Genomic DNA, 57,671 nt, shown 5'->3' on the forward strand with positions numbered 1-57,671 from the left:
GCACTAAGGCCGCTGCCTCTCGCTTGAACTCTGCGGAAAATGTACGTCGTTGCTTGCTCATCAGACACCTCTTTCACGGCGAGGATTCTCACCTAAATCGGTGTCCGGAATCAGTAGACCACTACACCCATCAATAGGCTTATTGACAGCGCGATGCCGACGTCGGCTCCGGAAGAGCGTGAGCAGGTACGAGAGCGACTGCTGAAACCGTTGTTTCCCCGAACCAGCAACTCGATGTACGGGGGGGATTGGGAGGAAAAATGGGCTGAGGAGCAGCGAATCTGCTCTGCTCGATACTTTAAGCGCTATTTCGTTTATGGAGTACCCGAAGGAGATATAGCTGATAGTCATCTGGCTGCTTTGACAGAGGCTCTCGTCGCAGCTGATCCAGATGAGCAGCGTAGTCTTCTGAGTGTGTACTCCAAGCGGGCTATGCCTCAGTTGATCCAAGCGTTGCGAAATCGTGTGGATTCTTTGAATGAGGCCTTTGCTTTGCCGATCGCAATCGCCCTGGCAAGAAATGGCGATCTTCTACCGTGTGAACGAGGGCCTTACGTCTTAGGTGGGACGATGATGCAGGCTGGAATACTGATATCCCAGCTTATGAGGCGTATTCCGATGCCAGAGAGACAAGCTGCTGTTGAAACAGTTGTCCAGGCAGCGTCGCCTTTAAAAATGGGGAGTGAATGTGTTCGCTGGCTTACGCATTCGTCTGATAGACATGAACAACATCGAGTCCTTCCAAGCGAAGCAAACGAGATTATCTACAGATTGTTTGCCGACCGTATTTGTGAGGCGAACGCTGCTAAGCCGATATTTGAGCAGGCTGGAGGCGATGCACCTCACCTCTATTGGTACTGGCAAAAAGGGCGAAGCAAGGAAGAGATAGAGGCAAGTCTGCGGTTGCTATTTGATGCTGAGCCTGCACGTATGGATGATTTTTTGGGAACCTACATTGGTGAGGGATGGGAGGTAGAAAGTGGTCTACCTGTACGAGCAGATCTTCGGCGCGAAACCTATGAAGCTATATCTCTGTTGATTTCACCAAACTACATCTCCGCCAATCTGCGTTCACGCTATGGAGTCGAGCTGGATGATCCGCAGTACCATCAAGAGGGTACTCCCGCGCGAATAACTGCTCACCAGTTTGTATTCATTCACCAACGTGCTTTAGCAGAACAGCAACCCCAGCCTGACATGGAACCGGGGTCAGAGGCCCCATCAGAAACGAATGAAAGGGACTTTTAACGAGGGGGCTAGGCCCGCTTTGGCTGGTCTCCACCTGTTACCACTGGCTCGAACCGGCCAGAAGCGGCTAGTCTGCCGTCTACACTAGTTTTGCCCCGATTCCTTTGCTGTTCCTATGGTTTCACCTCGCAGTGCGTCGAAGTTAAAAGTGGTACTTGTCGAGTCGACGCTTAAAGGCTTCCTTCGACCCCTCCATGATGTCCAGCACCGCAGTGGCTGTATCAGTTCTGTCTAAACCACCCGAAGCGAGTCTCACGCCTAATCCTCGATCCACCTCCAAGGCATACACTAGGTCGGTGTCGGCATTTACGGGTAGGTTGGCGTTGTGCGTGGCCAGTATCAGCTGACGCTGGTTCTTGACTTTGCGTAATAAAGGTACGAGTTCGTGGTATATGAATTTGGAGTCCAACTCATCCTCAGGCTGGTCGATGACAATCGGCCCATCTCCTTTGGCCAGCAGTAGGTTCAAAACGGCTGTGTTGCGCTGTCCCTCCGACAGGGCCTTGCTCTGCACGCTACCAACCAATGTCCTATCGGCCCGGTACAACTCAATATCTACACGCTCCTCTACACGTGTGAGTCGAGCGTTTCGCCAAGCGTCCCTTTGGGATATGACGTAGGGTTTCAGCTCATCTCTATATTCCAGCAGGGATAGCGGAAGGCCTCGCCGCTCAGCTAGCACTTCACTAATGTGATGCCAGGGTGAGTCTGCCACCTGCGTGTACCCAGAGAAGTTCTCAAACAGCTGCTTGCCGATGTGTTCCCAGGCTCTTCCTAAGCGGCTACGACCGTCGGGCGCCATTCCGTTCCATGCCTGGATGAAGCCCGCCGCATCTGCCATTTTCTGAATGATTAGGCGTATTGAGCCTTGTGCCCTGTCATTGATCTCAAGGGCTGCTTGATGGCGAACATTAAATTGCTGCTCCCATAGAGCGTTCATTTCCTCCATCGCGGTGTTCAAACGATCGCGCAGTGGGGAAAGGTCTCCTAGGCGCTCTTCCTTCTGCTGTAGCAATTGCATTTTGGCTTGTCGGGCTCTATCGATCTCCTGAAGTCTTGCCACATCTTGGGGCTGAAGACCTCGTTCGCTACACGCAAGAAGAAACGAATCCTTTGTACCCTCCAGCTCCTGTGAGATTCGCTCCCAACCGTCACCATGCTGAAAGAGTTTGGTTGCTTCTTGCTGGAGCTGAGCAGCTAGTTCAGCTGCCTTAGCCCGATATAGCTCTCTTACCTTGCCTGCTTCCTGAGTGAACCCATTGAACCACTCTGACCTAGGCCAGACTTCAACCTGGCCGCTGTTGAGTGCGCCTTGAGAAGACAGATCGTCGGCTAGTAGGGAGAAGCGCCGGATGTCCTCATTGATCTGCGTTTGGACCTGTTCAAAGTAACGCCGGGCTGCTTCTGCATACTGGTACTGTTGCGCCTCTGCTTGAACTTCACTCCGGGCCTGCCACTGCCGATTTAACTCCTGGAGCTCTTGTTTGAGGACGTTGATCTCGTTGGTCAAAGCATCAATTTGATCGACGCCAGCAAAAAGTTGATGGATCTCCGCACGAAGCGTATTTTCCTGCCCCTTCAGACCCTGAAGCTCAGCTGAACAAGCCTCGTCGATCATTGCGAGTAAGCTGTCGCCCCCATCCACGTCGGTGAGTTCACTGAGCTGCTGTTGGCTATAGAACTGCACCGGAAGTTGCCGAAGAAAGACTTCGAGATCGTGGGCTTCTCCTTGGAGCAGTGCGTGACCTTCCTGCAGTTTGAGCGAGATGACATCTAGCTGCCCAGGAATACTTTCCCAACCGACCTGGACCTCCGAGTTTTCGGTAAAGGTTGCCCTTACGCGGTCGAATTTCGCCTTAATAGAGGCCGAGAAAGTACCTCCTTTGTCACGTCCAAATGCGAACCGAAGAAGCTCAAGAACTGTGGATTTTCCTGTACCCCGCCCGCCGATAAGGGTGTTGAGATTCGGAGAGAAAAAGATCTCTTGGTCAGATAGAAACCTGAAGCCACGGCATTTCAGGAAAACGATTCTGGGGTGTTTCTGCTGATCCGAGGGGCGGTCCGGTTGGAGTCTAAGCCGCGACTTTCCATCAAGAAAGGACTGACGCAGTGAGTTGATCGAGGGTTTGGATGATTTAACCCACGTATGGCGATAGCCCAAGGCATTCGCTAGAGGAATACCATCCGCGTCTACCTTCAGCGATTTTGCATCCGATGACTGGACGTACGCTGGCTGCCGCCCAGCTCGCGACCAGTTTCTATCTCTTCCTTCCAAGATAGAGTTGTATCTTGGGGGCATTGGGTAAGTGGTTACCTCAACGGCCAGTAGCCCAGGCAGTTTGTAGTCATCCATATTGCGGCCGACTGCAAGTAAACCATCCTCTTGGTCAGAGTGTGCTGCAATCACGATGCCGCCGTGATCTTTCTGAACGACATCAAGCAAAGTCTTGAGACTTACGGGTTCGTCTCCGCGGCGTAGGGCATTAGGCATTCCGCCCCTGAATCGCTGATTCTCGGCCAGCCCTAACTTGATCAGGATCATATTGACGCGTCGCAGGTGGCTCACCTTCGTCGCGGGCTCAAACAAGCACAACACGTGGTAGCCAAGGTCTACCTCAAAACCGGGGAAAATGGAGAGTGGCGGTCGATCAAGCTCTCTGGCAACGGTTTTGTTCTGCTCAACAAGATGCGTGAGGAACCAATCTCTAGGTTCGATCTTTTCCGAGAAATTGTGATCGGTGATCCCTATGGCCTCAAGCTCTAGCTCATGGCATCGCTGCAGAAAGCGTTTGGCTTTTCTTTGGATATCACTTTCATCGGGCTCGCCATTCTGTATAGGCCGGCGTGGGTTCTGCAGGCGCAGATTGTCGTCACTCCAGTGCCTATTGTCCTCAGGTGTCTGGACCTGAAAATCCATTTTGAACCAGCGCATGCCTTGATATCCGCCCACCTATACCTCCTTGCTTTGTAGAGTCGTAATTTTGCTCTTGAGCAACCAATCCGAATGCTTCCTGTAGTTGTATGGAATTTATTCCGATATCAAAGTGACTCTACACTTTCTTCGGATCAGCTTAATAGCGCCTGCTTTAGCTCCATCGACGACGCCTGATGCCCTAGCTGCTGCAGTGCTGATTGCGGGCCTGTTATTCGCGCCGACTGTGGTTGTGGCGATGACCTTGATCGAGCGTCTGCTTCCCGAGCAACAACTTGCAGAATGAATGACCTGGCTACTGGCTGTGCTGAATGTCGGTGTGGCCTTGGGTGATGCAGTGTCCGGTCAGATTGTTGGGCAGCAGGGCGCGCAAGCAGGTTTTTGTCTAGCGCTCGCGGCAGGAGCCGACGTCCTTCTAGTCGCGTTACATGTATGGCTACGCTGCGTGTCCAGGCCGCTCATTGAGTTGTTCTCGATCCCGTAAACGCGCTCAGGCCTCAAAGCGGAGTGTCGGTAAGCGTCCAATCTTGGCCCAGGCTGCGTAAAAACACTTCTTCTAAAAAGCAGGAGCTCGAAATGTCTTAATTTCCAACTTACTACGCGAAATCTGGTTTCTGCTAGCGAGTAGAGCGTTCTTGGATCTCACGTAGAAACGCGGATGCTAAGGAAGGTACGTGCGTTCTTACACAGCCTGGGCCAAAAGCGGCCCGTCGTGACCGGCAGTAATCAGCCAAAAACGGTCAGTGAACCAATAAATCTGTCCCTTTTTCCTGCTTTGTTGTAGCAGGCGACCAAATCGGAGGTGGCGACCTCGTTAAGGTCGGCGAAAGAGTTGATTACAGTATTGGCGATGATCACAGCTCTCATGGCAATTCTCCTTTTCTAGCGAGCCGGAAGACCGGTCAATACCGAAAAAACCTTGCCCGGCCCATTGAGTACCGACAACACAGCTAATAGGCCCTTATGGTGGCCTGCCCTTAGCGCTACGCGACCGATAGAATGCTACCGACGGAACGAGCCTGACTGAGGGACACATGAATATCCGCTCAATTGACATGATGCTGATCGAAGACCTATTCGATATGGGGAACGGGTACGTCCTCGATTTTTCAGACCGTACGATGGCGCTGTTTTTCGCGGAAGAGTTGGACATTGACATCGATGATCCAACTTATGCACGTAACGGCACCTCGAAGGCAAAGCGCTTGCGCTGCTTTCTCCAAACCGTGGATCAGGCAACAGTCGTTAAAACCCTAAACGCTCTTTGGGAATACCGAGAAGCGCGGCGACAGCGCTCATCGAAAGCCGAAACCGTCCAAAATGCTCATGGGCGATTTCTCTCCCTCATCAATAAGCTTGAGGAAAAACAACAAACGACAGTCCAGCAAGGGCAGACGGCGGCGCCAGCTTTCGGCCGTGCAAAAATAGCGCTACTCAGAGACGAGCTAGTTGCATTGTCGAATATGGCGGCACAAGCCAGGGGTTATGCGTTCGAGAGGTTTCTGAAGCACCTTTTTGACTTACACGGCTTAGCCGCACGCGAGCCGTTCCGGCTCCGAGGTGAACAGATAGATGGAAGCTTCCAATTTGGGCACGAGACCTATGTCGTTGAAGCTAAATGGCAAAACGAACCTACGGGCGTTGCTGATTTGCACGTATTTCACGGAAAAATTGAGCAGAAAGCCGCATGGACGCGCGGTCTATTTGTAAGCAACAGCGGGTTCACGGACGATGGCTTAGTGGCTTTTGGTAGGGGTAAGCGGGTTATCTGCATGGATGGGTACGATCTATATGAGGCGATAAGTCGTGCAATCCCTCTTAACCACGTTCTGGAGCAGAAAATAAGGAGAGCGGCCGAAACCGGCTCACCCTTCATACGTGTACGTGACTTATTTCCATGACAGCCTCGTCTAGCACAGTTCGTCTTGCGCGGTGCCGACCGTGTGGCGTTGGGCGATGCCCTGTCTCAGGTAGCTCGGCAAGGACTAGAGCTTCTTAATTACTATCTAAGCATTGAACCGATGCGCAGAGAGCCACCCAGCCGGTAACGATGACGCTCCGGCGTTTCTCATTGTTGGCGGGAAAAAGGGGACAGATTATTTATTGGGCTGAGTGACTGCTTTTGGCCGATTGCAGCCGGTGAAGACAGGCATCTATCGGCCAAGAGCGGCCACTTGTGTGCATCGGCTGTCGACGCACACAAGATGTGGGTTAAATCCGCAAGAACAGCATTAGAGCGTCCCTTCAACTGAGCGCGGCAGTTGGCGGCGCAATAGCTTGCAACTCTACCTCTCCCATTTTGTAAGGTATCCACTTGGCATCAGGACGACCGCCATGCTGCTGATAGAACGCTTCGGCTCGGTGGTTCCCAACCAGCACGTCCCACTTCAATCGCGCCGCGCCTTTGATCAAGGCCCAAGCCGCCACCCGGCGAAGCAGCGCTGCGCCGTACCCGTTACTTCGGTATTCGTCCGCCACGAACAACTCCTTGAGCACCACGGTCGGCCGCAGATCGTAGGTAAAATCGATGGTCAGCCCAACGGCATACCCGGCGATCCCTTTCTGCCCCTGGGCGACGAAGATCTGGCACTCAGGCTGATCACCGAAAGCACGCGCCATTAGCGTTTCCTCGTCCACCCTGAACTCATTGAGGTACCCCTCGAACGCCGCCAGCGCCCGCATCTGCTCGATCAAGCCGGGCACATCCTCGGGCCGCGCGAGCCGAACGCTGCACTCTGTACTCAACATGCGCAGGACACGCCATTATCCAGGGCCGACACATCTTCGCCGACCAACCCAAACCCTTCATCAACCCAGCCGGTAACCCCACCGATCATTTCCTTCACTGGGTAACCCAGCTCCGCTAAGCGAACCGCTGCCCGGTGTACGCCGTTGCAGTGAGGGCCCGCACAATAGACAACGAACAAGGTCTGACGGCCGTAATCGGCCATCCGCGCCGCCGTGATGGCGCGGCTCGGAATATTGATCGCTCCGGGCACATGCCCTTTTGCGAATGCCTCATTACTTCTTACATCCACCAGCACATAGTCGATATTGCCCAACTGTTGGCTGTGGTGAACGTCCGAACAATCGGTCTCGAACGCCAGGCGCCGGCTAAAGTGCAGCAGGGCTTCGGAAGAGCTGGCGGCAGTAAATTCGCTGATCAGGCTGGACATGGGCATCGCACCTCGGTTGAAAGTGCGCCGATTGTAGAAAGCCAGCCACCACCGCTACAGTGGCGCATTCGACAGTGACCGGTAGTTTTCCGCCAATGTTAAATTCCCCGGGATTAGTTGCCGTGCTGGCCTATGACGGGCTGTGCACGTTCGAGTTCAGCATCGCTCTCGAGGTGTTCGGCTTGCCGCGCCCCGAGTTTGATTTCCCCTGGTACAGCCATCGCATCGTCGCCGTGGACCCGTCTCCGATGCGCGCTTCAGGCGGTATGCAGGTGGTGGCTGACTTTGGCCTGGACGCGCTCATTGATGCCCATACCATCATCGTCCCGGGTTGGCGCAGCCGTAACGAACGCCCACCTCAGGGCCTACTGGATGCCTTGTGCGCCGCCCACCAGCGTGGGGCCCGCTTGCTCTCGATCTGTTCAGGGGTATTTGTGCTCGCAGCCACGGGCCTCCTGGACGGCAAGCGCGCCACAACCCACTGGCGGTATACGGATGAACTGGCGGCACGCTACCCCGGCATCGACGTAGATCCCGACGTGCTTTACGTGGATAACGGCCAACTGATTACTTCGGCGGGTAGTGCTGCTGGTATCGACGCCTGCTTGCACCTGGTGAGTCGCGACTTTGGCATGCATGTCGCTAACACTGTTGCCAGGCGCTTGGTGATGGCGCCCCAGCGTGCCGGTGGGCAAATGCAGTTCATCCCCGCACCCGTTGCACGCAAACCGCGAGATGACCTAGCGGCGGTACTGGAGTGGGCGATTCGGCATCTAGATAGCCAGCTTTCCGTAAAACAACTGGCGGCTAAGGCACTGATGAGCGAACGGACTTTTCTGCGACGATTTAGCGAAGCGACTGGCATGGCGCCGAAAGCCTGGCTGCTACAGGTGAGGATGAATCTGGCGCGCGACCTACTGGAAAGCAGCCAGTTGAGCCATGAGGAGATCGCCGGGTGTTGTGGGTTCGCATCGGCGGAGAGTTTCCGTGCGGCCTTTCGCAAAACCGTGGGTCTGGCCCCCATGTCCTACCGGGGGCAGTTTGGCCGGCACTGACTTTTTCATTCGCATTCATACCGCTCCGACATCTAACGGACAGGCACTTCGAGCGCTCACATGAATGGCGACTCTTGGCCGGTATCCGTCGAAGTAACTAGCGATGTTTAAACGTAGTTCATCCACAGTGACCATCGCATTGTTTCCTCGGGAAGTATCTGCTTTTCCAGACTGTATATCCTGCCGCGCCAAAGGAAGGACAAAATCTCGAGTGAGCGGTGCTAAGTCTATATCGCAAGGTTCCAGCACCGAGATCCACAGTGCTATATCAATCTCTGCGGCGGGAATTACTCGATACTCTGGCCGCGGCACTAAACGGTACAGTGCGCAATCTACGCTGTAGCCCGGCTCATTTGCTGCAGGGGCCTCATAGTTGCCCATTGACAATAAGTCGTTCGGATCGGTGACTAGACCCAGCTCCTCGTATAGCTCACGCACCAGGGCGTCCACTGGCTGCTCGCCACTGTCTATCTTCCCACCGGGCTGCATAAAAGCTGACGTACCCCGTTTGCGCACTACGAGCATCTGCTGTTTATCATCAATGATGACTGCTGCTATACGGATGATCCGTGTCAACGTGCAACTCCTACTGTCTAGAAAGACTATTAGCTTGCTCCGAAGCAGTTTCGAAGGCAATTGAAGCGATATCGGATACCGCATCTGCCTTACCTGATAATCAATGATCGCTTCTGGCCGCGAGGCGCTCGTCGCGACTAGTAGCAACTGGCCGGTTTCAGCCGGTCTTAGCACTCAAGGGCGAATAAGTGCGAGCCTAATTCCTAACGCAATAAAAACACCTCCCACAACACGATCCATTAACTTTTGAAGCGATCTGTTGCCCGTAATACTGCCGACAGCACTTCCAGCCAGTATTGCGAAGGCCACATCGGTTAAAAACGCGACTAGCGCATAAGTCAAACCCAACACTAAAAGAGAAACAGTATGATGCTCTCCTCCCGGCGTGACAAATTGCGGGAAGAATGAGACAAAAAATAAAAGGACTTTTGGATTCATTAAGGTAGTAACAAATCCTTTGGACAAAAGATCATATGGCGATGCATCTTTTTTTACATCGGCATCATTGCCCGTTTCCGACCGCGCCCTACCAAATGTTCCTAAGATTAAACTCCCACCTAGATAGATAAGGTAAAGTGCGCCGATGTACTTGACTAGGGTGAACATCAATGGTGAAGCAGCAATAAGCGCGGTCAGCCCCACGACGCTAGCCAAAGCATGAGAGAAACTTCCTAATGCAACGCCAGCAGCTGAAATGACTCCCGCGCGCCGAGCATTTGCAATACTTTGACCGACAACATAAGCCATGTCCGGGCCAGGGGTAACGGATAGCAGAAAAACAGAAAGTATAAAAAGAGAAAGGTTGTTAATGTCAAACATGAAAGCTCCTGAGTTAGAGCACGCTACAGCGTAAAGGTAATAGAGTAATCACCTAGGAAAATGCCTACGTAATTTTACACCCGCGAGCCTTATACATCGGCAATAACCTAATCCGCTTACTGTGCGCCCGCCTTCAAGCTGCCACTCGAAACCGGCACCGTATCGAGAATCCGCAGGTACATGCGCACCGTTGTGCCTTTGCCGGGGGACGTATCGATTTGGACGCCGCCGCCCGCGCCAGCGGCGAAGTCCTGGACTTGGGCCAGCCCCAAGCCCGTGCCTGCGCCCAGCGACTTTGTCGTGAAGAAAGGATCCAGCGCTTTTCGGGCGATTTGCTTACCCATGCCGGGCCCGCCGTCGGCGACACTGAGGACCAGGTACTTTCCCTCTGCCAACCTATCGTTGGAGACCTGCTCCACATGGGTCGAGACCCGGACCCATCCTACGTTCTGCATGGCCTGGCGCGCATTGCTCAATAGATTGAGAACCGCTGCCTGTAGCTGTACGTCGTCGCAATACACGCAAGCGCGGGCGTTTTGGACATCCAGGGACAGGTCGATATCGTCGCCCACGCTGCGTAGCAGTAGGTCGTGCCAGGTATGCAGCTTAGTGCAGACATCGATACCGAGCGGATCGGGATGATCGGATCGCAACCCCTGCATCAACTGATTCACCAACTGCCTGCCCTGCTCTACCGCTTTCAAGCCGGTATCGCTAAGGCGTTCCACGTCCGCCGGGCGGCGCGCCCGTAGCTGGATCATCTGCAAGCTCGCACTCAGGACTTGCAGCAGGTTGTTGAAGTCGTGGGACAGCTTTGCGGTGAGCATTCCTAGTGATGCGACGCGCTGCGCCTGCTTGAGCGATGACTCGGCCTCGAGGCTACGGTCGATCGCCTCACTAAGCGCTTGCTCCAAATCGATCGAGCGCTGCTCTCGTTCACGCTCCAAAAGCCGCAACTGCAACAGCGAGGCCGTCTGCCGCGCCAGGGCGAGCAATGCCGATTGTTGGTTTTCCGTCAGAGTACGTCGTTGGGTATCGATGACGCAGACGGTCCCGAGGCAATGACCTGTATCGGTGAGAATCGGCGCGCCTGCGTAGAAGCGGATGAAGGGTGGCCCCAGCACCAGTGGGCTTTCATGAAAACGCGGATCTTGCGTTGCGTCCTCAACGATCATCACCTTGGCCGGTTCGAGCACGGCATGAGCGCAAAACGCAAAATCGCGATGGGTCTCGCGAACGTCCAGCCCAATGCATGCCTTGAACCATTGCCGATCGTGATCCACCAGCGAAACCAGCGCAATTGGCACATCACATATGGATCTGGCGAGCAGCACGACGTCTTCGAAATTCGCCTCTGGCTCGGAATCGAGTACATCCAGATGCTCTAGAGACGAAACACGCTCTTCCTCGTTATCAGGAAAAGGTGCGGGACGGTGAACCATAGGTAATTTCTCAAGGAACGCGCTGATCGAATACAGGCGTGTAATCGGCGGCCGTACGATAGCAAAAGGAACGACGCAGTCGCTCCCGTATTTACATCGTCAGGCTGAAGCGAGACATGATGACTTGGTCACCCAACAGGTAAATCCGTTCGGCGACGCGACGATAAATATCGCAACTGCGCTCAACGTTGTCCCCACCCTACCCCATTGCGGATTGCTAACGATGTTGCCCGCGCGCTACACCGCAACAGATGCACAGCAAACGGCAGCGAAGAACGATCACAGCGGGCCATCCGTTGGTGACAGAAACCTCAGTACTTCATCCAACAACAGCGCGGGAACTTCCTCTGCGATGTAATGCCCCGACAGCAAGGCTTTTCCTTGAACATTCGTGGCGACCTTCTTCCATTCGGCAAGAGGATCGAAACAACGGCCTACGGCGCCTTGCTCTCCCCATAGCGCAAGCACGGGCATCTCTAACTTCTTCCCGGTGTGCAAGTCCGCCCTGTCGTGTTCCAGATCGATGCTGCCACTTGCCCTGTAATCTTCACACAGGCCGTGAGCGGCACCTGGCAACGACAGGCATCGTCGGTATTCGGCGAACGCCTCATCGGTGAAAGGCGCCATACCTGCGCTGCGAGCACCCATGACACTGCGTAGGTAGAGTTCGGGGTCCGCTTCGATGAGTGTCTCCGGAAAAGGTGCCGGTCGAATCAGAAAGAACCAGTGCCAGTAGGCGCGAGCGAAAGCTTCGCTGGTCTGCGCATACATCGCGAGGGTCGGCGCGATATCCAGCGTAATCAAACGTTTCACCGCATCGGGATGATCCATCGCCATACGATGAGCGACGCGGGCGCCCCGATCATGGGCCAGCACGTCGAACGTCTGGAAACCCAACTCGCGCATAAGCCCTATGCCGTCGAGCGCCATCTGACGTTTCGAGTACGCCAGATGCTCCGCGTCGCCCGGCGGTTTTTCGCTGTCGCCGTAGCCACGAAGGTCAGCGGCGACGACGGTGAAATGTTTCGCTAATGGCTCGGCGACTTTGTGCCACATGACATGGGTTTGAGGATGGCCGTGCAGCAACAGCAAAGCGCGACCGCGGCCACCCTTGCGGTAATTAACGCTCACTTCACCCACTTGGCATCGGCCCGACTCGAACGAGGCAAACATCGTCTAGCGCTCCTTATGGTTGTTGTCGCCAGTCCAGAGAAGGCCGTTTTGCCTACAAAGCAACAGCGTGGCGGCTCGTTTCACTACGGGTGTGCAAACCCATGCGGTGGCTCAAGCTGGAGACAGGTGGCGACGTCAATCTGCTAAAGACTGTACCAGTGTAGAAAATCCGCGGGGATCAAGCGAAAGGCCGGCATTAAGCCGGCCCTGTAGAGACAAGAAAGACGTTGGCAGCGTCAGAAGAAATAACGGACGGATGCACCCAACGTGGTAGACGGCTGCGGCACGATGACTAAGCCGGCGTTGGTGCCATAAGCCACTTCGGTACCGTACTTGTGCGGCTGGAACGTTCCGTAGAGGCTGAACTGGTAGTCGCTGTAGTCGTAAGTAGCGCGCAGGTCATATCGAGTATAGGCAGGCATTTCCTTCTTTTCGGTGCCTACGTAGTAGGGAATGCCAGAGAGATGGTAGGCATCAGCGTTAAGCGTCAATTGCCCTGCCATGAAGGAATCCCGGTATTGAACGCCGGCCTTGTACGTGTGCTCGGGTACGACCAATCGATCACCGGTACCAGGGCGTGGGTTATCGATCACCGCATCGATAATCCGGCCATAGCTTGCATAGGTACTGACGGTAGAGGTGGCTTGATAGTTGACGCTGGTCTCGACGCCACGACGCGTCGTGTCGCTCACTTGCTCATACACGCCGGGCGCGGTGGACAACGTCTCGCTGTCATTCTGGATGTAGTAGAACTCGGTGGTGTTGGAGAACGCGTCGGTTGGGCGCACCGTAAAGCCAATGTCGTAGGACGTGACCTTACTAGGGCGAACATTACCGTTGACGCGACCACCGCTGTCGCTAGGCACCAACGCACTGCCACTGCCGGCACTGATGTATTCCGCGGCGGGCGAACGGAAGCCTTGCGCAGCGTTGGTGAAGATTTCCAATTGCTCGATCGGCGTCCATACCAAACCAAGCTTTGGCGTGGTAACGGACTTCTGATAGCCCGTGGAGGCATCACGGAATTTGCGGTTCTCGATGTCGTAGTCGAAGCGGTCATAGCGGATGCCAGCCAATAGTTTCAACGAATCGACGGGTTTGTACTGACCTTGGGCGAAAGCTCCGTAGGTGATCAAGTCTTGATCGAAGTCGAAATAGAAGCGCGGCGTCGGCTCGAAGTTTTGATATTGCTGGCGATACGCGATGCCATCGTCGCGGCGCACTTCCGCACCCACCATCAACGACGCCGTGTCTTCATAGACGAAGTTGTAGGCCATGCGTCCGCCGTAAATATCGCGGTCGTCCCTGCCAAAGTTGTGCGTGTCCGCGCCATTGGAAATGGCTCGCGTACGTTTGAAGTTTTCGTAGTACGCCGTGTAGTACAGGCCCTCTTCGCCTTCGGCTGGCGCCCGGTTGATCACGTAGGTATTACGGTTGGCATCGCCGAAGCCATAAAGGTTATCGGTATCGCGACGGCTGATCGTGCCTGCTCGCAGTGCCGGCAGATTTAAATAGCCATCGTTCTTGAAGTCAGAATCGTAGTGATTGAAGCGTAGGGAATACTTGGCATCGCCGAAGACCTTGGAAACTTTCCAGAAGAAGTTGTCGCGATTGGTCTCGGCGGCTTTACGGTAACCGTTCGTTCTGTAGATGTCGGCAACGAACAACGACTCGTAACCATCGTGCTCACCGCCCAGCACCAGATTGCCACGGCGACCATCGTAGCTAGCGATATCCAGCCCGATACTCGAGGCGACGTCACCACCATCCAAGGTCTCGATATTCACCGAGCCGGCGCGGTTCTGATCACCATACAGCGCCGACACCGGGCCTTTGATGACATCGACGCGCTTGATCATCTGCGGCGTCATCCATTCCATGAATACCGGACCGTGACCGGCACCACCCTGGCTGGAAGGAATGTTCTGCGGTACGCCATCGACGTACACCGCAACGTCCGCTCCATGGGTGCCGTTGGTGGCGAAGCCGCGCATGCGAAAGCCGTTGCCTGTGTCGCCCTGATCGATGTTGTTGGCGACGACGCCCGGCACTCGGCGGTAGATGTTGGAGATGTCACGGTCGACGTTGAGCGTACGAATGTCCTCGTCCGTGATCGTCGACACTGCTGCTGGCAAGCTTTCCGGCGCGTTGCTGACCTTGCTGCGTGTCAGCGGTTCGATCCGACCTGTGCTCGCATTCTGGCCCTCGCCGACGACCTGGATCGCACCTAATTCGGTAGTGCCAGCACTTGAGGCCTCCAGCTCCGCGGCAGAAACAGGCACGAAGGAAAAGACACCGCTAGTCAACGCAGCGCTCGTGAAAGCTAAAACTCTGCCTCGCCGTGCAGATTCGTACATAAACCGACCCCATGAATGCGTGTTATAACGTAACGCCTTATACATGAAACATTATTTCATAGCCATAGACTATTAAAGACCAAGGTTCGTTAGAGAAGCCTTCTTGCAGCCCCCTTTTTTGAAGCGCGGCTTTGTTTCACAACACGTCACGACATCAGGATCATCTATGAAACACGCACTTCCTTTGCTCGCGGCAATGAGCATCTTCAGTACCCAAGCGGCACTGGCCCATGGCATCTGGACGGAACAACGTTACGGCCATCTCGAGGTCGTCTACGGGCACGGCGCGGAAGACGAAGCCTATGCACCGGAGAAGGTAAAAGGCGTCTGGGCCTACGATCACAGCGGCCACCTCATACCTGTTACGGTTGAGCGCTTGGAAGACCATGCTCGCTTGAAACCTATTGCCCATCCGGCAGTGTTAACCGTTTCGTATGACAACGGCATCTGGAGCAAAAACAAGGACGGTAAGTCTTTCAACGCTCCGAGGTCAGAGGTGCCAGGGGCGGTAAGCTCCAGCCGGAGCTACAAGTACAGCCTGGCCATTCTTGAACCGCACGCGCACATTCCAGAGCACCTAAAGCTGGCCATGGTCATTCGTCCTCTTAAGGACCCGATGGAGGTTGGCGTAGGCAATCCGCTACCTGTAGAAGTCACCATCGATGGCAAACCCGCAGCGAACATCGCGCTGCTCGATGACTATCGCGGTACGGCAGACGCCAGTAGTGTCAAAACGGACGCCCAAGGCCGCGCCGATATCGTCATCCGCAACTCGGGACTCAACATCATTGCTGCCCAGGCCAGAGTACCTGCAGCCGGCGAAGAAGGAATCACGGAGCGCAGTCTGTTCACCTCATTGACGTTCGCAGGTGAGGCTCATCACCATTGAGTGAATGCACCCCGCTAAACATGCCCTTTGGGTAATCAAAGGGCACTGAAGCTTTTGGAGTAAAGGAGCCGACGTGGTTTTGATCGGGCGGTGCGTCGGCTGCATTCAGCCCATCGCTAGGGCTAAAAGCCGCCTGTCAAAGCAAGGCGCCCCGTGCAGTCAGGTGGTGCCGTGAGTTTGCGCCGCGCGTTCCCCAGGAATGACCGATCGCAGTCATTCATCTCATTGCGTTCTCTGTCATCATCGCGTTTTGGGTTGGCAGATGCGGGTAGTCGTCATGAAGTGGGCAGAGCACAGCAGAAAGCGCATGCACCGACAGGCAAATGCAGTCGGAAACCTATTGGTTGAAGGTTTTCATTATTTGGGGTTGTTCGCCATCGGAGCCGCTACCGCGTGGGCATCCGTGATGGCTTTCTGGGACATGGTGCAAGCTCGCCATGCCAGCGTCGACGACATCTTGCTTCTGTTCATTTACTTGGAACTGGGGGCGATGGTCGGCATTTACTTCAAGACCAATCACCTTCCGATTCGGTTCTTGTTGTACATCGCCATCACGGCATTGACGCGGTATTTGATCGGTGACGTTTCGCACCACAAGGCGCCGGACATTGGCCTGCTGTACCTATGCGGCGGTATTTTCTTCCTGGCGCTATCAGTCGTAGCGGTTCGTTTCGCTTCGTATCGCTTTCCGTCAAGCAAAGCGATTGATGCCTCAGGCGAGGCAGTTGGAGATAGCTACTCGGAAAAATAGATTGCAGTAGCCTTCTTTTTTTAATGGCTATTAACGTCCACCGCCCTTTATGTAGACCTAAAGGCTCCGAAGCACTTCTGCGGTACCACATCGCCCCACGTGCATCGAGTTAACTGCACACTCGATCAGAACAACAGCAGTGGTCCTTTGCGGGATAACGCATAGCCCAATTATTGAAGCCTTGGCCGGCGGCGCCAATTTGCCGGATCCAACAGCATCAGCCAGGCGTTGAGGCGGCTATTGCATTCGGCGAGCGACAGCTATTTGCGACAACCACAACCAAGAGCAGCTACCCTCGCATAGGGGACTTCCGCCTTAGGTACAACGCCTTGCGCACGTTGAAACACCCATCCTCTACCCTGCCTGAGCCAACAAAATAACGAGGCATCTCATGCAACGCGAAGCGCTTAAAGAATTGTTTGACCAACAAGCCTCCGGCTACGACAAGCAATGGGCGGGAATGGCGCCCATTCGCGAAACGCTGCACCTGCTTCTTCGCTCGAACTTTGCCTATCTACCCGACGACGCTCGGATACTTTGCGTAGGCGCGGGTACGGGCGCCGAACTCGCGTACCTTGCGGGATGCTTTCCCGAATGGAGGTTCACTGCTGTTGACCCTTCCGGAGCAATGCTCGATGTCTGTCGGCAGAAAGCGGAGCACGGTGGCTTTTTGTCTCGTTGCGACTTTCACGAGGGCTACCTCGGCACACTGTCTATCGAATCCCACTACGACGCGGCTACGTGCTTTCTGGTCTCTCAATTTTTGCTTGAAGCGCACGCGCGCATCGAGTTCTTTCAAGAGATAGCCCGAGCGCTGAAACCGGGCGGACTGCTGGCAAATGCCGATCTCGCGGCTGACACCTCCTGTCGCTCCTACGATGCGTTACTGCGTAGCTGGATGACATTGATGTCTGCAGCCGGCGTGGCGCCAGATGCGCTGGAACGTGCGCGAGCGGCGTACGCTAAGGACGTATCGATCCTTCCTTCACATCAGGTATCGGACCTGATCGAGTCAGCCGGCTTCGACAGACCGGTGCAATTCTTCCAAGCCGGATTGATGAGCGGATGGGTCTGTACGCGTCAATCAGATCCTTACTGAGAGAGAAGCATAGTCGTCTTTCGCAGCCGCCAGATGCTAAGAAGGCTCGCTCCAAAGTCTCTTGTAGACGGGCGCAATCCACGACTTGCGAATGGTATCCATGTGGCGATACCTGCCTTCGGCATCCGTCCTGCAACCTCGCGTTGTGATAAGTGCCGCGCGCGACTAATATCGCGAACACTTCTCATTAGCCGTCACGCTGGGCGGGGTCTTTCATGCCTTCCACGCACGCTCTCGATCAGTCGGTACACCGCTTGTACGCCCGGCATTCTCCATGGCTGTTGAGCTTCCTGCGTCGGCGACTTAGTAACCGGATAGATGCGCCTGACCTGCTTCACGATACCTTCGTGCGCGTATTGGCCCGCCCTCGCCTTTCCACCGATGAGGGCGGGGAACGGTCTTACCTGGCGACGCTCGCGCGCGGGCTTTGTATTGATCGCTGGCGGCGTGAAGCGCTGGAGACGGCTTATCTCGCGGCGTTGGCTAACCAGCCGATCATAGGGCAGCCTTCACCCGAGCAGACCGCGATGGTGCTAGAAACGTTGGTCGAGGTCGATGCCATGCTCGCTGGTCTCCCCCCAAACGTGCGCGAGGCGTTTCTGTTGGCTCAGCTCGATGGCCTGCCCTACCGCGAGATTGGCGAGCGCCTCGGTGTGAGCGAACGCATGGTGAAGAGATATATGGCTCAGGCCTTCGTGCACTGTGCGGTGCTCGAAGCGGAGCTCGACGGACTGCTGGTGGAGTGAACGATGGAATCACGCGCGAGCAGAATCCAGCACACGAGCTTGCAACAGGCCGCCCACTGGTACGTAACGCTGCAGGACGTGGATTGCCCCGCGGTGCTGCAAGAACAGTGGCGAGATTGGTTCGAGCAACATAGCGAGCATCGGGCGGCCTGGCACTATGTGGAGCGTGTTGGCGAACATTTCGCGCCGTTGCGTGATCAGGCGCCCCAGGCGGGCGGAGCCCTTCGGCAGACGCGCGCGAAAGGGATGTCCCGTCGGCAAGCGACCAAGACGCTCATGTGGCTGGGCGTTGGCTCCCTGGTTGGCCTAAGCGGCTGGCGAGCATCGACGCTCACGGGTTGGACAGCCGACCTAGCCACCGGGACGGGCGAGAATCGTAAGGTGCGCCTGGAGGATGGCAGCGAACTCTGGCTTGGTGCCCGCACGGCGGTCGACACCGGATTCGATACGCGCACGCGTCGACTTGACCTGCGTTTCGGTGAGCTGCTTTTGCAAACGGCGGAGCGCGATACCCGCCCGTTCATCGTTCGTACCGAGTGCGGTGAATTGGAAGTTGCCTCGGGCACCGCTCGCCTGGGTATTCGCCAACAGGAAAGCCACACGCGGCTCGATGTCTATCAGGGCGCGGTAAACGTCTGCACGACACACAACGACCGGCGCCAGCAGGTGCTTGCCGACCAGGGCATCGACTTTACGCCGTCGATCATCCATTCGCCGACGGCGGCGCAAGCGGCAGGAGAATCCTGGACCCGAGGCGTGCTGGCCGCTGAAGCCATGCCGTTGTCCGAGCTCGTCGACACGCTGAGTCGGTATCGCCATGGGCACCTTGGCTATGCACCAACGGTGGCCAAGCTGTCGGTCATGGGTACATTCCCGCTAGGCGATACCGACCAGGCGCTGCACTTGCTGGAAGCCGCCCTACCTGTGCGTGTTCGGCGGCTCACGCATTGGTGGGTCAACGTCGAAGCGGCATGAGTTTTAAATAATTCTTGGGTGGCGGGTTCCCTTTTTCGCGAGTTGTTCGGTTCACCTTGCAGCACTCACTGCCTTACAGGGATACCCATGCAGTCGTCTCGCTCTTTTGCTATTCGCGCCGCCCTTTCCGCGCCGTTATCGCTCTTCGTGCTGGCCCCGCTGGCCATCTTGCCCCTGGCCGCCCACGCGGTGGAAGCAAGCAGCGAGCAGGCATTCGATATTTCAGCGGGGCCACTGAGCCGCGTGCTCAATCAGTTCAGTAGTCAGGCAGGCATCTACCTGGTGGGTAGCAACGCCCTGGCGCAAGACCGGCAGAGCCCAGGCCTGCAAGGTCGCCACACCATTCAACAAGGGTTGCACCAATTGTTGCGCGGAACCGGACTGCAAGCCGTTCCACAAGGCGGCACAGGTTACGTACTGCAGCCTGTTTCGACCGGTGACGCGGTACAGCTTCAACCGACGTCGGTGCTGGGCGCCGGAATGCAGAGCGCCAACGGGCAGTCGGACAGCGGCTACCGCGCGGTCAATTCAGCGACCGCCAGCAAAACCAGTACCGCGTTGGCCGAGACGCCGCGTTCAGTGTCGGTCGTCACGCGGCGCCGCATGGACGACCAGAAATCGCAGACGCTAACCGAGGTTCTGGGCTACGTACCCGGCATCTTCGCGCCGCCATTTGCCGCCGGTGACGGCGCGGCCGGCGACCTGTTCTTCATTCGCGGCTTCAACGCGACCGACTACGGCTATGGCTTATTGCGCGACGGTCTTCGAGTCCAGGGCAACCGTTACGACACCACCAGTGAGCCATACGGACTCGAACGCGTGGAAGTTTTCCGAGGCCCCACGTCCATCCTGTATGGCGAGAACGCACCCGGCGGTGTGGTGAACCTCGTCAGCAAGCGTCCGACCGCAGATGCCCGCGGCCAACTTCAGCTGAGCTACGGCACCCACGAACGTCGCCAGCTGGGCGTGGACGTGTCTGGCCCATTGAACGAAAGCGGCAGCGTGTTGGGACGCATGGTCGTGCTCGGCCGCAAATCCGATACGCAGGTGGATCACCAACCGGACGACCGCCTGTACCTCGCCCCGTCATTGACGCTCAACATCGATGATGCCAATACACTCACCCTGCTGGGGACGTATCAGCGGGATCGCACACTCATGGAATTGGGGTATCCCGCGGCGGGCACGCTGCTGAACAACCCCAATGGCAAGATCGACAAGAGCACGCTGCTCGGCAATCCGGACTGGGACGACTTCGAGCGAGAAACCTGGACGCTCGGCTATGAGTTCACGCATCGCTTCAACGAAGCCTGGCAATATCGCCAGAACTCCCGCTACATGCAGTCTCGTATCGACCGCCAGGAAATCTGGCCGGGCAACCTCGACAACGGCGGCTTCGGCACCATCCTGAACAACACGGCCTACGACCGCGAGAACAAATCCATCGCCTACGCACTGGACAATCAGGTCGAAGGCAATTTCACGCTGCGCGAGGTGGAGAACACGCTGCTTTTTGGCGCCAGCCTTGATCGCACCTCGTTCAATCAAGACTGGGATGCGGGTTTTGGCGGCACCATCAATGTGTTCGATCCGGTCTATACCGGGCCCCCCGTAACCTCAACGACCGTCCAAAACGCCTTGCTCGAGCAAACACTCTACGGCGTCTATACCCAGCTCCAGAGCCGCGTTGATAACTGGGTGCTTTTGCTAGGCGGTCGTTACGATCGAGTCAACAGCACCTACCGCAACAAGGCAGGCACACTCAACGCCTCCGCCGATCTCGATTACTGGGACGGCCAATTCACCTGGCAGGCCGGGCTGATGTATCAGTTCGAAAATGGGGTATCGCCGTATGTGAGCTACTCGACGGCCTACAACCCGACCCAGCAGGTCTCCAGTTCCAATGGACCGCTCGATCCAACGACCAGCGAACAATACGAAGCCGGCGTGAAGTACGAACCCAAGGGCTGGAATACCGCCATCAGCGCCTCGGTCTACGACCTCCGCAAGAAAGACGACTCTCTATATGACAGTGTCGTCGGCGACTACCGCAACGTTGGACGCAGCCGCGCCAAAGGCGTGGAGCTGGAAGTCAGCAGCGACCTCACTGACAACGTGAACGTGACAGCGGCGTACACCTACACGGATTCACGCATCACCAAAGATGCACCGGGTTCGTTGCTGGAAGATCATCAGATCACCGGCGTACCGCGCAACCAGGCGTCCGTCTGGGCGAATTACCGTTTCCTCGACGGGGGACTGAAAGGCTTGCGTATCGGGGGTGGTGTGCGCCATTTCGACAGCACGTTCGCGTACACCAGCCCTGCGCTCTACGGAACGCTCGACACGGGTGATGTCACCCTTGTCGATGCCGCAGTGGGCTATTCCATCGACGAGCAATGGTCAGCAGAACTCAATGCGCGCAACCTGCTGGATAAGGAATACGTCGCCGGCTGCAACAATGCAGGCCGCTGCTATTGGGGCGAAGAAAGAACCCTGCTGGCGACTTTGACCTACAACTGGTGATCGGGCGCTCGAGCCGGGCCGTTGCGAATCGGGGACCGTGTCGAGCCTGATCCACCCTCACCCTATGCCTTACACATGCAGTAGCACGTGCAAGGCATAGGCGCCGGCGTTACGAATCAATCACTGAACGTTCACGTCCAAAAACTCGCGGATGACGGGCAGGATTTCCGCTGCGTGCGTTTCCAATGCGAAATGGCCGGTGTCGTAGAAACGAATGTCCGCATTGGGAATATCCCGCTTCCACGCTTCGGCCCCTGCCGGCAAAAAGAACGGGTCGTTCTTGCCCCACACCGCCAACAGCGGCGGCTGGTACTCGCGAAAGAACGCCTGAAAGTCGGGATAGAGGGCCACGTTGTTGGCGTAGTCCAGGACCAGGTCGAGCTGAATATCGGCATTGCCTGGCCGTGAAACCTGCAGTCCTTCCAACGTGTAACCGTCGGGGGATACCGAACGCTCATCCGCCACGCCCTCCAGGTATTGCCACTTGATTGAGGCGGGCGTCGGGAAGTCCTGCAATGCATCGCGATTCTGCTGGGTCGGCTCATGCCAGTAAGTTCGTATCGGCGCCCAACCGTCGCCCAGCCCTTCCTCATAAGCGTTTCCGTTCTGGGAAATGATCGCGGTCACCCGCTCGGGGTGCGCAAGCGCCAGACGCCAGGCCACGGGCGCACCGTAGTCGTGGACGACCAGCGCATAGTGATCGAGGTTGAGCTGCTCGGTGAACTGCTCGATGGTCTCCGCCAGCGCTGCGAAGGTGTACGCGTACTTGTCTCTCGCGGGCGCTTCGGTAAACCCGAACGCCGGAAGGTCAGGCGCGATCACGTGGTAGCGGTCGGCGAGCGCCGGAATGAGATCGCGGAACATGAACGATGACGCAGCGAAGCCGTGCAGGAGCAGCACCGTCGGTGCTCCGGCGCGACCGGCCTCACGGTAGAAAACCTTCACATCGCCGACTTGCTCGTACTGGTAACGAACTCCGTCACGGCGTTCGTGGTAACCATCGGCAGATTTGCTCAAGGATGTCATGGCAGCCTCCTGTAACCATCAAAATATGAATTTGAAGGTTACGAAGCATTCAAGTAACCTGTCAAACACCTTTTATCGGTTACTCACTGCTATGAACATCACACGCGTTACCCCTCCAGGTGCGGTTTTCCTGGCTGACAATCTGGCGCTCGACTTCATCAACAGCGAGTACGGGATGGGTGAGCAGCACCACGACTGCTTCAGCGACAATGAAAGCGTAATGAATTGGCTAAAGGCGGCGACGGTTCTGCCCGATGATTACGCTGCGCCTGCACCGGCAGGATTGCTCGACCTAGCACACGAATTCCGCGAGTGCGCGCGAAATCTGGTGAACGCTGCAATGATCGGCACACCGGCCGACTTCACGGTCATCAATACAGCACTGGACGCTGGCCAACCCGTCACAGCGCTGGGCTGGAGCGATGAAGAACAGGCGTTTCAGGCCGTAACGCAACGGCGCGACGACAGCCCGCCTAGCCTGTTGTGGCCGGTCGCCCAGTCGCTGGTGAACCTACTCACGAACGAGAAATTCGAGTTCGTCCGCCAATGCGAAGCCCACGACTGCGTACTTCTTTTTCATGACTTGACCAAATCCCACCGACGCCGCTGGTGCAGCATGGCCACCTGCGGCAACCGCATGAAGGTCGCCGCCTTTCGCTCACGGAACAAACGCTGAGACGCAGCGGGTAGATCGGTGCGCCAGGCAGCCGCCCGCTCGCGCCTTTCAATCAAAACTTAAGCTCCGAACCCACCATCGATGGTGTGCATGGCGCCCGTTATGCCACTGGCATAACGGCCGGCGAGGTAGTGCGTTAGGCTGGCGACATCCTGCGCCGTCCCATGGCGCTTGATCGCCATGACACTGTGCATCTGTTCGGCGAGTTCGCCATCTGCTGGGTTCATATCGGTATCGGTCGGGCCCGGCTGCACGACGTTGACGGTGATTCCTCGTGGTCCGAAATCCCGCGCCAAACCGCGCGCCATGCCCTGTAACGCTGACTTGCTCAGCGCGTACGCGGCTAAGCCAGAAAAAGGCATACGGTCGCCATTGACCGAACCGATCACGATGATCCGTCCACCCTCCGGCATTTCTCTCGCCGCCTCTACAGACGCGTGATAAGGCGCGCGAACGTTAACGTCGATCAAATGATCAATGGCGTCCGGATCAAGCGTCAGCGGATCACCCGCCACCAGCACGCCGGCATTGAATACCAGCACATCCAACGAGCCCGCCTCGCGTACGGTCGCGATGATCGCATCTCGGTCGGAGGCATCGGAATGAACCGCAGTCCCCCCCGTCTCCGCAGCCAACCGTTGCGCGTCCTCCTTGGAACCCGCGTAAGTAAACGTTACCTGTGCCCCCTCGCCGGCAAAACGCCTCACGATTGCAGCACCGATACCACGACTGCCACCAATGACCAGCACGGTTTTATTTCGCATGTCCACTTGGCTTACCTCTATTCGCTTATTGGTTAGCAACCACTATAAAATTACGCAAACCGGATTCGCAAGGATTTTTATAGTGACCACTAAAGAACTTAAACAAGTCGAGCGTAAACCGCGCGGTCGCCCACGGGCTTTCGATACGGAAACCGCTCTGGATACGGGGCAGCGCCTGTTCCATACCAGTGGCTATGAATCCGTGGGGCTGGCCGCATTGACCGATGCGCTGGGAGTGAAACCACCTAGCTTCTACAAGGCATTTGGGAGCAAGGCTGAATTCTTCTCGCTGGTGCTCGATCGCTACGCCAGGTCCGTGCTGACGTTGGACGACATCCTATTACCTGGTCGGGCGCCGGTAGATGCGATGGCAGCGTTGCTTGAAAGCGCGGCCAGCACCTATGCACGCGACCCACATCAGCGGGGTTGCCTCGTTCTCGAAGCCGTTCGAGGGCTACAAGACGACGAGAGTGTCCTCTACGCGCGCAAAATCGCCGACAGCCGTCGTGTTCAGATTCGCGAATTCATCGCGCAAACGCACCCCGAATGCGCGGCGGCCGCTACCGACTATGTGGCCAGCACCCTGTCCGGTCTGTCCGCCAGTGCGCGCGAAGGTATGAATGAAGCGCGGTTGCTTCGCGTGGCCGAAGTGGCTGTTGCAGGTCTGCGGCAACTTTTGCAGCCAGAGGGACGAGACGTTACCGACTAGAGCGCCCACATAGAGAAATGCCGGTCCCTGACAAGGGATCATGACGGCGAACTTCGGCACCTTAGTTCGCTGCGTCGGCCCGACGCTGCGTTCGAGTTGACTGACAATCTCTAAGTCACTGAAACCTTTTGCCTTTCAAGACGATCGGAAACACTAACGCTAGACCGACTTAACGACGTTTTGAAACGGATGTCCCGATGCTCCCAACCCAAGTGATAGTGATTGACGACGAACCTGCGCTGGCCGATTTGATGTCTGAATTGATCGCAGTTGCAGGCGCCCAGCCCGTGGCGTTCGAAACCGCCGATGCTGCCCTTCTCTATCTAGAAAAGCATGCAACGGAGACAAGTCTAGTCGTGACCGATGTGCGAATGCCCGGGCTGCTGGATGGGTACGACCTTGCCAAACTGATCTTCAAAACGTGGCCCGAGCTGCCCGTCATTCTGACCTCGGGCTACACCTCGCTGAATCCGGTTAATCTTCCGGACAATGCCGAATTTCTTCCAAAACCCTGGCCAGCGGACACGTTCCTCGACACCTTGAAGCGCTTTCTTAACTGAAGCAGCGGCTATCGCTGGCAACTGCGCCGGATTCACGCCCCACGGATGACCGTAGGGATTAGCCGTGTTCAAGCAGGGTTTAACACGTTCTTAATCGGGTGGCAGGACCGATGCTCGCAAGCGCCGCTTTTCGAGGTACTGCTCACCAAGCAGCACTACCAAACCGCTCAGTACGATGATCAGCGTCCCGATGCAGCTCCAGAGATTGGGTAGCTCGGCGAAGAACAAGTACCCCAACAAGCTGGCGCCGACGATCTGCAGGTAGGTGAACGGTGCCACGAACGGCGCTGGGGCCACCTCGAACGCACGTACCAGGCAGTAATGGCCGCATCCACCGAGGATGCCCATGCTGATCAGCAATCCAAGATGAACCCAGCCATCCGGCGCCTGCCACACAAAGGGCAACATCAGGCTCGTCAGTACGAACCCAGCGGCAGCCATATAGGTGTTGGATGTTTCGGGTGTGTCGTATGCGGCAAGTTTGCGCGACAGAATTTGCGTGACCGCCGAGGTGCATGCGCTAAGGAGCACCAGCAGTACAGCGGGGTGGAAGGCATCGCCGCCTGGCTGAATAACGAACAGCGCGCCGGCGAACCCACAGACCACCGCGACCGTTTTCAACGGCCCTACGCGCTCGCCCAGCATGAAGGGCGCCAGCACCAGGACCACCATGGGCGCTGTGAAACTGACCGCGGCCGCAGTCGCGACGGGCACGTATTGGAGTGCGCAAAACATCAGGAACGAGGTCAGGCAGAACAGCAGCGAACGCACGATTTGCAGCCAGGGGCGCTGAGAGCGAAAAAGCGCCGGCCCCTTGCGCGGGGCGAACACCACCAGCATGAAGGCGACATGGCCGAAGTAGCGGCACCAGAGCAGTTGAAGAACGGGATAGAACACGCCCAGGTATTTCACCTCGGCGTTCAGTAGCGGGATCAAGATCGCCGCGGCCAGCATGAACGCTACTGCCGTAACAAATGGACTGCGCTTCGCCCCCTGACCCGCCAACGACTCTTCTTCCCGTGCCGCCAACATGTGGCTCTCCCGATCAGCCTGTTTATTGTTTTGTTATTTGCCGTGTTGCCGCGTCGAAGCCAGTAAGCGTTTCGCTTACCTCATCAAGGGACTGCCATATGGCCTCGATGTTCGAACAGATCGCGAGCAAAGGGTACCGCGGCTGAGCCACGAGGCCAAAAATGTCCCTGCCAAATACCGCTAGCAGTGCCACCTGACGCAAGGCAACAGGCGAGCGAAGAGCTGGGAACCCAGCGACCACTTACACCACTCAATCGAAGCGCCGTGGCGAGCCAGCAATGCCGCAGACACCTAGTCCATTTTCGGCGCCGACAGCATCGAAGAGGCCGGTCCGGCAAGGACGGCTAATTGGCCACGCTCGAACGAAGAACGCGATCCGGATAAAAGGCGAACGTGCGGAATGGGACATTCGAGGGATGACGCCATTGCGTCTTACGACCACTGCATGAGTGCGTGGAAAACGGTGGTGCATGACCGGCCTGGCGCGGAAATAACCGAACATGCCGACCTTTATATCTACTGGGCCGACAGCGAATTTCCATTGTGGAACTCGATTTTTGTAAGGCCTGAAGTCAAAGATGCGGCCACGCTTCGTGATTCATTGGCGATCGCTAACGCCTACATGTCGACGAAAACGGGATCGGGGTCGGTTTATGTGTGTGGGGACATGTTTAGCGGTATAGGCGCCAGTGAACTGGACGATCTGAGTGTTTCCACAGGCATGGTCCGACACTCCGTGCTGACAGGTATGATCGGTAGCGTTCCTCAAACCCTCTCCACGCCCCGACTGATGGAAATCCATTGCAGACGCGTCGCCGATGAGTGCGATCTTGCACTGTACGGGCATATCCATGCTCAGGCTTACTCGATGACTGACGCTGTCGGCCGGAGCGCTTTTGCAGGTTCTCGCTTATGGACGGATGGGGCGTTCGTGTTCATTGGCTACCACGGTGATGCTGCCGTCTCGACGGCAGCGGTACTGGTCAACAAGAACACCTTGTATCTGACCCTTGTCGCAACGCTTCCCCAGGTTTGGGGAAAAGGGTTCGCCACGGCGACGGTGCGCCATGCGCTAAAGGAAGCCTCTCACTCCACGGGGATAAAAGAGGTCGTATTGCACTCGACCCGTACGGGTTGCGCGCTTTATCGGCGATTGGGTTTTCGTCGCACGACCCACATTCACCTGTACACCCGCCCACGCGAATTGGCTCTGGGCACGCCTGGCGTTAAGCGCTGTTCATAACCGCCACTGCCCATCAGCCCGTTACAAGCCAAATTGCCGAAACGCTGCGGCCGCCAGTACACCTGCCGCAATGGCGGGAAGCGGCTTCTTCAACACCAGCATCGTGACTGCGGTCGTCAATAGCGCCAAACGCGCAGCCGTGTCGCCCTCCAACGCCATGGGGGCCAGCAGTGCCACCAACACCGAACCCGACATGGCGCCAATGAATTGCTTTACGCGGTATCCGATGGGCACGAATGCCATGACATAGACGCCGCCCCAGCGGGTCGCTAACGTCACAAGGGCCATGATCGCGACGATCACCAGCGCGCCAAAGCCTGCCGTTTCAATGTTCACGTGTTTTCTCCGGACAAACCGTTCCCGCAATCCCGCCCGCCACGGCACCCGCGACGACATGGCTGTTCTCCGGCAGGTACCGGTAGGCCAGTAGCGATGCGCCAGCGGCGACCGTCCAGATCATCAGCACGCGCAGGTTCTTTTCCCCGCCGACCACCATGGCGAGAAGAAAGCAGCCCATGACCATGTCCAGACCGAGCATCCGCGGATCCTGGATCGCGCCGCCAAACAAGATGCCGATCCAGGTGCCGGCGACCCAAGCGGCCCACAGCGCAATGCCTCCGCCCAGCAACAAGCCCATGCCGGGCTGCCGATTACCGAATGCCTGCATCGAAAGCGCCCAATTGGCATCGGACGCGACCAGCATCACGCCATATCGCTTCGCCCGGGGCAAATGCTGCAGCCATTGATAAAGCGTGGCGCCCATGAGCAAATGTCGGGCGTTGATCGCGAATACCGTGACGACTAACGTCGCCAGCGGGACGTGGCTGCCCCACAACTCCAACGCAGCAAACTGTGCAGCTCCCGCGAACACCAGCCCGCTCATGGCGAGGATGATCGAATCGTCCAGCCCAGCCTGCGTCGCGGCCAACCCGAACGCAGCGCCAAAGATCACCACGAACATGGAAATGGGCACCAGCGTTCGGAAACCCGCCCATACGGTATAGCGATCGAACCGGTGTAACTCTTCATTGATGCCGTGCATTTAAGGCTCTCGTGCCGCTAGCGTGGATCGATTCTGGAGCCGTCGAAGCGCGGCTCCCGAGTTGCACTATGCCGAGTCGGAGGCCACATGAGAAACGCATAATTCGCGACGGTGCGCACGCAGATATCGATAGGAATAGGCAATACGCAAAGATAAACCGGCATAGGTTGGGGCGCTGGCCACGCTCTAGCATGACGCATTCACCTTTTGCAGGAGTTCGACGTGACCGCAGCGAAGACAATATTCATTACAGGTGTCAGCAGTGGGTTTGGCCATGCGCTGGCGCACCAGGCATTGGCGCAAGGCCATCGGGTGATCGGAACCGTCCGAAGCGTAGAAGCCCTGGCTTCTTTCGAAGCCCTATCCACCGATAGAGCGCATGGCGTCATCATGGACGTCACCCACTTCGATACCATCGACGACATCGTTGCGGACGTCGTACGCACCCATGAGCACGTCGATGTATTGGTAAATAACGCAGGCTATGGACACGAGGGCGTTTTCGAAGAGTCGCCCCTCGATGAAATGCGCAAGCAATTCGACGTCAACGTATTTGGCGTGGTAGCCGTTACCAAAGCCTTCGTGCCCCTATTTCGTCAGCGCAGAGCCGGGCACATTCTCAACATCACCTCAATGGGTGGCTATATCACCATGCCGGGCATCGCTTATTACTGCGCGAGCAAGTTCGCACTGGAAGGGCTTTCCGATACCCTCAGTCAAGAACTGAGGCCATTCAATATCCACGTCACCGCCGTGGCGCCCGGATCTTTTCGAACCGACTGGGCAGGCCGGTCGATGCGACGGACTCCGCGCAGCATCGACGACTACGACGATAGCTTCAATCCCATACGCGAAGCCCGCCAAGAAAAAAGTGGCGCGCAATTGGGGAATCCGGATAAGGCAGCACTGGCCATGCTCGAAATCATCGCCAGTCCGAACCCGCCCACTCATTTGCTGCTGGGCAGCGATGCGCTGGCGCTGGTCCGCGACAGGCTTCAGCGGACAGCGGAGCAGATCGACCGCTGGGAACACCTCACCCTTTCTACCGATGGTTGAAGGATAAACATGACGATGCGGTCGGCCGGCGATGTTCAGGACAGCTGTACTCGACGTTCAGTCCAACTGCTGGAATCGCTTGCGCCGCAGGAGGGATACAACCTGAGCGCCCTGGATGACGTGCGCTTCTTGCGATCTAATCGTCCGTTGACGCAAACGCCAGTGCTTTACGAACCCGGTATCGTCATCCTTTGCCAAGGCCGTAAACGCGGGTATCTCGGCGACGACGTCTATGTCTACGACGCCCAGCATTACCTGGTGGTATCGGTGCCGGTGCCTTTTATCATGGAGACGGAGGCCAGCGAACAAGAGCCGATGCTGGCCGTGTACATACGTTTGAATTTCGCGCTCGTCAGCGAACTCATGCAGCAGGTGGATCAGATCGACGGCTTCCAGGCAGGCATACCTATGGGCATGTATGCGTCGGCGATGGATGAACCGTTACGACAATCGACGCTTCGCTTTCTCGAAGTGATGAGCGAAGAACGGGATGCGCAGGTGCTCGGGCCTGCGATGCTTCGAGAGGTCTACTTCCGCGTATTGACGGGCGCCCAGGGAAGCACGATGCGGGCGGCCATTCGTCAGCAAGGGCACTTCGGCAAGATCAACCGCGCCATCCGCAAGATCCACGACGCGTACCCGTCGCGCCTCGACGTGGAATGCCTCGCTCAAGAAGCGCAGATGAGCGCCCCCAACTTCCACCTGCATTTCCGCAAGGTGACGGATTCAACGCCGATGCAATATTTGAAGTCCACCCGATTGCATCAGGCGCGGTTGCTGTTGCTGCGCAACGACATAACCGTCGCGCAAGCCGCTTTTCTCGTGGGCTATGAAAGCACTTCGCAGTTCAGTCGTGACTTCAAACGCCTTTTTGGGCGCACGCCACTTGTGGAAGTGGCATGGATGAAGAGAACGTACGCCTTGCCCGCGCCCTCCATCGCTTCGGAATTCGTGTCCTCCCATTGATAGGGGCATAGCACATGCCAGCAGGCGCGCCGGTACTGGTGCTGACGCAAGCGTGTCTTTGAATGAGCGGGGGTTCGCCGCCTTAGCGTTCTTCGAGCGGTTTCCTTTCGCAGGCAAGATGCTATCTTTTTGCCACCACTTGTATTACATCCATAAGCGACAAATTACGTCAGTTACGAAAAGAACACGCCTAAGCACACTTTTGATTGAAAAGACTACCGTCAATTCTTTTTCGTCAAAATTTTTGTGACGATGTTTGTAACGTAATTTTCCTCATTGAAAAATTTTCCCTGCCAAATCCATACGACGTTCGTCGAACGGCCACTATATTGATATCAAATCGTACCGCTCATCACCCTAAAATGTGAGCTGGCTCATCAATTGCAAACAAAGACTCGCAAAAGAAGAAATGTTTACGTTATGCCGTGTCTTTCTGCCAGCTAAATGAACACTAAGTTCTTGGCCAGTTAACTTAGAACTGCATTTCAAATTTTCTTCCCATATCAGTGGATAGATACGGGAAATAGACTCCTTTTTTATAGATGAGGCCGGTATGTCCTTAACTAAAACTTTTGCGCAAGGATGCGAATCAAAATGCAACGGACGCATTAAAAGCCGTATTAGCTCACTCGCCATGGCCACAGCACTCGTATGCGGCATCATGGGTTTCAATCAAGGTGAAGCTCACGCGGCGGGTGTCGAGTTGCTTGGCGTGAATCTCGCCGGCGCTGAATTTAGTTCAGGCTCCCTCCCCGGCAAGGAAGGCACTAATTACTTCTTCCCCACCGAAGCCAACTTTCAGTACTGGACGTCGAAAGGCGTCAGATTGATTCGCTTCCCTATTCTTTGGGAGCGCCTTCAACCCGTTCTGAGTGGCCCATTCGACGCTACTTACGCTGGCCACATCGACCGGATGTTCGACCTCGCGCAGAAGTACGACGCACAGATCGTGCTCGACGTGCACAACTACATGCGTTACCGCTCGGAAGTCGTGGGCACTGGCAAAGTCAGTTATGCCAGCTATAGAGACCTTATCCGCCGGATAGCGCTGCGCTGGAGCGCCGAACGCTCGCTTTACGCGTACGACATCATGAACGAGCCGCACGATTCTGATGCCCAGTGGCCGATCGCAGCGCAGCACGGTATTGATGCCATCCGGGAAATCGATCGGGTACGGCCGATCATGATCGAAGGCAACGCATGGGCCGGCGCGACGAATTGGCAGTGGTGGAACAAGTCGCTGCTCAACCTCAAAGATCCGGCGGACAACCTCATCTTCCAGGCCCACCTGTACTTCGACGGCACCGACGGCGGTACGTACAAGAAATTCGACGTAACGACTGTCTCGAAGGACTACGGTGTAGAGCGCGTGAAGCCGTTCGTGCAATGGCTCAAGGACCACAATAAAAAGGGCTTCATTGGCGAGTTCGGTGTGCCGGCTGACGACCCCCGCTGGTTCCCGATCATGGAAGGCATGCTCGCGTACTTGAAGGAAAACTGCATTCCTTCCACCTACTGGGCGGCAGGCCGCTCCTGGGGTACCTACAAGCTCGCGATCGAGCCTGTGAAAGGTGTTGAACGACCTCAGTGGGCCGTGCTGAAGAAGTACATCAACAATACGAGCTGCTCATCCATCGGGCCAAAATCGACATCGAGCAAACCGACCACGCCAGCACCGACGCCTACCCCAGCGCCGGCACCTACACCTACACCTACACCTACACCTACACCTAAACCTAAACCTAAACCAACGACACCGCCTACGTCGTCCAAGCCTTCGCTGAATCCGACGCCGGCACCGACACCAACGCCAACCCCAACCCCATCGACGCCGTCCAATCCTGCGACGGGCGAAACGACGACCACCATCAACAACTTCACCGACAAGAATTGGGAGAAAGGGGTCTATCGCACCTCCGCCGGCTTCTCTATTCCCGCGTCGTCGAACAACCTCAAGGCATTCAAGTCCGGCCAGGGTGTCGTGATGGCTGACGGTAAGGTAGCGACCATCCGCTTCACCCAAACCATCGGCAACAACATGTCAGTCTTCGTGGACGCCGGCACGCTGAACGCCGCCAAGGTGGGCCATCCAAACAAGCTTAAGCTGGCGACGGCAGCAAGCACCGGAGGCTCGGGCGGTAACGCAAGCAACGGTGGCAGCGGCAGCTCAGGCTCGGGTTCGGGTTCGGGTTCGGGTTCGGGTTCGGGTTCGGGGTCCAGTAAAGCGCTGGAAGCCGCCATCAACAACTTCACCGACAGCAACTGGAGCAAGGGCGTCGCCAAACGCGTAGCAGGATTCTCCATTCCAAAAACCGCAGCCAACGTCGCAGCCTTCAAGGTCGGCGCATCGGTAAAGATGGCCAATTCGCAGGTCTACAAGATTGGTTCTGTCTACAGCGTCGGCAACAACATGTCGGTCTATCTCAACGGCCCGGCACTGAGCGGCACCTCGGTCGGCCATCCTCGCAAAGTGACGCTGTTCACTGCAGCGCAGTGATGGCGCGAGTGCAGGTGGCCCTCTCTGGGGCCGCCTCACTCATATCTAACACGTCAGTACGTAAGGTGGATTAGCCACGACATGGCCCAATCCACCCCTCGTCTTCACGCAGCGCAAATCACCCCGTGTCACGGTAAACGCTGGAAGCCCTTGGGATTCCACCCTACGGTCGTCTCCGCCAGACCTTGCAACGAACGAGGGGATGGAACCGATTGGCCGCTATTACCACTACCTTGTACTTAGTGACAGCCACTGTAGGTGAAGGTAAAACATTGCGCACTCAAACGACTTGATATTTACCCTGCACATAAAACGGTTTTCGAATATACATTCGAGCCCGAACCTCATACTTATGGCCATCTCCGTGCGTAACTTTTGCGCGCGCCATATATTTAAGTTTTAAAACTTAACCATTAACGGTAATGCAGCAGTTCGACTCCATGACCGAGGAGCTGACTTATGCCCTACTGCCCGTCCATTAAAACGTTGTTTGCGACGTTACTGATGAGTGAGCCACTGTTCTTCCACGGCGCTTTGAATATTTCGACAGCGGTAGCGGCCGAACCCGAACTCAAAGTCGTTCAACTGTTGAAAACGACCCACTCGTGGGATGGCACGCCTTATAAGTCGTATCCCGACGCACAGCCGGAGATTTCCGTCCTCTATTACAAGATCCCGCCGCACAGCACGCTGCCATGGCATAGCCACCCGGTAATCAATGCCGGCTATGTTCTCAGCGGCCACTTAAAAGTTATCCGCAAACATGATGGGAAAAGCATGATGATCGGTCCGGGGGACGTGCTGCCTGAAATGGTAGAGGCGCCACATTGCGGCGAGAGTGGGGATGAGCCAGTGGAATTGATCGTGTTTTACGCGGGCACGCCTGGCGTTCCTCTCGTGGTTCGCTCCGACCATGAGTGAAATCCGATCGTCAGGAATCTGCCTTTTGGACGCCCACACGCAAGTACGTGTAAACCGCGCATAGGAGCGCATCGCTCCTGTGCGCGATGCTGCGATCACGCCAAGGCGTCTTTGTAGTCCTCTACATAGTCCTTGGCCAACGAGGTCTTTTGTGCGTCGGTCAATATCTTCCCGGCCTGCTGGAAAAACGTGTGCTCCTCGTCCTCCAGATGATGGAAGATTTTTTCCTTGAGCTTGCGCGCAGTCGAAATCCAGGACGAACTGGAAGGGTCGACTTCCTCCAACGTCTCCAGCATTTCGTCCATCTCGTGATGCTCCGCAACGCCATGCCGAGAGAGGCTCACGCCCGTGTCGTGCTGCATGAGCGGCGAGTAGAAAAAACGCTCCTCCGCGCGCGCATGGGCTAAAAGCTCAGCCTTCAACTGCTCATAACACTGTGCGCGTTCCGGTGAATCCCCGTGGGTTTCGATCAACGCGGCGGCCAGTTCTCGCTGCCGGTCGTGGCTTTCACGAAGCGCTTCAAAAATCTGCATGACGGTCCTTCCTCATCATTCAAAGGCCACGTTCAGAACGTGCGTGGCTTCTGACTGTTTGGACCTGAGCGAGGGAAACGCTGTTCCGCTTGCCGTGACTACGCTGAACGCGGCACTTCGACGCAGCGCGTCCTTCGCGGACACCAACCGCGTTTCTTGAATAGGTGCAGTCACTGGCGCCCGCCGTCCGGCGGATGCCACACCGCGCAGATTGAATACTCACAGCACATAATGGCACTCTAACATTGCCGCCATCGCGGTCCGATGCCTTCCGGAGTCCAGAACCATGTCTGCCCGCCCTCCTATTCCGCTAAACGAAGCCGCGCGGCAGCTCAAGGTCGACCACTACAGCTGCCTTGGGGAAACCGAGGCAGATACCGTACTCGACCAAATTGTGGCGATGGCGGCGCATTACTTCAAAGCGCCTATCGCATTGATATCGATCGTGGATCGCAACCGCCAGTGGTTCAAATCGAAGGTGGGTGTGGACGTCAGCGAAACACCCCGTGATGTATCGTTCTGCGCCCACGCGCTGCAATCGAACGCGCTTTTCGAGGTGTGCGACGCGCAGCAGGACCCACGATTCGAAGACAATATTCTGGTGACGGGATCACCCTTTATCCGCTATTACGCGGGCTCTCCCTTGATCGCCGAAGACGGCTTGATCCTGGGAAGCCTATGCATCATCGACACCGTGCCGCGCGCGCCAATGTCCGACCACGATCACTGGATGATTCAGTCCCTTGCGAGCATGGCGTTCAAGCGTCTGAAAAGCCTGCGCGAGGCAGAATTCATCGATGCGTCTACTGGCTTATTCAATCGCCAGCGGCTGCAGTATGACGCGATGGAACGTTTGAATAGCGGGGATCGCCTACTGATGGTCGCCGTCGAGCCATTGGCCACGAGCACGGCAGACGATCTGGTCAAGGCATTGGGGTTTTCGTTCGCCAATGAGTTTGGCTTGAAAGCGAAAGCCTTGATGCAGGAACTGCTGCCCGCAAGCGTTCGACTCTACAAGCTCAGCCCCTTTCGTTACGCGTTCTTTGTCGTCGATCACGGCAATTCCGTTGCGGAAAAGCTGTTCGAACGTCTGCTTGCCGCCTTCAGCGTGCCCCTGATATGCAGCGGTGTTCCTGTTCTCCCCCAACTCGCGCTTGGCGTCTTGCCGATGGGAAGGGAGGAAATCGATCAGGACTGGATACGCCACGTCGTCATCGCGGCCAACGAAGCCCGTGAGGCGGGCGGCGGCTGGTCTTTTTACGACTCAGCCATCGACGCGCAACAACAGCGCGCCACGCTACTCTTGAACGACCTACCTGCAGCCGTCCAAGCGTCCGAGCAGCTGCATCTGGTCTATCAGCCCAAGGTTGACCTGATAACAGGCCAATGCGTCTCCGTTGAAGCCCTGCTCCGTTGGACTCACCCGACCCTTGGGAATATCAGTCCCGTCGAGTTCATTCCGCTTGCCGAGCAGACAGCGTATGTCCGCAAGCTTACGTCTTGGGTGCTGCGCAGAGCCGTCAGCCAGGCCGCCCAATGGCGACGTTCAGGGATGACGCTAAAGATTTCGGTGAACATTTCAGCAACCGACCTTGTGGATGAATCACTGAGCACCGAAGTCACAGGTCTGCTGGACGAGTTCAAGGTGCCGGGCGATTGCCTCGAAGTCGAGTTCACGGAAAGCATGGTCGTGAAGGATTTCGGGAGCGCTCGCAAGCAGCTGGAGCGGCTGAAAGCGCTGGGCGTGGGTATCGCCATCGACGACTTTGGTAGCGGCTACAGCAACTGGTCCTACCTTCGAGAAATTCCGGCCAATAGCCTCAAGCTCGACCGCTCATTCATGGGCAACCTCTCGCCGGGACAGATCGACTGGAGTGTCGTACGCGGACTCATCAGCATCGCCCGCGAGCTGAACCTTCGGATCGTCGCCGAAGGCGTCGAGACGGACCTTACGTACCAGCTCATGCGCGGCTGGGGCTGCCACGAAGCGCAGGGCTACTTCATCGCCAAACCCATGACAGTGGATGCGCTGGCCGATTGGCTGAAGGCGTACAGGGCTGGCCGCTCTAGCAGTGCCGCGCCACAACGATCGGCATCGGCCAGCGTACTCGGGCCAGTGATCCCAGGCTTCAAGCGCGCAACCTGAGCTCGCATCAGGCCGGTGGTAATCGCATCGCGAACGTTGCGATTACCCGCCTTGTATGCGCCTACAACTTGAAGGTCGACACCGTGTCATTCAGGGTGATGGCCAGACGCGACAGGCCCTGGCTTGCCGCGCTGGACTGGTCGGCGCCTGCCGAAGTCTGCATGGACAGGTCGCGAATGTTCACCAGGTTTCGATCGACCTCGCGCGCCACCTGAGCCTGCTCTTCCGAAGCACTGGCGATCACCAGATTGCGCTCGTTGATCGAACCGATCGCCTGAACGATCTTTTCCAGCGCCTGCCCGGCCGCCTGAGCCACGGTCAAGGTCGATCCTGTCCGGGTGGCACTGCCTTCCATGGCCTTCACCGCGTGCTCGGTGCCCGATTGAATCGTGTCGATCATCTGCTCGATTTCCAGTGTCGATTGCTGGGTCCGATGCGCCAACGCCCTGACCTCGTCGGCGACAACCGCGAAGCCTCGGCCCTGCTCACCTGCTCGGGCGGCCTCGATCGCCGCGTTCAGCGCGAGCAAATTGGTTTGCTCGGCGATGGCCCGAATGACATTGACCACCTGACTGATGTCCCGCACGTTGCCGGCCAATCGATCGACCTCTGCAGATGTAGCGGTCACGTCCTGCGCCAACAGCCGGATCGATTCGACCGTCTGGCGCACCTGCTCCTGCCCTGTGCGCGCCGTATCGTCGGTCTCGCGGGATGCCTCGGATGTGCTGACGGCGTTCCGGGCAACCTCCTCGACCGCGGCGGTCATCTGGTTGACGGCCGTTGCCGCCTGCTCGATTTCATTGTTTTGCTGATGCAGGCCACGGGTCGCGTCCTCGGTGACCGCGTGCAGCTCTTCGGATGCCGAAGCCAATTGATTGGACGAGTCCGCGATGCGCTGAATGGTCGTTCGCAAATGGCTCTGCATTGAGCCCAGCGCACGAAGCAGCAGCGCTGGCTCATCATTGCCATCGTCGCGAAACTCATGGGTGAGATCACCCGCGGCGATCGTTTCGGCGACCTTCACGGCCTTGCCCAGCGGGGTGACGATGCTGCGTGTCAGCAATACCGCCAATGCAATCGTAAGGAGCGTGGTCACGATGACAACGGCGATCACGATAGCCTCGGCCTGTTCGTAAACCGCACCACTGCGCGCCGACGCCTCCTCCCCACCCGAGCGATTCACTTGAATCAGCCCCTGCAGTTCCTTCACGAGCTGGTCGGCATCCGTCGACAACTCACCGCTGATCATGGCGAGCGCCTCCTCACGGCGGCCGTCCAGGATGAACGCCATTACATCGGACTGCGCCTGCATGTAGCGATCTCGGACCGCACGGAAGCGTTCATAGCCCTCACGCTCCTCATCGGACGCGATCAGCGTCTGGTAGCTCTTTTCGGCGCGCTCCATATCAGCGCGCGCGGCCTGCATACGTGCTACCGAGTCACGCCGCGCGCTGTCGTCTTCGACTGCGTACAAGCGCAGGGTCAGCGCCCGGACCCGAGAAACCGCCAACCCCAACTCATTGAGCGCAATCGTGGAGGGAAACCAGTTCTCCTCGATGCTGTCGGCCATCGCATTCATGCGCGACATCTGACTCAGGCTCACAACCCCCATCACCACAACCAGCAACGCCAGCACCGCAAACGCACCACCGGCACGCAGGCCGATCTTCATTCCTCTGAACAACATCTCAATGTTCCTTATGAAGGTTATGTCTAGGCAAACAGAGTCAGGCGCTCTATGCCGGCGCCTTTTATCGGGGTAGGTAAAGGTGAACACATGCGGAGGACCCGCAGATTTTCAGGCGAAATTATCCGTGCAGTGTGGAGTACCCAATTGATCTGGATCAACTCAGGCGGACTCGCGCGGATGCTCACGACAGGCGTTCGCTACGGCGCTACATCGACGCTGGAACTTGCTACCCAACCATCAACGTTGTCGGACGCCCTGACTTGAAAAATGAAGCTCGATAAGCAAAACAGAACAGAATGTTTCCAAACGCTACAAAGCCATATTTTGTATTACGAAACAATGACTTGAAGTGATTTATAGCGATGATCCGCGTCAGCTTGACGCACCTTCTGCATCCTGCCAGGTCTACTCCCCGCTATAGTTGTTTCGTCTGCTTCGATATCTGGCGTGACCGTGGCCTGGCATGCAGAGCATGCCGCCAGTGACACAAGCCACGCTCCCCATCGACAGCGACTTGTCCAGGATTGCCCAGCCAGGGCCCTGGAACGCGTTCAGAGGCAGCTCACAATATCTATTCTTACTGCCTTCCCCCCGCAACGCCCATCGTTACTCGCGGGCGCGTCTCGCAGATCGAGTTCACAAGCATCAATCTAGGACTTTTATGATCATCAAAATCACTGCTATCGCGACGGCGCTGCTCGCTATCGCGCTCTTGTACATGGGAGGGCAGCTCGTGGCAGCCGGCGGTTCGCCGGCGTACGCGCTTGCTGCAATCGTCATGCTCGTCGTCGCCGTTTTGCTGTTCCGCAAAAAGCGCGTCGCGCTGACCCTCTACGCCTTGCTGATGTGGGCCCTGCTGGCCTGGATCATCAGCGAAGTCGGCTTCGACAAATGGCAATGGATCCCTCGTGGCGACCTATTTGCCCTGCTGGGCTTCTGGCTCGCCATGCCCTGGATCGTACGCCCCCTGTACCAAGCGTCGGGGGCTACGGGCCGTCGTTTTCATCCGCTGCTCGGCGGTACGGTCGGGATCATGATGGCGGTTGTCGTCGCCATCATGTTCTACGATCCCTACCCGACCGAGGGCGAACTGACCAACCCCGTGAGCCGTGCAACGCCCGACGCACCATCGGACGATTGGGTCGCCTACGGCGGTACGGCTGGCGGCCAGCGCTTTTCGGCGCTGGACCAGATCGACACCGAGAACGTGAAGCGCCTGACCCTGGCCTGGGAATACCACACCGGCGATGTACGGGATCCATTGCAGGACGCCAGCGAGTACACCTTCGAAGCCACGCCGCTGAAGGTGAACGATCGCGTCTACCTGTGCACGGCCCACAATGAAGTGCACGCGCTGAACCCTGAAACGGGCGAGGTGATCTGGAAGCACGTACCGGAGAAAGACCGCTCCTACCTGCAACAGCACCAGACGTGCCGGGGCGTCAGCTACTACGAAACCGCATCGGCCGAAGCCGCCGGATCGTCCTGCGCGAAACGCATCGTCCATGCGACGACCGACGCCAAGTTGATCGAACTCGACGCCGATACCGGCGAAGCCTGTACTGATTTCGGCGACAACGGTGTGATTGACCTTGCGTCGAACATGGGTGAGGTGCGTCCCCATGCATTGATGCAAACCTCGGCGCCGCTCGTGGCGGGGGATATGATCATCGTTGGCGGCTCAGTGATGGACAATGGCTACGACAGCGGCAACCCATCGGGTGTGATCCGCGCGTACAACGCCGTGACGGGGGACCTGGTCTGGAATTTCGACCCGGCTAATCCGGACGAGACCCAACCCATCGCCTCCGACGCGACCTATCCGCAAGATACGCCAGTGGCCTGGGCTACGCTTAGCGCTGACCTGAAGAACGGTTTGGTCTACGTACCGTTCGGCAATGCGTCGCCCGATGAGCTCGGGTTGCAGCGCGACCCGCAGAGCAATACCGAGAAATTCCGCGACGCATTGGTCGCCCTCGACTTGAAAACAGGGGCCTTCCGCTGGAAATTCCAGACCTCGAACAATGATTTGTGGGACCGCGACAACCCCTCGCAGCCTTCGATCATCGATCTCGGCGAGCCCGGCAGTACGCAACCCGCCCTGCTGGTTCCGACTAAGACCGGCAACATCTTCGTGCTCAACCGTCTGACCGGAGAGGCCATCCAGCCCGTCGAGCAAACGCAGGTATCGACCGAGGGCGGAGTCGAAGGTGAGACGTTCGCCGCGACGCAACCGGTATCGAAGATCAACTTCATTCCGGAAAAACTGACCGAAGCGTCCATGTGGGGCCTTACGCCTTTCGATCAGATGGCCTGCCGCATCACCTTCAACTCTTTGCGCTATGACGGCAATCCTTGGACGCCAGCGACCGAAACCGGCTCACTGATCTTCCCTGGCAACATTGGCGTATTCAATTGGGGTTCCGTAGCGGTCGATCCGCAACGCCAGTTGCTCATCGCGGCGCCAGTTCGGCTCGCGTACAAGTACACGCTGATCAAGCGTACGCCGGAAACGGCCGAGCAGCGCTTGTTCTCCGAAGACGGGCAACCCTATTGGAACGAAAACTTCCATGGTGACTATGCGATTTACATCCAGCAGTTCGCCTCAGGCTTGGGCATTCCCTGTATTGCACCGCCCTGGGGCCGTCTGGCCGGCGTCGATCTCACCACAGGTGAAACGCGTTGGGTACGGCGGATCGGCACGACCAAGAACCTGAAAACCAGCTTCTTGCCCGGGCGTTTCCCGATCGGCTTCCCGATGGGTATGGTCGCCCATGGCGGACCGCTGGTGACCGCAGGCGGCGTGGTGTTCCATGGTGCGACGGCGGATAACTTCTTCCGCGCCTACGATATCAACACGGGGGAAACGCTCTGGCAGACCGAGCTTCCAGCCGGTGGTCAGGCGACCCCGTCCACCTACATCGGTAAAGACGGCAAGCAGTACGTGATCATCGCTGCTGGTGGCCACGGCTCCCTGGGCACGACCCTTGGAGATAGCGTGATGGCGTTCCGCGTGGATTGATCGACGCGGCATGCAAAGGGGCCGATCGCAAACGCGACGGCCCCTTTTTTTGTGCCTGCGTGCGGGAGTTTGGTAGGTGGCTGATCCCCGCTGCCGTTGTCGTCTTTACTACCGCTCGCGACTGAAGCAGACCGCCGCCCGGTCGCCCCTACAGGAGTCAAGCCGTACACGGAAGCGTTGGCAAACCTCGATCCTGTAGGGGCGGCTTTAGCCGCCTGGTTCATGTAGCAGTCACGCTCTCTTAGAACGCATAGGAGAACGTCAGGCTGAGCGAATGATCCCGCGACTCGCTGGAGTACTGGCCTTGATAGCTCGCCGCCAGCCGGCTGCGCTCGCTGACGGCCATATCGACACCTGCACCAACCACCGCTGCATCGCGGGCCATTGGCGAGCCATCGACCTTGAAGCCTTCTCCGCCCTGGACGAACCGCATGGAGGCATCCGCTTCGTTCGAGCCGAAGGCGTGCTGCCAGCCTAGCGATCCGCGTACGACCACGTCGACATCCTCGCCAAAATCGAGCCCTTTCGCGACGCGCAGGCCGACGTTGGACTGCGTGCTGTTCTGCTTGCTCTTCGCGCTCAAGCTTGCCTCCCCGCCTTTCTCCGTGGCGCGGTCACTGCGGTAACGCGAATGGCTGAGGGCCGCGTAGGGCTCCAGCGCTACCGACTCGAGGTCGAACACATAGCTGAGCTCGCCGAAGAACTGCGTCGTACGCGCGTCGTAATCCGCCTTGGCGCGTTGACTGAAGTCGGCGATGTTGATGTCGCGCTTGCTTTCGATCTCATGCAAGGAATGGCTGACGCCCAGGCGCGTGTTCACGTTGCCGTACTGCCGCGACGCATAGGCCGACAGCACGTAGCTGGTGACATCGCTCTCCGATGCGCGATCGTTCGCCTTCAAGGTGCTCTCCAAATACCCGGCGGCGATCCCGACGCGCCAATCGTCATCCCACTTCCGGTCGAAACCGATCATGATCCCGGCGCTGGAACGGTCGAGCGAGGACGTATTGGAATCACCCTTCAACTTGCCCCATCCGGCGATGGTCTGGCCCCAGGCATCGTTCTGGTAATCCGGCGTTCCGGGGTTACCGATATTGAGCCCCCAGGTCGAGACGCTTTCGCTGCACGGCTCGTTGCGGTAGGTCGTCAAGCCGTTAGGCGCCAGGAGAAAGCGCGCGTCGCGCGTACTTCCGCTACCGCAGGATTGCCGCATCCGGTCGTTCACCGTGTTGCCGATGAGGTTGGCTTCACCAATCATCGCGCTCGCAGTGGAGGCATGCAGCTCACCTGTCAGGCTGTCGTACGCCGCCGGCAACTCTTCTGCGCTAAGCCCGGTGATTGCGCCAACCAACTCACCAGATGGCAAGCCGGACAGCGCACCTGCCACCGCGCGCTGATTCGGTGTGACGGCAAAGTCATCGAAGGAGGCTTCGTTACGGCTCACATTCAAGTTGACCTCGTTCGCGGTGTACTCGACGCCAACGTCCAGTAGCGGCAGATCGGGCAGGACGACCTCGTCGTAGGTGCCTTGAACCTGCTCGGCAGTCAGGATGGTGAAACTGTCGTCTCCGCTGTATCCACCCGCACTGAAGACCTCCAGATACCCCGCCAACGAGGCGGTATTGAGGACCCGAATCACTCCGGCGCCTCTGGACGACAGGCCGATCCGCGTCCAGCCTGATGCGCCCTGCGTGAAGCTGCCATTGACGTCGAGTTGCGTATCGACACCGCTGCTCAGTGCGCCGTAGTTCGTGATCGAACCCACCGTACCGGACCCCTGCAGGCGACCCCGCGGTTGAACCAGCACGGGCCCACCCAAGGCGGCTGCGCTATTGCCCGCGGTTCCGACGAACAGGCTACCTTCATTGATCACGGTATTGCCGGTGAAACCTTGCTCAGAGTTGATCACCAATGCGCCCGCCCCCTGTTTAACAAGGGTACCTGCCCCAGACAGGTTGCCCGCGAAAAGCCCATCGGAAGCCTGGTCGAAGACCAGCGTCGCCGCATTGTCGATCTGCCCGTGCAGGCTCGTGCTGTTACCGATGAGGGTACCCGCCTGCACCTGCGTGCCACCGGTGTAGCTGTTCCCGCCCTGCAGGGTAAGGCTGCCGCTGCCGTTCTTGACCAGCGACCCCGCACCGCTGTAGCTGCCGGCGAAGATGCCTTCGGCCGCTTGATCGAACACCAGCTGCGTGCCGACCGTACTGGCGATGACGCCTTGCAGACTGTCACTGGTCCCGATCAGGCTGCCGCTATTGATCAGCGTGCCACCGCTGTAGGTATTGGCGCCGCTGAGCGTCAGGCTACCGCTGCCATTCTTGACCACCCGCCCCGTACCGTCGATGGCGCCGTTGAACTGGCCATCGCTTGCCTGTGCGAACTCCAGCGTCGTTCCTGCCCCCGTCGAAATGCTGCCTTGCAGGCTGGTGCTGTCACCCCGCAGCGTGCCCTGGCCGATCAGCGTACCGCCGGTATAGGCATTGGCGCCTGTCAACGCCAATGTACCTGCGCCCAGCTTCGTTAGCGGCCCGCTACCGGTGATGGCGTTGTCGTAGACGAACGTGTTTTCCGCCGCCTGAATGCTCAGTGCGCCACCCAGCGCGCCCAGCGTCAGGGATCGGGAAGTCGTCGAGTAATCCGCGCCGGCAATCGCCAGCGTGCCGCCGTTGAGGGTCACGCCTTGAGTGGATTCGCCGAGCCCGTTGTCCGCTGACACCTGCAAGGTGCCGCCGCCGACGGTCGTACCGCCGGTGTAGTCGTTATTGCCGGACAGCACCAGGGTCCCGGCGCCGGTCTTGTTCAAGCCGCCTGCGCCAGCGATCCCCACCGCAACGCTCGCCGTGGCGCCGCTGGTGACATTGAAGACCGTCGCGCCACCGTCAGCGGACCCAGCGCTGTTCAGTGAGCCGCCACTGCCAGCGACCAGCCGATACCCATCGCTGAGGAATTGCATACCCGTCAGGGTCTGCTGCCCCTCGACCGTCACGGTACCGGCAGTGCCGTCGAAGACCGCGAATCGGCTTTGCCAAGTGCCGGAGAACTGATCGATATCTTCCCAATTGGTGCCCGTGGAGGACCACACGCCATCGCCTCCCAACGCCCCTGGCGCGGTGTTCTGACCTTTCCAGAACTGGATTTCACCGACTTCGTTCTGAACGACGAGGCTGTAGAGATTATTGGCGCCTTGGAAGCGCAGCAGCGTTGGATCATAGCCGCTCGGCAAGGATCCGAGGGTCGGCTGTCCCGACAAGGTGCCGTAGCTGAACAGACGGTAGACCCCCGTGCCGAACCCACCCGCATCGGCAATGTTCAAGGTGCCGCCGAGATCGAGCTGCCCTGTCACCTGAACCAGCGTTACCGGGGCATTAGGCGCGCCGAGCTGGAAGTCGAGCACGCTGGAGGCATCGAGCGACAGGTTTTCGAATGTCAGCGGCGTCAGGTAGGTACCGGCCACCAGCCGCGCATTTTGCGAGAGGTTCACGGTGCCCGCGACATTTCCTCCCCCGCTCAGGGACGCATTTTCGCCCACGACATTGACCACGTCGGAACCGAGCTGACCATTGACCACGAGCTGCCCGTTTTCGATGTTGGTCGTCCCGGTGAAGCCGCTGTTGTTGCCGTTCAGTGAAAGCGCGTCGCTACCGTTCTTGACCAGAGTTCCCGTACCCGTCAGCACCCCCGTGAAAAGGCCCGGATCGGCTTGATCGAACACCAGCGATGCGCCACTGGATACATCGATATTGCCCTGTAGCGAGCCGGTCGTCCCGGTAAGCGATCCTGCTTGCACCTGCGTACCGCCACTGTAGGTGTTGCCTCCGGTGAGCAGCAGGTCGGCGTCGCCCGTCTTGATCAGGCTCCCGCCGCCGCTGATGACGCTGGTGTAGCTGCCCGCCGCGATCTGGTCGAAGGTCACACTTGTGTTTGCCGCCGTTCCGATATCGCCTTGCAGGCTCGTGGTATTGCCGATCAAACCGCCGCCTATGACCTGCGTCCCGCCGGTGTAGGTATTGCTGCCGCTCAGGACGAGCGAACCGGGACCGTCTTTCGTCAGGCTGCCGGCACCCGCGATGTCACCCGCGAGCGTCAGGTTGTTCGCCCCACCGACGGTCAATGCCGCGCCCAGGTCGATCGCCTGCGCAAGCGTGACGCCGCTGGCGCTACCGCTGCTCAGCGTCGAGGTATCGGTCACCTCAAAACTTCCGGTCCCGAGCGCGTTGGCGTTACCGACCACCAGCGCGCCCGCATCGAGCGTGGTGCCGCCGCTGTAGGTGTTGTTGCCGTTCAGGGTGACGGTGTTGTTTCCCGTCATCAACAGACTGCCTGCGCCCGAAACGATCCCATTGAGCGTCAGGTCCTGATCACCGGACAAGGTCAATGTCGGCGTCGTCGTACCATTGCCGACCGCAATATCGTTCGCGAGCCCTACCGCTTCCGGCGCCAATGTCCGTGCTTGCAGGGTCGCATCCGCCGTGACGGTCAGTGGGCCGCTGCCTAACGCGGTATTGCTGCCGGCGATCACGGTGCCGCTGGTCAACGTGGTCCCGCCCGTGTAGCTGTTGCTCCCCGCCAGCACCAGACGGCCATCGCCCGTTTTCACCAAGGTACCGTCGCCACTGATCGACTCTTCAAGCACCAGCGACTGCGCGGTGTCCAGGGTCAGCTGACCGCTGATGGCAAACAGGTTGCGCAAGCGCAGCGTCCCGACATTGCGCAATGTCGTGCCATCGCTGCTGGTCAGCGTGCCGCCGCCCAGTGCGTTGTCGTTACCCGCGACCAGCGTTCCACCTTCGAGCACCGTGCCGCCGGAATAGCTATTGTTGCCGGTCAGCGTGAGTGTGCTGTCACCGGCCTTGATCAGCGCACCGGTGCCAGCGGCATCCGTGACGGCCCCGGCCAGGGTGAGATTTGCGCCGGTCAACGTAACGGTACCGCCAAGCCCTACTGCGTTTTCTAACGCCAACGTTGCGGCCGCATCGAGCGTGGTGCCGTCGCCCAAGGTCAGTGCGCCGGTACCGATGGCTTGATCGTTCGTTAACGATAAGGTGCCAGCGTTGACGCGGGTTCCGCCGGTGTAGGTATTGCTACCGGCCAGGGTCAGTTCGCCACTGCCGTCCTTGACCAGTTCACCGATGCCGCTCACGACGCCTTGCAGGGCCAGGTTGCCAGCGCCCCCAACAGTGAGTTCACGCGCGATGGTGACGTTGTTGGCCAATGCGACCGTCCCGGTAGTGGCACTGTTGCCAAGCGAGCCGGCGCCCGTCACCGTGAGATCGCCCGTGCCCAGGGACGCGCCATTGCCCACCAACAGCGTGCCGGCTTCCAGCACGGTTCCTCCGCCGTAGGTATTGGCCCCCGTCAGCACGAGTGTGCCGTCACCGGCCTTGCCCAAGACCGCGGCGGACGTACCGGTGATGGGATTGGTCATGGTGAACGTTGCGTCTTCTTCCACGATATCCAGCGTACCGCCCGCGTCCGTGAGCGTTACGTTCCGGCCTGTTCCTATGTAGCTCTCACCGGTGATTTGCAGGCGGCCGCCGTTGAACGTCAAACCGCCTCCGAGTGCGCCAAGGTTTGCATCGGACGATGCCTGAACGATACCGCCGGAGAAGGTGGTGCCGCCCGTGTACAGGTTGTCGCCACCCAGCACGAGCGTGCCACCATCGAGTTTTTCCAGACTGCCACCACTGATGGGGGCGTTGATCGTTGCGGTTGCGCCGGCGCTGACCCGAATCGGCGTATCGTTGCCAACCGTGATCCCCGCGCTTCCAGCGCTCTGCAGCACGTAGCCATCGGAGAGGAACTGCAACCCGCGAATGGTTTGCTCGTCAGCGATCGTAACTTGGTAATTGGTACCCTCAGGCGCCGAAGGGCCTGCAAAAACAGCAAAGTCGTTCGTTCTAAAACCGACGCGGCCACCGAGGTTCGTGCCTAATGACCAATTGTCAGCTGTGGTACTCCAACTCCCAGCGCCGCCCCCTGCGAGACTGCCGTCGCTGTTAATGGCGCCTCCCCAATAGCGAATCGTATTGCCGCCGACGAGAAGATTGACGGCTTTATTCGCCTCATCTTTTTGGACTGCGAGGTCGGCTGCCGTGACGGTACCGTTCCCAGCGAACTGAATCGCAGGATCGAAATTCCCCGTCACGGTCCAATCCGGCTGGCCTGGCTCCACCGGTCGGCTGCCATATTGGAACAGCTGGTAGACGCCCAGGCCGAAACCACCGGTATCGACCACGCTCAACGTGCCGCCCAGGGTTAGGTCCGAGCCGACATTGACCAGGGTTGCGCCCGCGATCGGCGAACCCAGGTTCGCCTGGAAGGTGGCGTTGGAATTGAGCGTCAGGGAACCCAGCGCAAAGATGTTGTTGCCTTGGGATGCGGACAGCGTCCCGTCCACCACGACATTGCCGCCCAATGTGCCGCTGCCGGTCAGCGTCGCCGGGCTGCGCACATTGACCTGCTGGCTCGCCAACGCGCCGTCGACCCGCAGCGTGCCTTCGTTAATGTTGAATGTGCCTGAGTGGCTACTGCTCCCCGTCAACGTCAGTTGCTCACTGCCTGTCTTGAAGAGCGTGCCGCTGCCGGTGAACCCGCCAGCGAAGACCTGATCCGCAGCGGTGTTCAAAGTCAGGCTGCCCCCGGCACCCAATTCCAGGTTGCCAAGGCCTTGAATCGCCGCCAGCGATTCGGCGCCGTTGAGTAGCAGCGTACCCGCAGTGAGGTTCACCGTACCCGCACTGCCCAGGTAGTTATCACCCGAGGTCGCCAGCGTGCCGCCAAGCACGTTCAGCGCACCGGTGAACGCCTGTGCTTGGGTCAACGTCAGTGCACTAGCGCCGCTTTTGGTGAAGTCGCCTGCGCCGTCATAAAGGCCTGCATAGGTGCCGTCCGTTGCTTGATCGAAGACGAGGGAGGCACCCGCCGCGCCGGTGACATCACCGTTGATGCTGGTACTGTTGCCGACCAACGCGCCGCCATTGAGGGTGAAGCGTCCGTTGTAGGCGCTGTTATCGGCGGTCAGGGATAGCGTGCCGGTACCGTTCTTGACCAGCTCGCCATTGCCGGTGAGCGCGCCATTCAGTGTCGCATCGTAGGTTCCGGCCAACGTGAGCGCGGCACCGAGTTCGATGGCATTGCCCAGCGTTACCGCTTGCGTCGTTGCCAGCGTGGTCGCGCCGCCCAGGCTCAAGGTACCGGTACCCAGCGCATTGTCGTTTCCGACCAGAACGCTGCCACCGTCTTGCAGCGCAAGTCCGCCGGTAAAGGTGTTGTTACCGCTAAGCACCAGTTGCCCATCGGCCCCTGTTTTCGCCAAGCCGCCCGCGCCGCTGATTGGGCCATTGAGGATCAGGTCGCTGTTGCCCGCCAGCGTCAGCAGGCCAGCACTCAAGCCGATGCCGTTCTGCACCGTAAGCGGCGCGTCATGATCCAAGGTAGCGTTTCCCGTGACGACCAGATTGCCCGCCCCCAGCGCCGCATCGTTACCTAGCGAAAGCGTGCCTTCGGCCAGCGTCGTGTCGCCGCTGTAGCGATTGTTGCCGTTAAGGACCAGCGTGCCGCTACCGGTTTTGCTTAGGCCCGCCGCACCGGCCATTTCGCCCGACAACGTCAGCGTGTCCGCGTCGGCCACCGTGACGGCGAGGCCTTGATCCAGTCGTACCCGGTTCGCCAGCGTGTGGGAGCCATCGGAGGTGAGGCTGCCGCCCTGAGCCAACAACCGACTGGTGCCGAACGCGGTATCCGAACCTACGACGAGCGAACCGGCAACGAGCCGTGTATTGCCTGTGTAGGTGTTGTTTCCGCTAAGCGTCACGGTCTGGGCGCCTGCTTTTACCAGGTCGCCGCTGCCGCTCAACACGCCACTCAAGGTGAGATCGGCCCCTTCGGACAGGGTGAGCTCGCCCGCGAGCGCAATGTTCTGTCCGACGTTCAGGTTATCGGTGGTCGTGTTCAAACGGCCAATGCCACTGACCAACAAGGAGTCGCCCAGCGCTTCGGCGACATCGACGGTCAGCCCGCCGGCCTGCAATTCGGTCTCTGCATGGGTGTTGGGACCGTTAAGCGTAAGGTTCGCCGGCCCTGCCTTCACGAGCCGGCCAGCCCCTGAAATGGTGCCGCCCAGCACCAGATCCTGCGCCCCCGCCAAGGTCAGGTCTGCGCCCAGTGCGACGCCGTTACTTAAACTAATCGACGCCGAATTGCTCAGGATCGAATCGCCGGTCACATTCAGGGTGGACGTACCTAATGCCGCGCTGCTGCCCAACGCCAGCTCGCCAGCGCCGAGGTTCACGGTGCCACCGAAGCCACTGTTGTCGCCGGCGAGTCCAAGCGTGGCATTGCCTGTCTTGATCAGGGTGCCGTTGCCGGCCAACGGTCCGGCGAGCGTCGTTGCAAAGGTACCCGGCAACGTCAGCGCGGCATTCAATGTCAGTGCGTTGGCCAGTGTTAGCGCCGACGTACTGGTCAGTTCCGCGGCACCCACCACTTGCAGCGCGCCGGTGCCGAGGGCGTTCGCATTACCAAGCTCAAGTGTCCCGGAGGATAGAGTCGTCCCACCGCTATAAGTGTTCGGCCCATTGAGCGCGAGTACGCCTGCGCCACTGACATTCAGCGCGCCGCCACCTCCAATGACGCCGTTGAGTGCCAGCCGCTGCTGATTGTTAATGCTCAGTGTGGCGCCACTGTCGAGCGCAATGGTGTTCGCCACGTTGCGCACGGCGTTCGCCGCCAATGCTGCATTGCCGCCCACTTGCAAAGTGCTGGTCCCCAGGGCCAGGTCATCGTTGACCTGAAGCGTGCCCGCACGTAGTGCCGTCACGCCGGTATGCGCATTGGCGCGCTCCAGCGTCACCACACCCGCGCCTTCTTTGATCAGTGCGCCCGTGCCACTGATGACGCCTCCCAGGACCAGGTCGCGCGCACCGGCCAGCGTTAGCTCGCCGTTCAGCACGATTCCATTGGTCAGCCGTACACCCGCCGCATTGTCGAGCCGGCCAGTGCCATCGGCGGAAAGCACGCCGGTGCCCAGCGCGGTATCGCTGCCGGCATACAGGGTTCCGCCGACCAGCGACGTCCCGCCGCCGTAGGTATTGGCGCCGGAGAGCTGCAACGTGCCGGCGCCAGCCTTGATCACACGGCCGGCATCGCCGCTCAGCGTCCCATTGAGGGCAAGCGGGCTCTCACCATCAACAGTCAGCGCCGAGCCCGCCGCGATTCGGACGTCATTGGCGAGTGCCGTGTCATTCAGCGCTGCCAAGGTGGCATTGCCATTCACCGTCAGCGCACCCGAGCCAAGCGCCGAAGAACCGCTGACAGACAGGCGGCCTGCGTTCAACGCGGTACCGCCGCTATAGCTGTTGGCGCCCGTCAGCGCGAGCGTCCCGAGCCCGCTCTTGGTCAATTGACCCGCGCCACCAATAGCCTGCGCCAGCGTGAACGTATTGGCTGCTGTCTCGATATCGAATCCGCCGCCGTTTGCGCCCAACAGAATGTTGCGCGCCGCCCCGTTGTAGCCGAGGCCGGTCACGCGCAAGGTGCCACCTTTGAAGTCGAGTGCGCCGGAGGGTGCGCCGAGCTGGCTGTCCGCCGAGACCTGCAAAATGCCTTCGCTGATCACGGTTCCGCCCGTGTAGCTGTTGTCTGCACTCAGCACCAAGGTTCCGAAGTCGCGTTTTTCCAGCGCGCCGGCCCCGGTGATGGCGACGCCGACATTGGCCGTGGCGTTAGGGTCGACACGAATGACGTGATTGCCCGTGCCGGCCAGATTCAACTGCGCCCCAGATCCGGCCGTCAGCGCATAGCCGTCGGCGAGCTGCATACCGGTAATCGTGTGGCTTCCTACCACGTTCACCGTTCCTGGGGTGCCGCCGAAAATGGCAAAACCATTGGTCCAGACGTTAGTACCAAGGCCAGTCGCGTCCGTCCAATTGGTAATGCCGCTCTGCCAGGTGCCGCTGCCACCGACGATGCTGCCGTTGCCAGTCGCCCCGTTGCCGTTCCAGAACTGCAGGTCGCTGTCTCCACTCACCACGAGGTTAATCTGACCGGCAACATTGGCTTGCACGCCCAGGTTGGCAAGGTCGAAACCCACCGGGATAGTACCCAGGGAGAGGTCGCCATTGAGCGCACCGCCATAGCGAATGATTTGATAGACACCTTGGCCAAAGCCCCCTGCATCGGCGACGTTGAGTGTGCCATTCAAGCTGACGTCTCCGGCGACGTTCAGCAGCGGTGCGGGCGCGGTCGGCGTACCCAAGGCGACGTTCAGATTGGCGCCGGCTTGCAGGTTCAGTCCGCCCAGGGTCAGGGTCTGACCACTGGCGGCCGCCAATGAGGCGCCGGCACCGACATTCAAGGTGCCGGTAAGGTTGCCGGTACCACCGACGCTGGTACCACTGCCGGCCGTGACCGTGCCGCCAAGCGCGCCATTGACCGTCAGGCTGCCGCTTTGCAGATTCAATCCGCCACCGAGATTGCTGTTGCCGGTCAGGGCGAGATTGCCAGTGCCGGTCTTGATCAGCCCACCATCTCCCAACAGCGCGCCGCCGAACAGGCTGTTGCTGTTGTCGCCACCCAGGGTGAGCGAGGCACCGCTGCCGATTTGGACGTTGCCGCCCACTTGGCCGCCGCCACTCAACGAGCCAATGGCCTCACTGGCCAGCAGTTCCAGCCGCGCGGTCGCGTTATTTGCCAGGTTGACGGCCAGCGCGTCATTCAACGCGGCCCCGCCGCTGACCTGAACGCCACCGTTCAGGATGTTCAACCCGCCGGTAAAGGTGTTGTTGCCGCTCAACAACAGGCTGCCGCTACCGTCCTTGACCACGCTTCCGATGCCGGAAATAACGTTGCCATAGGTACCACTCGCGGCCTGATCGAGAATGAGCGTGCCGCGGTTACGCACATCGCCGTTCAAGCTGATTGACCCGGCGCGCACGCTTCCGGCTTCCAGATCCAATCCACCGTTAAGCGTATTGTTGCCCGTCAGGGTCAATTGGCTATTGCCCTGCTTCACGAGACTGCCGTTGCCGGCGACGTTGCCGGCGATCGCCAGATCGTTACTGCCCCGCACATTGAGGTTGCCGCCCAAGTTGATCTGGTTGGCGATGGTCAACGGGCTGAGGCTATCGAGGCTTGCCGTCGCATTGGCACCCACGCTCAAGACCCCGGTTCCCAGCCCAGCACCATTGCCCAGCAGCAAGCTGCCGCCATTGAGCTGAACGCCCCCGGTAAAGGTATTCGCGTTATTGAGTTGCAGCGTCCCGGTCCCGGTCTTGATCAGCGAAGATGCGCCACTCAGGACGCCGCCGAGGCTCAAGGCCTCACTGCCGGCAACGGAAAGATCAGCACCGAGCCTAACGTCGTTGGCGAGCGTTCGCGTCCCGCTGGCAGCCAGCTGTGCGGCGCCCGTGACATTCAGCGTGCCGGCGCCCAACGCCGTATCGCTGCCGACCGTCAGCAATCCGCCGCCCAGCACCGTGCCGCCTTCGAAGGTATTGTTGCCGTTCAGGGTCAACGACGTCCCACCCGTTTTCAACAGCGCGCCGGTTCCGTTGATGGCCCCATTCAACGCGACGGAATTGGCGCCCCCGATGGTCAGCAGGCTCGACAGGTTGATGTCATTGCCCAGCGCGATCGCCTGCGAACCTGACAATGTGGAGGCCGCCGTTACGCCTAATGCGCCCGCGCCCAGCGCGGAAGAACTCCCCAACACGAGGGCGCCGCCAGCCAGGGTCGTCCCGCCGCTGTAGGTGTTGTTACCCGTCAGCGTCAGGGCCGCGTCGCCGGTTTTGATCACCCCCCCCTGCCCCGCGATGTTGCCGCCGAGCGTCAGCGCCTGGTTAGTAGGTACGGACAAGGCAGCGCCGGCGTTGAGCGAAACGTTGTTGCCGAGCGTTAACGCTTGCAGCGCGTTTAACGTCGAGGAGCCGGTGACCTGAAGTGACCCCGTTCCCAGCGCTGCCGAATTGCCAATTTGCAGCGTACCCGCACCCAGCGAGACGCCGCCCCCAAAGGTGTTGGCACCGGCCAGCGTGAGGGTGGAGTTTCCAGTCTTGACCAGACTGCCCGTGGCGCCGCTGAGTGTGCCGGCGAGCGTCGTGGCGTTGCTGCCCGATATCCCAAGCGCGGCATTGAGTTGCACGGCATTCGCCAGCACCAGCGGTACGCTACCGGTCAGATTGGATGCACCATTGACCGTCAGGCTGGCGCTGCCCAACGCATTGTTGCTGGCAAGGTTCAGCGTGCCGGCATTGAGCGTCAGATTGCCAAAGCTGTTGGTACCCCCCAGGGACAGTGTCCCGAGTCCATCCTTGACCAGCCGCCCAGTGCCGCTGATGGCGCCCGTCAGGCCGAGGGCGTTGTCCCCTGAAATCGTCAACGCGTTACTGCCTAGATTTACGGTGTTGGCGAGCGTGACGCTGGCCGCGCCCGACGATAACGCCGCATTACCGCCCAGCGCGAGCGAGCCGGTGCCCAGCGCCGTGTTGCTGCCTACCACGACCGTGCCAGCGGCGACGGTCGTGCCCCCGGCATAGCTGTTGTTGCCTCCCAACGAGAGGGTTCCACTTCCGGTCTTGAGCAGCGAACCGGTGCCGGAGATGACGCCGTTCAATCCCAGCGCGTCGCTGTTCGGCAGAGTAAGAGCCGCATTCAGAATGACATTGTTGGCCACGCTGGTTGCCGAGCCGCCCAAGCTGGATGCACTGTCGACGCGCAGGGTGCTCGCGCCCAATGCCTGGGCGTTGGCCAGCAGCAGGCTACCGCCGTTAAGGGCGGTGGTACCGCTATAGGTATTGGTGCCGGACAGGGTCAATGCACCAGTGCCGGACTTGGTGATGCCACCGGTGCCGCTGATGGTGCCCCCCAAGGTCAAGGCATTCGCACCCTGGACCCCGATCGTTCCGCCGAGCGTTAGGGCGTTGGCGACGTTCAAGCCGCTGGCATTCGCTTCCAGCGCGCCGCCCGTCAGGCTGACAGCGCCCGCACCAAACGCATCGGCGCTTCCCAGAACGATCGTTCCTCCGGTGATGCTGGTCGTTCCACCGTTCGCAAGCGTACCCAGTAGCGTCCAGTTACCGCTGTCGATCTGCAGGTTCTCGAAGTTTTGATAGGTACTCGCCGACGCCGTACCTGTTGTCACGCCGTTCGTCCCACTCTGCAGCACCAGCGTGTCGCGGGTACCGGCCCCACCATCGACGATCCCGAGTTGCGCGTAGCCAACGTTGATGCCGGCCAGACCGCCTACGGTAACCGCGATGCCGCCATTGCCAGTGACCTCCGACCCTGTGAGCGCAGTGAACACGTTACCGCCGGCACTGTTGCCCATCGCGACACTGCCGGTGATCAGCCCCGCGTTGGTCATTCGGTTACCTGCCGCGGAGCCCTGCATGCCGACCCGCCCGGTGATCACCCCACCCGCCCCGTTCGTGAACTGGTTCTGCGCTCCGCCGTACAACAATACCGCTGGCGCCTCCCCGGTGAGGAGCGACAGTCCTGCCAACGCATTGGCTCCGATCTGCCCGTCGTTACGGATGACCGTAGCGGTACTGGTCGCCGTGTTGTAGACATTGAGGGCCATGCCCGATGGCTCGAGCAGGCTTACGCTGAGAAGACCCGAAGTGCCCTTGAGCACCCCGCCGGTCAGGTTGGTGATCGTGACGTTGCGGGAGGCCGTCGCGGGGTTGGTGACCACGAGGCCGGCAGCCTGGATGCTGAGCAGCCCCAACAGCGACGGATCGATCGTCCCGGCGTTGTTGACCGTAGCGCCGCCTCCATTGAGAGTCACTGCGTTACCGCCAAGACCTAGCAATACACCCGCCGAGCTTCCTGGGTTGAGGTTGACTGTCAGGTTCGGCGCCGAGCTCGAGAAGCTCGGCGCGAGTACAGGAGCCGAGCCGATACAGGTAACGGTACTTCCCGACGTCGAACAGGCAGCCTCGGCAACATTGCTGCCCAACCCTGCAGCGAGACCAAAAAGAGACAGACGCACGGCGAGAGAAAGCGGGGAAATACGGGTCAAGGCAGAGTGTGGCATCGGTTGCGCTCCAGGCATGCTAGCGCGCCGTCAACTGTTCACGACGCCCTATCCCGACTTCCACACTGGGACGATTTGACCATAGCTGCCACCCGGAGTACGGCAAGAAAATCATCCTATTCGAACGACGAACGGAGCGATTTGCCATCACGGAAGTGAAATTTTCGTTAGTGCTAAAAACCCGTCGCTGACCGCTTCTTTGCGGCCCGACAAATGCGCAAAACATGACGATAAAGACAGGTTTTAGTATGACAAGCCAGCGTAAAGTCGCGCCAAACGGCTAGCGGCAAATGGCATCAAAATAATACTTAATAGCCACTACCCATTTTTAGGTCTAGCGCCTGACTGGCGCCACCGTGTTTGACGCCTCCAAGTCATTATTTCCTGCGTTCGGGAACCATTCCCCGGTCAATCACGATCTAAGGCGCAGACGTCCAACTGATATCAAAACTGGACCGTAGTGCCACGCTTACTCGCTATGTCGACTACTCGTCCATAACGGTTCTTAGCGCATATGCCAGGGCATCGACCTTCCTGTCGTTATGACGGTTAGCCGAGCCGCACAGGCCTGTAAGCCTTGCCGGTTCGAAGATTTTCGTGCGCACCAACGCCAGGAATTCGAGGTCATAGGACCACGCATCCGAGACTGTACAACCACGTTTCACGTCATTCGTATTCATCAGTCGCTCGCCGCCGAACCCACGCGCGAATACACTGCCGGACCTTTTTTGATAGCCGAGGATTTTAGATGTCCAGTACCGCCATCGCCGAACTGCTACGCAACCATGAGGCAACGCTGCTCGACGTGTGGGTCGCCGCCCAACGTAATGCCGGCATGCGCCTCGACCTCATGAACGAATCTACGATCGTCACGAACTCGGCCGAACTGCTGCGCAAGCTGACGACCGCGGCCGCACAGGGCATGGACGATCTCGACGCCGCTCACTGGCAGCCGGTGAAGACGTTGCTGGAACAGTTCTCCTTCAACCAGAGCCGTGCCGGCGTTTCCCCATCGGAAACAGCGACGTTCGTGTTCTCGCTGAAAGAGCCGCTGTTCAAGCTCATCCAGGAGCACAGCGCTGAGCCTTTGGTGGATATCTGGGCGACCACGCAGCTGCTGGACAAGCTCGGCCTCTACAGCATCGAGTGCTTCATGTCTGGCCGTGAGTCGGTCATACGCGAACAACAGGAGAGCATGCTGGAGCTCTCTACGCCGGTAGTCGAACTGTGGGATGGCATCCTGGCGATCCCACTGATTGGCGCGCTGGACAGCAACCGCACGCAGATCGTGATGGAAGCGCTGCTGGAAAAAATCGTCGAGACCGAATCCGATATCGCCATCATCGACATCACCGGCGTACCAACGGTGGACACGATGGTCGCCCAGCACCTGATCAAGACCGTGACAGCCGCCAAGCTGATGGGCGCGCAGTGCATCATCAGTGGCATTCGTCCGCAGATCGCCGCCACCATCGTGCACCTGGGTGTCGAGCTGGGCGACGTCATCACCAAGGCGTCCCTTGCCGATGCGTTCCGCGTGGCCCTGAAACAACAGGGCACCCGTTTCATCGCCGCCACCTCACGCTGAAGGCTGCACCATGGCTGACAAGATTCCAATTTTGAAAATGGGTCGCTTCCTCCTGTTGAGTATCCAGGTGGATATGCATGACCAACTCGCACTCGACCTGCAGGAAGACCTCACGCATCAAATCGTCCGGCACAAGGCCAAGGGCGTGCTCATCGACATCTCCGCACTGGAAATCGTCGACTCCTTCATCGGCCGCATGCTGTCCCATATCGCCAACGTGTCGCGCATCCTCGATGCGAAGGTCATCGTGGTCGGCATGCAGCCAGCCGTTGCCATCACGTTGGTGGAATTGGGCCTTTCCTTAGAAGGCATCGCCACAGCACTCAACACCGAGAAAGGCATGCGCCGCCTCGAAAGCATGGTTGCCGAAGACGAATCGGTTGGGGAGTTAGAGAGTGGCGAAA

The 57,671-nt window shown here is 58.6% G+C and carries 39 protein-coding genes and 1 pseudogene (2 of these 40 only partly in view); 22 read left to right on the forward strand and 18 right to left on the reverse strand.

Features of this window, described 5'->3' with window-relative positions; all coding sequences use genetic code 11:
• Positions 1-432 precede the first annotated feature (432 nt).
• Positions 433-1,248 (forward strand): hypothetical protein, encoded by an 816-nt coding sequence (locus IEY47_RS18975; protein ID WP_188985633.1) that lies wholly within the window; start codon positions 433-435, stop codon positions 1,246-1,248.
• Positions 1,249-1,390: 142 nt separating this feature from the next.
• Here the strand turns inward: IEY47_RS18975 and IEY47_RS18980 are convergent, their stop codons facing one another.
• Positions 1,391-4,180, reverse strand: coding sequence for a TrlF family AAA-like ATPase (locus tag IEY47_RS18980; RefSeq protein ID WP_188985635.1), 2,790 nt, complete (start codon positions 4,178-4,180; stop codon positions 1,391-1,393).
• 726 nt (positions 4,181-4,906) lie between these two features.
• On the reverse strand, positions 4,907-5,047 hold the full coding sequence (locus IEY47_RS18985) for a hypothetical protein (protein WP_188985642.1): 141 nt from the start codon (positions 5,045-5,047) through the stop codon (positions 4,907-4,909).
• A 167-nt stretch (positions 5,048-5,214) separates the two neighbouring features.
• On the opposite strand from IEY47_RS18985, the gene IEY47_RS18990 reads away from it, so the two are divergent.
• Positions 5,215-6,081: a restriction endonuclease gene (locus IEY47_RS18990; protein WP_229779527.1), complete on the forward strand. Its 867-nt coding sequence runs from the start codon at positions 5,215-5,217 to the stop codon at positions 6,079-6,081.
• Between the two features lie 343 nt (positions 6,082-6,424).
• Here the strand turns inward: IEY47_RS18990 and IEY47_RS18995 are convergent, their stop codons facing one another.
• Positions 6,425-6,928, reverse strand: a complete 504-nt coding sequence (locus tag IEY47_RS18995; protein WP_188985644.1) for a GNAT family N-acetyltransferase — start codon at positions 6,926-6,928, stop codon at positions 6,425-6,427.
• A complete protein-coding gene (locus IEY47_RS19000) occupies positions 6,922-7,356 on the reverse strand; it encodes a rhodanese-like domain-containing protein (RefSeq protein WP_188985646.1) in 435 nt (144 codons plus the stop codon). Before IEY47_RS19000 ends, IEY47_RS18995 begins: the two co-directional genes overlap by 7 nt.
• Positions 7,357-7,451: 95 nt before the next feature.
• On the opposite strand from IEY47_RS19000, the gene ftrA reads away from it, so the two are divergent.
• A complete protein-coding gene (ftrA, locus tag IEY47_RS19005; protein WP_188985648.1) occupies positions 7,452-8,411 on the forward strand; it encodes a transcriptional regulator FtrA in 960 nt (319 codons plus the stop codon).
• Positions 8,412-8,579: 168 nt separating this feature from the next.
• Here ftrA and IEY47_RS19010 read toward each other — a convergent pair.
• The 5 genes and pseudogenes from IEY47_RS19010 to IEY47_RS19030 all read right to left on the reverse strand — a co-directional run.
• Positions 8,580-8,987, reverse strand: a pseudogene (locus tag IEY47_RS19010) (NUDIX hydrolase); the annotation flags it as partial.
• Between the two features lie 174 nt (positions 8,988-9,161).
• Complete coding sequence (locus tag IEY47_RS19015) at positions 9,162-9,806, reverse strand: LysE family translocator (protein ID WP_188985652.1); 645 nt, start codon at positions 9,804-9,806, stop codon at positions 9,162-9,164.
• 116 nt (positions 9,807-9,922) lie between these two features.
• Positions 9,923-11,248: an ATP-binding protein gene (locus IEY47_RS19020; protein ID WP_188985659.1), complete on the reverse strand. Its 1,326-nt coding sequence runs from the start codon at positions 11,246-11,248 to the stop codon at positions 9,923-9,925.
• A gap of 279 nt (positions 11,249-11,527) precedes the next feature.
• Positions 11,528-12,421, reverse strand: coding sequence for an alpha/beta fold hydrolase (locus IEY47_RS19025; RefSeq protein WP_188985661.1), 894 nt, complete (start codon positions 12,419-12,421; stop codon positions 11,528-11,530).
• 236 nt (positions 12,422-12,657) lie between these two features.
• A complete protein-coding gene (locus tag IEY47_RS19030) occupies positions 12,658-14,703 on the reverse strand; it encodes a TonB-dependent receptor (protein WP_229779528.1) in 2,046 nt (681 codons plus the stop codon).
• A 241-nt stretch (positions 14,704-14,944) separates the two neighbouring features.
• On the opposite strand from IEY47_RS19030, the gene IEY47_RS19035 reads away from it, so the two are divergent.
• The 6 genes from IEY47_RS19035 (at position 14,945) to IEY47_RS19060 (ending at position 21,764) form a co-directional block, all read left to right on the forward strand.
• Entirely contained in the window at positions 14,945-15,667 is a 723-nt protein-coding gene (locus tag IEY47_RS19035; protein WP_188985665.1) for a DUF4198 domain-containing protein, read from the forward strand.
• A gap of 277 nt (positions 15,668-15,944) precedes the next feature.
• Entirely contained in the window at positions 15,945-16,418 is a 474-nt protein-coding gene (locus IEY47_RS19040) for a phosphate-starvation-inducible protein PsiE (RefSeq protein WP_188985805.1), read from the forward strand.
• 391 nt (positions 16,419-16,809) lie between these two features.
• Entirely contained in the window at positions 16,810-17,517 is a 708-nt protein-coding gene (locus IEY47_RS19045) for a class I SAM-dependent methyltransferase (protein ID WP_188985667.1), read from the forward strand.
• Between the two features lie 215 nt (positions 17,518-17,732).
• Entirely contained in the window at positions 17,733-18,263 is a 531-nt protein-coding gene (locus IEY47_RS19050; RefSeq protein WP_188985669.1) for a sigma-70 family RNA polymerase sigma factor, read from the forward strand.
• 3 nt (positions 18,264-18,266) lie between these two features.
• Positions 18,267-19,238, forward strand: a complete 972-nt coding sequence (locus tag IEY47_RS19055) for a FecR domain-containing protein (RefSeq protein ID WP_188985671.1) — start codon at positions 18,267-18,269, stop codon at positions 19,236-19,238.
• 87 nt (positions 19,239-19,325) lie between these two features.
• Complete coding sequence (locus IEY47_RS19060) at positions 19,326-21,764, forward strand: TonB-dependent siderophore receptor (protein ID WP_188985673.1); 2,439 nt, start codon at positions 19,326-19,328, stop codon at positions 21,762-21,764.
• Positions 21,765-21,884: 120 nt separating this feature from the next.
• On the opposite strand, the gene IEY47_RS19065 is transcribed toward IEY47_RS19060, so the two are convergent.
• Positions 21,885-22,790, reverse strand: coding sequence for an alpha/beta fold hydrolase (locus IEY47_RS19065; protein ID WP_188985675.1), 906 nt, complete (start codon positions 22,788-22,790; stop codon positions 21,885-21,887).
• 91 nt (positions 22,791-22,881) lie between these two features.
• Between IEY47_RS19065 and IEY47_RS19070 the strand changes: the two genes are divergently transcribed.
• The gene (locus IEY47_RS19070) at positions 22,882-23,466 is read left to right on the forward strand and encodes a CGNR zinc finger domain-containing protein (RefSeq protein WP_229779529.1); all 585 of its coding nucleotides are present in this window, start codon (positions 22,882-22,884) and stop codon (positions 23,464-23,466) included.
• A gap of 59 nt (positions 23,467-23,525) precedes the next feature.
• Here the strand turns inward: IEY47_RS19070 and bdcA are convergent, their stop codons facing one another.
• Positions 23,526-24,230 carry an SDR family oxidoreductase gene (bdcA, locus tag IEY47_RS19075; protein WP_188985679.1) on the reverse strand — a complete coding sequence of 235 codons (705 nt, stop codon included), beginning with the start codon at positions 24,228-24,230 and terminating at the stop codon, positions 23,526-23,528.
• 82 nt (positions 24,231-24,312) lie between these two features.
• On the opposite strand from bdcA, the gene IEY47_RS19080 reads away from it, so the two are divergent.
• Complete coding sequence (locus tag IEY47_RS19080; RefSeq protein ID WP_188985681.1) at positions 24,313-24,939, forward strand: TetR/AcrR family transcriptional regulator; 627 nt, start codon at positions 24,313-24,315, stop codon at positions 24,937-24,939.
• 197 nt (positions 24,940-25,136) lie between these two features.
• Positions 25,137-25,499, forward strand: coding sequence for a response regulator (locus IEY47_RS19085; RefSeq protein ID WP_188985682.1), 363 nt, complete (start codon positions 25,137-25,139; stop codon positions 25,497-25,499).
• Between the two features lie 90 nt (positions 25,500-25,589).
• Here IEY47_RS19085 and IEY47_RS19090 read toward each other — a convergent pair whose 3' ends face one another.
• Positions 25,590-26,531 carry a DMT family transporter gene (locus tag IEY47_RS19090; protein WP_188985684.1) on the reverse strand — a complete coding sequence of 314 codons (942 nt, stop codon included), beginning with the start codon at positions 26,529-26,531 and terminating at the stop codon, positions 25,590-25,592.
• A 445-nt stretch (positions 26,532-26,976) separates the two neighbouring features.
• Between IEY47_RS19090 and IEY47_RS19095 the strand changes: the two genes are divergently transcribed.
• Positions 26,977-27,774, forward strand: coding sequence for a GNAT family N-acetyltransferase (locus IEY47_RS19095; protein WP_188985686.1), 798 nt, complete (start codon positions 26,977-26,979; stop codon positions 27,772-27,774).
• Positions 27,775-27,795: 21 nt separating this feature from the next.
• On the opposite strand, the gene IEY47_RS19100 is transcribed toward IEY47_RS19095, so the two are convergent.
• Together IEY47_RS19100 and IEY47_RS19105 are read right to left on the reverse strand one after the other, a co-directional pair.
• Positions 27,796-28,110 carry an AzlD family protein gene (locus IEY47_RS19100; protein WP_188985688.1) on the reverse strand — a complete coding sequence of 105 codons (315 nt, stop codon included), beginning with the start codon at positions 28,108-28,110 and terminating at the stop codon, positions 27,796-27,798.
• Entirely contained in the window at positions 28,100-28,816 is a 717-nt protein-coding gene (locus tag IEY47_RS19105; RefSeq protein ID WP_188985690.1) for an AzlC family ABC transporter permease, read from the reverse strand. The genes IEY47_RS19100 and IEY47_RS19105 overlap by 11 nt, the downstream gene beginning before the upstream one ends.
• A gap of 222 nt (positions 28,817-29,038) precedes the next feature.
• On the opposite strand from IEY47_RS19105, the gene IEY47_RS19110 reads away from it, so the two are divergent.
• From IEY47_RS19110 to IEY47_RS19125, 4 genes are all read left to right on the forward strand, one after another.
• Positions 29,039-29,872, forward strand: a complete 834-nt coding sequence (locus IEY47_RS19110; RefSeq protein WP_188985692.1) for an oxidoreductase — start codon at positions 29,039-29,041, stop codon at positions 29,870-29,872.
• 9 nt (positions 29,873-29,881) lie between these two features.
• On the forward strand, positions 29,882-30,838 hold the full coding sequence (locus tag IEY47_RS19115) for an AraC family transcriptional regulator (RefSeq protein WP_229779532.1): 957 nt from the start codon (positions 29,882-29,884) through the stop codon (positions 30,836-30,838).
• A gap of 634 nt (positions 30,839-31,472) precedes the next feature.
• Positions 31,473-33,335 (forward strand): glycoside hydrolase family 5 protein, encoded by a 1,863-nt coding sequence (locus IEY47_RS19120; protein WP_188985694.1) that lies wholly within the window; start codon positions 31,473-31,475, stop codon positions 33,333-33,335.
• 459 nt (positions 33,336-33,794) lie between these two features.
• The gene (locus IEY47_RS19125) at positions 33,795-34,256 is read left to right on the forward strand and encodes a cupin domain-containing protein (protein ID WP_188985696.1); all 462 of its coding nucleotides are present in this window, start codon (positions 33,795-33,797) and stop codon (positions 34,254-34,256) included.
• 95 nt (positions 34,257-34,351) lie between these two features.
• Here the strand turns inward: IEY47_RS19125 and IEY47_RS19130 are convergent, their stop codons facing one another.
• Positions 34,352-34,789, reverse strand: a complete 438-nt coding sequence (locus tag IEY47_RS19130) for a hemerythrin domain-containing protein (protein ID WP_188985698.1) — start codon at positions 34,787-34,789, stop codon at positions 34,352-34,354.
• Between the two features lie 286 nt (positions 34,790-35,075).
• On the opposite strand from IEY47_RS19130, the gene IEY47_RS19135 reads away from it, so the two are divergent.
• Positions 35,076-36,935 (forward strand): sensor domain-containing phosphodiesterase, encoded by a 1,860-nt coding sequence (locus tag IEY47_RS19135; RefSeq protein WP_188985700.1) that lies wholly within the window; start codon positions 35,076-35,078, stop codon positions 36,933-36,935.
• Positions 36,936-36,996: 61 nt separating this feature from the next.
• On the opposite strand, the gene IEY47_RS19140 is transcribed toward IEY47_RS19135, so the two are convergent.
• A complete protein-coding gene (locus IEY47_RS19140; RefSeq protein WP_188985702.1) occupies positions 36,997-38,622 on the reverse strand; it encodes a methyl-accepting chemotaxis protein in 1,626 nt (541 codons plus the stop codon).
• A gap of 664 nt (positions 38,623-39,286) precedes the next feature.
• Here IEY47_RS19140 and IEY47_RS19145 point away from each other — a divergent pair.
• A complete protein-coding gene (locus IEY47_RS19145) occupies positions 39,287-41,647 on the forward strand; it encodes a membrane-bound PQQ-dependent dehydrogenase, glucose/quinate/shikimate family (RefSeq protein WP_188985704.1) in 2,361 nt (786 codons plus the stop codon).
• A gap of 241 nt (positions 41,648-41,888) precedes the next feature.
• Here the strand turns inward: IEY47_RS19145 and IEY47_RS19150 are convergent, their stop codons facing one another.
• Positions 41,889-55,679, reverse strand: coding sequence for an autotransporter-associated beta strand repeat-containing protein (locus IEY47_RS19150; protein ID WP_188985705.1), 13,791 nt, complete (start codon positions 55,677-55,679; stop codon positions 41,889-41,891).
• 485 nt (positions 55,680-56,164) lie between these two features.
• A complete protein-coding gene (locus tag IEY47_RS19155; RefSeq protein ID WP_188985707.1) occupies positions 56,165-56,359 on the reverse strand; it encodes a hypothetical protein in 195 nt (64 codons plus the stop codon).
• Positions 56,360-56,427: 68 nt separating this feature from the next.
• Here IEY47_RS19155 and IEY47_RS19160 point away from each other — a divergent pair, with 68 nt between their 5' ends.
• Positions 56,428-57,267 (forward strand): STAS domain-containing protein, encoded by an 840-nt coding sequence (locus IEY47_RS19160; RefSeq protein WP_188985709.1) that lies wholly within the window; start codon positions 56,428-56,430, stop codon positions 57,265-57,267.
• A gap of 10 nt (positions 57,268-57,277) precedes the next feature.
• Positions 57,278-57,671, forward strand: partial view of an STAS domain-containing protein gene (locus IEY47_RS19165; RefSeq protein ID WP_188985711.1) — the 5' portion only. 32 nt of this gene lie beyond the right edge of the window; 394 of the gene's 426 nt are visible here — the first part of the coding sequence; it begins with the start codon at positions 57,278-57,280; its stop codon lies beyond the right edge, outside the window.
• Positions 57,663-57,671, forward strand: the 5' end (the start) of a protein-coding gene (locus IEY47_RS19170) for an ATP-binding protein (RefSeq protein WP_229779533.1). It continues 390 nt past the right edge of the window; 9 of the gene's 399 nt are visible here — the first part of the coding sequence; its start codon is at positions 57,663-57,665; its stop codon lies beyond the right edge, outside the window. Before IEY47_RS19165 ends, IEY47_RS19170 begins: the two co-directional genes overlap by 41 nt.

It is taken from the genome of Pseudomonas matsuisoli (assembly GCF_014647635.1).
In the GTDB taxonomy this organism is placed as follows: domain Bacteria; phylum Pseudomonadota; class Gammaproteobacteria; order Pseudomonadales; family Pseudomonadaceae; genus Pseudomonas_P; species Pseudomonas_P matsuisoli.

Excerpts from the sequence above, each read along its gene's own strand:
- IEY47_RS18975 (WP_188985633.1), top strand. The coding sequence starts at position 433 with ATGCCTCAGTTGATCCAAGCGTTGCGAAATCGTGTGGATTCTTTGAAT.
- IEY47_RS18980 (WP_188985635.1), bottom strand. The coding sequence starts at position 4,180 with ATGCGCTGGTTCAAAATGGATTTTCAGGTCCAGACACCTGAGGACAAT.
- IEY47_RS18985 (WP_188985642.1), bottom strand. The coding sequence starts at position 5,047 with ATGAGAGCTGTGATCATCGCCAATACTGTAATCAACTCTTTCGCCGAC.
- IEY47_RS18990 (WP_229779527.1), top strand. The coding sequence starts at position 5,215 with ATGAATATCCGCTCAATTGACATGATGCTGATCGAAGACCTATTCGAT.
- IEY47_RS18995 (WP_188985644.1), bottom strand. The coding sequence starts at position 6,928 with ATGTTGAGTACAGAGTGCAGCGTTCGGCTCGCGCGGCCCGAGGATGTG.
- IEY47_RS19000 (WP_188985646.1), bottom strand. The coding sequence starts at position 7,356 with ATGTCCAGCCTGATCAGCGAATTTACTGCCGCCAGCTCTTCCGAAGCC.
- ftrA (WP_188985648.1), top strand. The coding sequence starts at position 7,452 with ATGTTAAATTCCCCGGGATTAGTTGCCGTGCTGGCCTATGACGGGCTG.
- IEY47_RS19015 (WP_188985652.1), bottom strand. The coding sequence starts at position 9,806 with ATGTTTGACATTAACAACCTTTCTCTTTTTATACTTTCTGTTTTTCTG.
- IEY47_RS19020 (WP_188985659.1), bottom strand. The coding sequence starts at position 11,248 with ATGGTTCACCGTCCCGCACCTTTTCCTGATAACGAGGAAGAGCGTGTT.
- IEY47_RS19025 (WP_188985661.1), bottom strand. The coding sequence starts at position 12,421 with ATGTTTGCCTCGTTCGAGTCGGGCCGATGCCAAGTGGGTGAAGTGAGC.
- IEY47_RS19035 (WP_188985665.1), top strand. The coding sequence starts at position 14,945 with ATGAAACACGCACTTCCTTTGCTCGCGGCAATGAGCATCTTCAGTACC.
- IEY47_RS19040 (WP_188985805.1), top strand. The coding sequence starts at position 15,945 with ATGAAGTGGGCAGAGCACAGCAGAAAGCGCATGCACCGACAGGCAAAT.
- IEY47_RS19045 (WP_188985667.1), top strand. The coding sequence starts at position 16,810 with ATGCAACGCGAAGCGCTTAAAGAATTGTTTGACCAACAAGCCTCCGGC.
- IEY47_RS19050 (WP_188985669.1), top strand. The coding sequence starts at position 17,733 with ATGCCTTCCACGCACGCTCTCGATCAGTCGGTACACCGCTTGTACGCC.
- IEY47_RS19055 (WP_188985671.1), top strand. The coding sequence starts at position 18,267 with ATGGAATCACGCGCGAGCAGAATCCAGCACACGAGCTTGCAACAGGCC.
- IEY47_RS19060 (WP_188985673.1), top strand. The coding sequence starts at position 19,326 with ATGCAGTCGTCTCGCTCTTTTGCTATTCGCGCCGCCCTTTCCGCGCCG.
- IEY47_RS19065 (WP_188985675.1), bottom strand. The coding sequence starts at position 22,790 with ATGACATCCTTGAGCAAATCTGCCGATGGTTACCACGAACGCCGTGAC.
- IEY47_RS19070 (WP_229779529.1), top strand. The coding sequence starts at position 22,882 with ATGAACATCACACGCGTTACCCCTCCAGGTGCGGTTTTCCTGGCTGAC.
- bdcA (WP_188985679.1), bottom strand. The coding sequence starts at position 24,230 with ATGCGAAATAAAACCGTGCTGGTCATTGGTGGCAGTCGTGGTATCGGT.
- IEY47_RS19085 (WP_188985682.1), top strand. The coding sequence starts at position 25,137 with ATGCTCCCAACCCAAGTGATAGTGATTGACGACGAACCTGCGCTGGCC.
- IEY47_RS19090 (WP_188985684.1), bottom strand. The coding sequence starts at position 26,531 with ATGTTGGCGGCACGGGAAGAAGAGTCGTTGGCGGGTCAGGGGGCGAAG.
- IEY47_RS19095 (WP_188985686.1), top strand. The coding sequence starts at position 26,977 with ATGAGTGCGTGGAAAACGGTGGTGCATGACCGGCCTGGCGCGGAAATA.
- IEY47_RS19105 (WP_188985690.1), bottom strand. The coding sequence starts at position 28,816 with ATGCACGGCATCAATGAAGAGTTACACCGGTTCGATCGCTATACCGTA.
- IEY47_RS19115 (WP_229779532.1), top strand. The coding sequence starts at position 29,882 with ATGACGATGCGGTCGGCCGGCGATGTTCAGGACAGCTGTACTCGACGT.
- IEY47_RS19120 (WP_188985694.1), top strand. The coding sequence starts at position 31,473 with ATGGCCACAGCACTCGTATGCGGCATCATGGGTTTCAATCAAGGTGAA.
- IEY47_RS19125 (WP_188985696.1), top strand. The coding sequence starts at position 33,795 with ATGCCCTACTGCCCGTCCATTAAAACGTTGTTTGCGACGTTACTGATG.
- IEY47_RS19130 (WP_188985698.1), bottom strand. The coding sequence starts at position 34,789 with ATGCAGATTTTTGAAGCGCTTCGTGAAAGCCACGACCGGCAGCGAGAA.
- IEY47_RS19135 (WP_188985700.1), top strand. The coding sequence starts at position 35,076 with ATGTCTGCCCGCCCTCCTATTCCGCTAAACGAAGCCGCGCGGCAGCTC.
- IEY47_RS19140 (WP_188985702.1), bottom strand. The coding sequence starts at position 38,622 with ATGTTGTTCAGAGGAATGAAGATCGGCCTGCGTGCCGGTGGTGCGTTT.
- IEY47_RS19145 (WP_188985704.1), top strand. The coding sequence starts at position 39,287 with ATGATCATCAAAATCACTGCTATCGCGACGGCGCTGCTCGCTATCGCG.
- IEY47_RS19150 (WP_188985705.1), bottom strand. The coding sequence starts at position 55,679 with ATGCCACACTCTGCCTTGACCCGTATTTCCCCGCTTTCTCTCGCCGTG.
- IEY47_RS19155 (WP_188985707.1), bottom strand. The coding sequence starts at position 56,359 with ATGAATACGAATGACGTGAAACGTGGTTGTACAGTCTCGGATGCGTGG.
- IEY47_RS19160 (WP_188985709.1), top strand. The coding sequence starts at position 56,428 with ATGTCCAGTACCGCCATCGCCGAACTGCTACGCAACCATGAGGCAACG.